General features: G+C 65.8%; 50 protein-coding genes (1 of these 50 only partly in view). 33 read left to right on the top strand and 17 right to left on the bottom strand.

Annotated elements, in window-relative coordinates:
- Together A5785_RS20595 and A5785_RS20600 are read right to left on the bottom strand one after the other, a co-directional pair.
- Window positions 1-269, bottom strand: the 5' portion of a protein-coding gene (locus A5785_RS20595; RefSeq protein WP_064868924.1) for an MFS transporter. 958 nt of this gene lie to the left of the window's left edge; only the first 269 of its 1,227 coding nucleotides appear in the window; its start codon is at window positions 267-269; the stop codon falls past the left edge of the window.
- Window positions 266-751, bottom strand: a complete 486-nt coding sequence (locus tag A5785_RS20600; RefSeq protein ID WP_064868927.1) for a TspO/MBR family protein — start codon at window positions 749-751, stop codon at window positions 266-268. The genes A5785_RS20595 and A5785_RS20600 overlap by 4 nt, the downstream gene beginning before the upstream one ends.
- A gap of 49 nt (window positions 752-800) precedes the next feature.
- On the opposite strand from A5785_RS20600, the gene A5785_RS20605 reads away from it, so the two are divergent.
- Both A5785_RS20605 and A5785_RS20610 read left to right on the top strand, forming a co-directional pair.
- On the top strand, window positions 801-1,460 hold the full coding sequence (locus A5785_RS20605; RefSeq protein WP_064868932.1) for a GntR family transcriptional regulator: 660 nt from the start codon (window positions 801-803) through the stop codon (window positions 1,458-1,460).
- A 54-nt stretch (window positions 1,461-1,514) separates the two neighbouring features.
- Window positions 1,515-1,949 (top strand): MarR family winged helix-turn-helix transcriptional regulator, encoded by a 435-nt coding sequence (locus A5785_RS20610; RefSeq protein WP_049697697.1) that lies wholly within the window; start codon window positions 1,515-1,517, stop codon window positions 1,947-1,949.
- Window positions 1,950-1,953: 4 nt separating this feature from the next.
- Here A5785_RS20610 and A5785_RS20615 read toward each other — a convergent pair whose 3' ends face one another.
- From A5785_RS20615 to A5785_RS20635, 5 genes are read right to left on the bottom strand one after another with little or no spacing between them, the layout of a single operon-like run.
- The gene (locus A5785_RS20615) at window positions 1,954-2,763 is read right to left on the bottom strand and encodes an alpha/beta fold hydrolase (protein ID WP_064868935.1); all 810 of its coding nucleotides are present in this window, start codon (window positions 2,761-2,763) and stop codon (window positions 1,954-1,956) included.
- Window positions 2,760-3,605, bottom strand: coding sequence for an HpcH/HpaI aldolase/citrate lyase family protein (locus A5785_RS20620; protein WP_064868938.1), 846 nt, complete (start codon window positions 3,603-3,605; stop codon window positions 2,760-2,762). Before A5785_RS20620 ends, A5785_RS20615 begins: the two co-directional genes overlap by 4 nt.
- Complete coding sequence (locus A5785_RS20625; RefSeq protein ID WP_064868940.1) at window positions 3,602-4,471, bottom strand: FAS1-like dehydratase domain-containing protein; 870 nt, start codon at window positions 4,469-4,471, stop codon at window positions 3,602-3,604. Before A5785_RS20625 ends, A5785_RS20620 begins: the two co-directional genes overlap by 4 nt.
- Complete coding sequence (locus tag A5785_RS20630) at window positions 4,468-5,688, bottom strand: CaiB/BaiF CoA transferase family protein (RefSeq protein WP_064868943.1); 1,221 nt, start codon at window positions 5,686-5,688, stop codon at window positions 4,468-4,470. The genes A5785_RS20625 and A5785_RS20630 overlap by 4 nt, the downstream gene beginning before the upstream one ends.
- A gap of 40 nt (window positions 5,689-5,728) precedes the next feature.
- On the bottom strand, window positions 5,729-6,889 hold the full coding sequence (locus tag A5785_RS20635; protein ID WP_064868946.1) for an acyl-CoA dehydrogenase family protein: 1,161 nt from the start codon (window positions 6,887-6,889) through the stop codon (window positions 5,729-5,731).
- A 201-nt stretch (window positions 6,890-7,090) separates the two neighbouring features.
- Here A5785_RS20635 and A5785_RS20640 point away from each other — a divergent pair, with 201 nt between their 5' ends.
- The 10 genes from A5785_RS20640 to A5785_RS20685 all read left to right on the top strand — a co-directional run bounded on the left by A5785_RS20640 (window position 7,091) and on the right by A5785_RS20685 (window position 22,059).
- Entirely contained in the window at window positions 7,091-8,149 is a 1,059-nt protein-coding gene (locus A5785_RS20640; RefSeq protein ID WP_064868949.1) for an alpha/beta hydrolase, read from the top strand.
- A gap of 273 nt (window positions 8,150-8,422) precedes the next feature.
- Complete coding sequence (locus A5785_RS20645) at window positions 8,423-9,880, top strand: nitrate/nitrite transporter (RefSeq protein WP_064868952.1); 1,458 nt, start codon at window positions 8,423-8,425, stop codon at window positions 9,878-9,880.
- Window positions 9,881-9,888: 8 nt separating this feature from the next.
- Window positions 9,889-12,432 carry a nitrite reductase large subunit NirB gene (gene nirB, locus A5785_RS20650; protein WP_064869039.1) on the top strand — a complete coding sequence of 848 codons (2,544 nt, stop codon included), beginning with the start codon at window positions 9,889-9,891 and terminating at the stop codon, window positions 12,430-12,432.
- On the top strand, window positions 12,429-12,833 hold the full coding sequence (gene nirD, locus A5785_RS20655; protein WP_064868954.1) for a nitrite reductase small subunit NirD: 405 nt from the start codon (window positions 12,429-12,431) through the stop codon (window positions 12,831-12,833). Before nirB (A5785_RS20650) ends, nirD begins: the two co-directional genes overlap by 4 nt.
- Complete coding sequence (locus A5785_RS20660; RefSeq protein ID WP_064868956.1) at window positions 12,830-14,011, top strand: uroporphyrinogen-III synthase; 1,182 nt, start codon at window positions 12,830-12,832, stop codon at window positions 14,009-14,011. The genes nirD and A5785_RS20660 overlap by 4 nt, the downstream gene beginning before the upstream one ends.
- Window positions 14,001-14,735 carry a sirohydrochlorin chelatase gene (locus A5785_RS20665; protein ID WP_064868959.1) on the top strand — a complete coding sequence of 245 codons (735 nt, stop codon included), beginning with the start codon at window positions 14,001-14,003 and terminating at the stop codon, window positions 14,733-14,735. The genes A5785_RS20660 and A5785_RS20665 overlap by 11 nt, the downstream gene beginning before the upstream one ends.
- A 56-nt stretch (window positions 14,736-14,791) precedes the next feature.
- A complete protein-coding gene (locus A5785_RS20670; protein WP_231895496.1) occupies window positions 14,792-18,892 on the top strand; it encodes a bifunctional nitrate reductase/sulfite reductase flavoprotein subunit alpha in 4,101 nt (1,366 codons plus the stop codon).
- Window positions 18,893-18,908: 16 nt separating this feature from the next.
- On the top strand, window positions 18,909-19,262 hold the full coding sequence (locus tag A5785_RS20675; RefSeq protein ID WP_049697710.1) for a hypothetical protein: 354 nt from the start codon (window positions 18,909-18,911) through the stop codon (window positions 19,260-19,262).
- Window positions 19,262-21,751 carry a nitrite reductase large subunit NirB gene (gene nirB / locus A5785_RS23390; RefSeq protein ID WP_064868965.1) on the top strand — a complete coding sequence of 830 codons (2,490 nt, stop codon included), beginning with the start codon at window positions 19,262-19,264 and terminating at the stop codon, window positions 21,749-21,751. Before A5785_RS20675 ends, nirB (A5785_RS23390) begins: the two co-directional genes overlap by 1 nt.
- Window positions 21,748-22,059: a Rieske (2Fe-2S) protein gene (locus tag A5785_RS20685; RefSeq protein WP_064868968.1), complete on the top strand. Its 312-nt coding sequence runs from the start codon at window positions 21,748-21,750 to the stop codon at window positions 22,057-22,059. The genes nirB (A5785_RS23390) and A5785_RS20685 overlap by 4 nt, the downstream gene beginning before the upstream one ends.
- A 27-nt stretch (window positions 22,060-22,086) precedes the next feature.
- On the opposite strand, the gene kstR is transcribed toward A5785_RS20685, so the two are convergent.
- Complete coding sequence (kstR, locus tag A5785_RS20690) at window positions 22,087-22,821, bottom strand: cholesterol catabolism transcriptional regulator KstR (protein ID WP_064868971.1); 735 nt, start codon at window positions 22,819-22,821, stop codon at window positions 22,087-22,089.
- A gap of 130 nt (window positions 22,822-22,951) precedes the next feature.
- Here kstR and A5785_RS20695 point away from each other — a divergent pair, with 130 nt between their 5' ends.
- The 8 genes from A5785_RS20695 (at window position 22,952) to A5785_RS20730 (ending at window position 33,351) form a co-directional block, all read left to right on the top strand.
- Window positions 22,952-25,144 carry an acyl-CoA dehydrogenase gene (locus A5785_RS20695; protein ID WP_064868974.1) on the top strand — a complete coding sequence of 731 codons (2,193 nt, stop codon included), beginning with the start codon at window positions 22,952-22,954 and terminating at the stop codon, window positions 25,142-25,144.
- Window positions 25,145-25,260: 116 nt separating this feature from the next.
- Window positions 25,261-26,358 carry an acyl-CoA dehydrogenase family protein gene (locus A5785_RS20700; RefSeq protein ID WP_064868976.1) on the top strand — a complete coding sequence of 366 codons (1,098 nt, stop codon included), beginning with the start codon at window positions 25,261-25,263 and terminating at the stop codon, window positions 26,356-26,358.
- Window positions 26,359-26,414: 56 nt separating this feature from the next.
- Window positions 26,415-27,578 (top strand): acyl-CoA dehydrogenase family protein, encoded by a 1,164-nt coding sequence (locus A5785_RS20705; RefSeq protein ID WP_064868979.1) that lies wholly within the window; start codon window positions 26,415-26,417, stop codon window positions 27,576-27,578.
- Window positions 27,575-28,648 carry a bifunctional MaoC family dehydratase N-terminal/OB-fold nucleic acid binding domain-containing protein gene (locus tag A5785_RS20710; RefSeq protein WP_064868982.1) on the top strand — a complete coding sequence of 358 codons (1,074 nt, stop codon included), beginning with the start codon at window positions 27,575-27,577 and terminating at the stop codon, window positions 28,646-28,648. Before A5785_RS20705 ends, A5785_RS20710 begins: the two co-directional genes overlap by 4 nt.
- Window positions 28,645-29,055, top strand: a complete 411-nt coding sequence (locus A5785_RS20715) for a MaoC family dehydratase (protein ID WP_064869041.1) — start codon at window positions 28,645-28,647, stop codon at window positions 29,053-29,055. Before A5785_RS20710 ends, A5785_RS20715 begins: the two co-directional genes overlap by 4 nt.
- A complete protein-coding gene (locus tag A5785_RS20720) occupies window positions 29,055-30,230 on the top strand; it encodes a lipid-transfer protein (protein ID WP_064868985.1) in 1,176 nt (391 codons plus the stop codon). The genes A5785_RS20715 and A5785_RS20720 overlap by 1 nt, the downstream gene beginning before the upstream one ends.
- A 63-nt stretch (window positions 30,231-30,293) precedes the next feature.
- A complete protein-coding gene (locus A5785_RS20725) occupies window positions 30,294-31,940 on the top strand; it encodes an AMP-binding protein (protein ID WP_064868988.1) in 1,647 nt (548 codons plus the stop codon).
- Between the two features lie 205 nt (window positions 31,941-32,145).
- Window positions 32,146-33,351 carry an alpha/beta hydrolase family protein gene (locus A5785_RS20730; protein ID WP_064868991.1) on the top strand — a complete coding sequence of 402 codons (1,206 nt, stop codon included), beginning with the start codon at window positions 32,146-32,148 and terminating at the stop codon, window positions 33,349-33,351.
- Between the two features lie 28 nt (window positions 33,352-33,379).
- Here the strand turns inward: A5785_RS20730 and A5785_RS20735 are convergent, their stop codons facing one another.
- Complete coding sequence (locus A5785_RS20735) at window positions 33,380-34,693, bottom strand: SLC13 family permease (protein WP_064868994.1); 1,314 nt, start codon at window positions 34,691-34,693, stop codon at window positions 33,380-33,382.
- 19 nt (window positions 34,694-34,712) lie between these two features.
- A complete protein-coding gene (locus A5785_RS20740; RefSeq protein WP_064868997.1) occupies window positions 34,713-36,425 on the bottom strand; it encodes an MFS transporter in 1,713 nt (570 codons plus the stop codon).
- Between the two features lie 159 nt (window positions 36,426-36,584).
- Here A5785_RS20740 and A5785_RS23570 point away from each other — a divergent pair, with 159 nt between their 5' ends.
- On the top strand, window positions 36,585-36,725 hold the full coding sequence (locus A5785_RS23570; protein ID WP_197494559.1) for a hypothetical protein: 141 nt from the start codon (window positions 36,585-36,587) through the stop codon (window positions 36,723-36,725).
- A 23-nt stretch (window positions 36,726-36,748) separates the two neighbouring features.
- Here the strand turns inward: A5785_RS23570 and A5785_RS20745 are convergent, their stop codons facing one another.
- The 3 genes from A5785_RS20745 to kstD all read right to left on the bottom strand — a co-directional run bounded on the left by A5785_RS20745 (window position 36,749) and on the right by kstD (window position 39,910).
- A complete protein-coding gene (locus tag A5785_RS20745) occupies window positions 36,749-37,180 on the bottom strand; it encodes a DUF6918 family protein (RefSeq protein ID WP_064869000.1) in 432 nt (143 codons plus the stop codon).
- Between the two features lie 138 nt (window positions 37,181-37,318).
- Window positions 37,319-38,182, bottom strand: coding sequence for a MaoC/PaaZ C-terminal domain-containing protein (locus tag A5785_RS20750; protein ID WP_064869003.1), 864 nt, complete (start codon window positions 38,180-38,182; stop codon window positions 37,319-37,321).
- A gap of 3 nt (window positions 38,183-38,185) precedes the next feature.
- Entirely contained in the window at window positions 38,186-39,910 is a 1,725-nt protein-coding gene (gene kstD / locus A5785_RS20755) for a 3-oxosteroid 1-dehydrogenase (protein WP_064869006.1), read from the bottom strand.
- A gap of 96 nt (window positions 39,911-40,006) precedes the next feature.
- Here kstD and A5785_RS20760 point away from each other — a divergent pair, with 96 nt between their 5' ends.
- From A5785_RS20760 to dmpG, 4 genes are all read left to right on the top strand, one after another.
- The gene (locus tag A5785_RS20760; protein ID WP_231894254.1) at window positions 40,007-40,867 is read left to right on the top strand and encodes an SDR family NAD(P)-dependent oxidoreductase; all 861 of its coding nucleotides are present in this window, start codon (window positions 40,007-40,009) and stop codon (window positions 40,865-40,867) included.
- Window positions 40,868-41,011: 144 nt separating this feature from the next.
- Window positions 41,012-41,800, top strand: coding sequence for a 2-keto-4-pentenoate hydratase (locus A5785_RS20765; RefSeq protein WP_049697726.1), 789 nt, complete (start codon window positions 41,012-41,014; stop codon window positions 41,798-41,800).
- 50 nt (window positions 41,801-41,850) lie between these two features.
- Entirely contained in the window at window positions 41,851-42,756 is a 906-nt protein-coding gene (locus A5785_RS20770; protein ID WP_005204120.1) for an acetaldehyde dehydrogenase (acetylating), read from the top strand.
- A complete protein-coding gene (gene dmpG / locus A5785_RS20775; RefSeq protein ID WP_049697727.1) occupies window positions 42,753-43,829 on the top strand; it encodes a 4-hydroxy-2-oxovalerate aldolase in 1,077 nt (358 codons plus the stop codon). The genes A5785_RS20770 and dmpG overlap by 4 nt, the downstream gene beginning before the upstream one ends.
- Before the next feature lie 101 nt (window positions 43,830-43,930).
- Here the strand turns inward: dmpG and A5785_RS20780 are convergent, their stop codons facing one another.
- Together A5785_RS20780 and A5785_RS20785 are read right to left on the bottom strand one after the other, a co-directional pair.
- The gene (locus tag A5785_RS20780; protein WP_049697728.1) at window positions 43,931-44,854 is read right to left on the bottom strand and encodes a type IV toxin-antitoxin system AbiEi family antitoxin domain-containing protein; all 924 of its coding nucleotides are present in this window, start codon (window positions 44,852-44,854) and stop codon (window positions 43,931-43,933) included.
- Between the two features lie 120 nt (window positions 44,855-44,974).
- Window positions 44,975-45,778, bottom strand: a complete 804-nt coding sequence (locus tag A5785_RS20785) for a VOC family protein (RefSeq protein WP_049697729.1) — start codon at window positions 45,776-45,778, stop codon at window positions 44,975-44,977.
- A gap of 135 nt (window positions 45,779-45,913) precedes the next feature.
- On the opposite strand from A5785_RS20785, the gene A5785_RS20790 reads away from it, so the two are divergent.
- Entirely contained in the window at window positions 45,914-46,456 is a 543-nt protein-coding gene (locus tag A5785_RS20790; protein WP_152929999.1) for a hypothetical protein, read from the top strand.
- On the opposite strand, the gene A5785_RS20795 is transcribed toward A5785_RS20790, so the two are convergent.
- Together A5785_RS20795 and A5785_RS20800 are read right to left on the bottom strand one after the other, a co-directional pair.
- Window positions 46,410-46,826 carry a hypothetical protein gene (locus tag A5785_RS20795; protein ID WP_049697730.1) on the bottom strand — a complete coding sequence of 139 codons (417 nt, stop codon included), beginning with the start codon at window positions 46,824-46,826 and terminating at the stop codon, window positions 46,410-46,412. The genes A5785_RS20790 and A5785_RS20795 overlap by 47 nt on opposite strands.
- 2 nt (window positions 46,827-46,828) lie before the next feature.
- A complete protein-coding gene (locus A5785_RS20800; RefSeq protein ID WP_064869009.1) occupies window positions 46,829-48,064 on the bottom strand; it encodes a Rieske 2Fe-2S domain-containing protein in 1,236 nt (411 codons plus the stop codon).
- Between the two features lie 231 nt (window positions 48,065-48,295).
- Here A5785_RS20800 and hsaA point away from each other — a divergent pair, with 231 nt between their 5' ends.
- The 7 genes from hsaA to A5785_RS20835 are packed head-to-tail and all read left to right on the top strand — an operon-like array spanning window position 48,296 to window position 54,847.
- Window positions 48,296-49,531, top strand: a complete 1,236-nt coding sequence (hsaA, locus tag A5785_RS20805; protein WP_049697732.1) for a 3-hydroxy-9,10-secoandrosta-1,3,5(10)-triene-9,17-dione monooxygenase oxygenase subunit — start codon at window positions 48,296-48,298, stop codon at window positions 49,529-49,531.
- A gap of 17 nt (window positions 49,532-49,548) precedes the next feature.
- Window positions 49,549-50,463: an iron-dependent extradiol dioxygenase HsaC gene (gene hsaC / locus A5785_RS20810; protein WP_049697733.1), complete on the top strand. Its 915-nt coding sequence runs from the start codon at window positions 49,549-49,551 to the stop codon at window positions 50,461-50,463.
- 20 nt (window positions 50,464-50,483) lie between these two features.
- Window positions 50,484-51,056 carry a 3-hydroxy-9,10-secoandrosta-1,3,5(10)-triene-9,17-dione monooxygenase reductase subunit gene (gene hsaB / locus A5785_RS20815; RefSeq protein ID WP_049697734.1) on the top strand — a complete coding sequence of 191 codons (573 nt, stop codon included), beginning with the start codon at window positions 50,484-50,486 and terminating at the stop codon, window positions 51,054-51,056.
- Complete coding sequence (locus A5785_RS20820) at window positions 51,029-52,255, top strand: hypothetical protein (protein WP_082938030.1); 1,227 nt, start codon at window positions 51,029-51,031, stop codon at window positions 52,253-52,255. Before hsaB ends, A5785_RS20820 begins: the two co-directional genes overlap by 28 nt.
- A complete protein-coding gene (locus A5785_RS20825) occupies window positions 52,252-53,076 on the top strand; it encodes an SDR family oxidoreductase (protein ID WP_049697736.1) in 825 nt (274 codons plus the stop codon). Before A5785_RS20820 ends, A5785_RS20825 begins: the two co-directional genes overlap by 4 nt.
- Entirely contained in the window at window positions 53,069-54,208 is a 1,140-nt protein-coding gene (locus tag A5785_RS20830) for a sulfotransferase family protein (protein WP_064869012.1), read from the top strand. The genes A5785_RS20825 and A5785_RS20830 overlap by 8 nt, the downstream gene beginning before the upstream one ends.
- A gap of 9 nt (window positions 54,209-54,217) precedes the next feature.
- Complete coding sequence (locus A5785_RS20835; protein WP_049697737.1) at window positions 54,218-54,847, top strand: TMEM175 family protein; 630 nt, start codon at window positions 54,218-54,220, stop codon at window positions 54,845-54,847.
- The last annotated feature ends 381 nt before the right edge of the window (window positions 54,848-55,228 follow it).

Below are 55,228 nucleotides of genomic sequence, written 5' to 3' on the forward strand. Positions count from 1 at the left end.
ATGAGCAGACGCCGGTCGACGCGGTCGGCGATCACGCCCGCATACGGCCCGATGATCAGGATCGGTAGCGCCTGCAGAGCGACGATCAGACCGAGGATCGACGACGACCCGCTGAGCGTGAGCACCAGCCAGGCCTGCGCCGTGGCCTGCATCCACGTCCCGATCAGCGAGACCGCCTGACCGCCGAAGTAGAGGCGGTAGTTGTGTACCGACAGTGACGCGAAGACCCCGGTCGACTGCGCGGGTAGCGGCGACGTCGGGGCGGTCAACGCTGCGCGCGATTGAGCCGCCAGACGTCCGTCGACAACTTCGTCGCGAAGCCGCACCACAGCGGGTACGGCGTCAGCGCGGCTCCCGCGCCCGGCGAGACCTTGGCCGTGCGCCGCGCGAGGTCGGCGCTGCTAGCAGTCAGTGCCAACGCGGTGATCGCCGACGCTCCGAGTCGGTGCGCGCCGAAGAACAGCCAGCTCCAGCCGGCGTTGAGCACCAGATTGGTCCCGAGCGCTGCGGTGTACTTCTTCGCCTCGGCGGCGTCGTGTTCGTTCAGTTCGTCGATGCTGATCGCCGATGTCACCGCGATGTCGGCATAGAGTGCGGTCCACACGATCGGGAATGCGAGATCGGGTGGCACATACGACGGCTTGTTCAGTTTCGGGTACCACGACTGCAGTGCCGAGCGAGACGCGATGCTGCCGACGGCTGCCGCTGCTGCGGTACCCAGGCCCGTGGCGAGAAGTGTTGTCAGACGCACTCCATCGACGTTACCGCCGCGCCCAACTCAATAGACTATATTGTTTGCCATGAGTGCCGATGTTCCCGCACGCACCCGCAGGCGTCGGCCACGACTGTCCGACGAGGCGGCCGAGCATGTGCGCGAGCTGATCGTCTCCGGTCAACTCGAGCCGGGACAGTTCATCCGTCCGGAGACGATGGCAGCCGAACTGGACATCTCTGCGACACCGATGCGTGAGGGACTCCTGACCCTACAGAGCGAGGGCTTGCTGCGCGTCGAACCGCGCCGCGGCTTCATGGTTTCTCCGTTGAGCGCCAACGACATCGAGGATGTCTTCGTCGGGCAATCGCTTCTCGCAGGTGAATTGGCCGCGCGTGCCACCTCACGGATGTCCGACGACGAACTCGACGCGCTCGAGAAGATCCAGGCAGATCTCGAACATGCCGCTGACACAGCCGATTACGACGAAGTGGAACGACTCAACCACGTGTTCCACCGGTCGATCTACTCGGCCGCCGGCTCTCCGAAGCTCTCGTGGATGATCAAGGGATCGCTCAACTATGCGCCGCGTCGGTTCTTCGCCTCGGTCGACGGGTGGCCGCAGGCGTCGGCCGCCGACCATCGGGCGATCATCGCGGGGTTGCGTGCTCGCGACGGCGAGGCCGCTCGGGCGGCGATGGTCGACCACATCAGGAACGCAGGACGCCTCCTCGCCGCACAGCGTTGACGAGGGCGTTGCCGGCGACTTACGGATTATGTGCAATCCGCCTAGGATGAGGGCATGGCGGGTGAGGGTGAGACGAGTGTCGAGGTCGCAACCCGCCTGTTCGACCTGTTGACCGACGCGCTCGAACGCAGAACCCGAGACCTGAGTATCGCCGGCTCGTCGACGCTGTTCAGTTTGTGGCGCTGGGGGCCGCGGCGCGCAACGAGCCTCGCCCTACTCGAGGGTCTCAACCAGCCTGCCATGACCGCGCTCATAGCCTCGCTCGAACGCTCGGGAATGGTCGAGCGCCGTCCAGATCCGGCCGACGGACGGGCATCGCTCATCGCGATCACCGACTCGGGTACCGCCTACATCGAGGAGCGAGTGCGTGAGCACGTCGAAGCCCTCGCAGTGGGAATCGACGGAATGTCGGAGCGTCGGAGGTCTGAATTGTTCTCGGCGACAGACGCTCTCGCTGAACTCGCCGATCGACTCCGCGCCGACGGCTAGTCCGCTAGTCGTCGAAAAAATTCATCACCAGCGGACTGGCCTCTGCACGACACTCGTCGAAGTAGGCGTGCCGGGCGCCGTCGAAGACGTGCGTCCTGGCGTCGGGAATGGCCGACGCCAGGATCTCGGCGTTGACGACCGGTGCAAATCGGTCGTCGGAGCCGTGGAGGATGAGGGTTGGCGTGGTGATTTCCGGCAGGTGGTCCCATGCATCGTGAGAGTCGCTGGCGCGCAAGTGTTGTCGGCGTGCGCGTGGCGTCATCGTCGGGTCACCGAGAACTGTGTACGGCCCGGGGTTGGCCGACTGCCATTCGGGCGTGTACATCAGGTCGGTCATGACCTGCGTGGCATCCGGGCCGGCCAGGGCGCGACGGACCGACGAATCCCGTTCGCGCGCATGGCTTCCTCCAGGAGTTGTGCAGCCGAGAACGAGTCTGCGGACGCGATGGGGCGCGGAGATGGCGATCCACTGCGCGGTGCGCCCGCCCATGGATGTGCCGTAGACGTCGAATCGGCCGATCGACAACGCATCGAGCACCGACAGCGCATCCTGCGCGAATAACTGTGTGCTGTAGTCGCCGTCGGGGGAATCGCTTGCGCCGGTGCCGCGGTAGTCGAAGGTGACGGTGGTGCGGTGTCGTGCGAAGTCGTTGCGGGTGCGGTCCCACCAGTGGTGGTTGTTGGACTGACCGGGTAGCAGGAGCAACACCGGTCCGCTCCCGCGTACCTGTACGGCCAGGCGGGTGCCGTCGGACGCACGGGCGGTTTCGTGATACTCCTGCACGGGCACCATTCTGACAGCACCGCTGGTCATGACCGGACCGCGGCGAGGATCTGCTGCGCGCGTGCGACGACGGGGGGATCGACCATGTGGCCGTCGACCGCGACGGCCGACCCGTCGGCACGCGTGGCGTCGACGATCCGCCGTGCCCACGCGACCTGATCATCGGTCGGTGCGAGTCGATCGTGCACCGCAGCGACTTGGCTCGGGTGGATGCAGAGCTTGCCGCGCAAACCGATTCGCGCGGCGTATCCCACATCGTCTGTGAGCTTCTCGGCGTCGCGCAGCGCCGTCGTGACCCCGTCGACGGGCGAAGCGACGCGCGCCGCTGCCGATGCGAGAACCAGCGTCGACCTCGCGTTCAGTAGCGCCTCGCGATCGTCGGGATCGACACCGAGTTCGGCCGCGAAATCGATGGCGCCGAAGGCGACCCGTGCGACGCCGGGTGTCGCGGCGATCCGAGGGGCGTTGAGCACACCGACCGCGGTCTCGATCAGCGGGATGACCGGAGCCTCCGTAGCCGCGGCGACCTTCCAAACGATCTCCGGCGATTCGGCTTTGGCGATCATGGCCGCTGTCCCGACCGTGCTGTGTGTGCCCGCCGTGCTGTGTGTGCTTACCGCGCCGAGCATGGCGACGTCGTCGTCGAACCATGTCGTGTCTGCGCCGTTGATTCGGACAACTGCGGGGTGTCCGGCCGACAACCACTGGGCAACATCGGATCTCGCGGCCTCCTTGTCGTCTGGCGCCACCGCGTCCTCGAGGTCGATCACGACGACGTCGGCGCCTGCCGCCTCGGCCTTCGCGAAGCGATCGGGGCGGTTTCCGGGAACGAACAGGAAGGTCCTGGCAGCGCGGATGAGGTCGACGTTCATCCGAGCGTCCCCTGCCCGGTGACGTGCACCGTGTCGGTACCGCTGACGATCTTCAGCTCGATGTCATCGCCGTCTCCCGATGGCCAGCCTTCGAGGCGGAAGGCGTCGCCGAGGAACAGGGGCTTGCGTAGTCGGAAGTCGAAGCTGCGCAACGATTGTCCTGACCTCGCCCGCACCAGCTCGGCCAGGTAGGTCGCGAGAAGTGGGCCGTGGACCACGAGGTCGGGATAGCCCTCGACCTGCGTCACGTAGGGCTGGTCGTAGTGGATGCGGTGTGCGTTCGACGTGAGCGCCGAGTAGCGGAACAGCAGGGGAGCGGTGGGCGTCGGCTCCGCGGTCCACGCGGCATCCGTCGGACCGAGTTCGGAGACCTCACGCTCAAACGGGCGCGACGATCCGGAGTCGCTGCGGTACACCAGGTCCTGATCCTCGACGAGGGCCGTCCGGTCGTCTTGGATGTACTCCGACCGCACGGTGACGAACAGCATGTCGCCTGTGCGGCCGTGCTTTTCGGTGACCGCGTGCAGGCTCGTCCGTTTCTGTGTGGGCGTACCGAGGCGGAGCGGTTCGGCGATCCGGATCGACGACCCGGCGAACATGCGTCGTCGGTCGGGGATCGGTGGGAGGAAGCGGCCATCCGTCGGATGTCCGTCGGGGCCGAGTTCACGGGTGGGGGGCCACTCGGAGAAGTAGATCCACTGCCAGGTCATCGGGAGTTGTGAACCCGCGCTGAATGTTTCGTCCAGGTCGAGGGTCGCGGCCAGGCGTGATGCCTGTGCGGGATCGAGAGCGTCGGCCTCGACGACGGGCTGCGGTGCCCAGTTCTCGACGTAACTGCTCAACGTGGTGGTCGCGGTGTCGGTCACGAGGTGCCTCCCTGTGCGGTACCGGTCTTCTGTGTGGGTGCACCGAGCACGCCCGACGAGAGGAGTGCGTCGATGTCGTCGTCGGATGCGCCCAGTTCGCGGGCGATGGCGATGCTGTCGGCGCCGAGCGCCGGAACCGGGTCCATTCGCGCTTCGTCACCGAAACCGATGGGCGGCAACAGAGCTCGTATCGGTCCGCGCTCTGTGTCGACGCTGCGCCAGCGGTCACGGCCCGCCAGAACCGGATGGTCGAGGAACTCCGAGACGGTGTTGACGCCGCCGAAGGCTATCTTCGCCTGCTTGAGTCGGGCGGTCAGTTCGTCTGTTGTCATCCTGCCGAAATGCTCGGTCACCGCGGCGTCGACGGCCTCGCGATTGGCCACCCGCAACGTGTTCGACGCGAACCGTGGATCGACGGCGAGAGCCCCGTCGTCGAAGACGTTCTCGCACAGCCGTTGCCACTCCGGTTCGTTCTGAATGGCGAGGAGAAAGATGTGTCCGTCCGCGGCGGGGTACGGGCCGTACGGCGAGATGGTGGCGTGCGCGGCGCCGAAGCGTCCCGGTTGTCTGCCCGCGCCCTGAGTGAAGTGTGCCGGCTGGCCCATCCACTCGCTCAACGCCTCGAACAGCGAGACCTCGAGGGTGGCGCCCTCGCCGGTCACCTGGCGCTGATAGAGCGCCGCGAGTACTCCGGAGAATCCGTACATCCCGGCGGCGATGTCGGCGATGGAGACACCGACCTTGGCGACGTCGTCGGGAGTTCCGGTCATCGACACCAGACCCGTTTCGCATTGCACCAGAAGGTCATACGCCTTGCGATCAGCCCACGGTCCGGTGCTGCCCCAGCCGGTGATGGAGAGCACGATCTTGCGCGGATCGCGCGCCCGCACCTCGTCGGCTCCGAGCCCGAGTCGTTGCGCGGCACCCGGCCCGAGGTTCTGGACGATCACGTCGGCGCGATCGGCCAACTCGTGCAGCATCTTTGCGCCCGACTCCGATTTCACGTCGAGTGCAACGGACTCCTTGGAGCGGTTGAGCCACACGAAGTAGCTGGCAAGACCGTCGACGGATTCGTCGTAGGCGCGGGCGAAGTCGCCCGTACCGGGACGTTCGATCTTGATCACGCGCGCGCCGAGATCGGCGAGCTGTCGAGTCGCAAACGGTGCTGCGACAGCGTGTTCGAGCGACAGGACCGTCACTCCGGACAGGGGGAGCATGCTCTCACCTCCGCGGTGATATTCGGGTGTGATGATCAGATCAGATGTCGAGTCCGCCGCGTTTCACGAGTTGCTTGGCGATGACGTTCTGCTGGATCTCGTTGGTGCCCTCGCCGACGATCATCAGCGGTGCGTCACGGAAGTACCGCTCGACGTCGTATTCGGTGGAGTAGCCGTAGCCGCCGTGGATGCGAACGGCGTCGAGCGCGATCTCCATCGCGGTCTCCGAGCAGAAGAGCTTGGCCATTCCGGCCTCCATGTCGGCGCGTTGTCCGGTGCCGACACGGTCGGCGGCGTCGAACAGCAGGCTGCGGGCCGCAGCGAGCTTTGTTCCCATGGTGGCGAGCATGTTGCCGACGGCCTGGTGCTTCCAGATCGGCACCCCGAAGCTCTCGCGGTCCTGCGCATAGCTCAGCGCGTCGTCGAAAGCTGCTCGCGCGACACCCGTGGCGCGTGCGGCGACCTGGATGCGGCCGACCTCGAGGCCCTTCATCATCTGGGCGAAACCCTTGCCTTCTGTGCCGCCGAGCACGGCGTCGGCGGGCACGCGCGCGTCGGTGAAGTTCAGTTCGCAGCTCTCGACGCCCTTGTAACCGAGCTTCGGCAGGTCCTTGGACACCTCGAAGCCGGGCACCTTCTCGACGAGGAGGATCGAGACGCCGGCGTGCGCGGGCTTGGCCTTGGGGTCGGTCTTGCAGAGCAGTGCGACCAGGTCGGACTTGCGGGCATTGGAGATCCACGTCTTCGAGCCGTTGATCACGTACTCGTCGCCCTCACGGATAGCGCTGGTGCGCATGGCCTGCAGGTCGGAGCCGCCGCCGGGTTCGGTCAGCGCCATGGTTGCGCGGATCTCGCCGGTTGCCATGTGCGGTAGGTACATCTGCTTCTGCTCCTCGGTACCGAAGGTCAGGAGAAGTTTGGCGACGACGGTGTGCCCGCCCATCGCTCCCGCGAGACTCATCCAGCCGCGGGCGAGTTCTTCGGTCACCCGCGCGTAGCAGGGCATGGAGACCTGGGCGAAACCGTACGGCTCGGGGATGGCAAGCCCGTAGATGCCCATCTCCTTCATCTGCTCGATGAGGTCCTCGGGGTAGGTGTTCGAGTGCTCCAACTCCCGCACCACCGGGCGTACCTGCTTGTCGACGAAGTCGCGAACGGTCTTGATGATGGCTTCTTCTTCGACGCTCAGCGTGCTGGTCATGGGAGCTCCTTCAAACGATGTCTATTAAAAATAGTCTATAGAGTTTGCGGGGAGTTGTCATCACCTTCTACGTCTAGGGGGCGACACGCTCGGCGTATGCCGTGGTCACAACTGCCTAACGACGCCCCTGAGCATTTGGCGACGCTCGGCGCGCGGCAGTAGCATTTGAGGCTGTTGTTATTGGTGTGACTAAAGGGGCTGATGGTGCGACTTCGTGGAGTTCGGTGTGCGACGGCTCTGACCGCGCTCGCGGCTGTGATCGTCGGCGCTGCCACGATGAGCGGAGTCGCCGCAGCCGACCCGACGCCCGTTCCGCCCCCGTCCAGCATTCAGACCGTCGTCCATGACTCGCCGCTGCAGTCGACGCTGATCGTCTACTCGGCGTCGATGAACAGGGCAATCCCCGTCACGGTGCTGCATCCGAAGGACACCAGTAAGGCGGTGCCCACCCTCTATCTGCTCAATGGCGCAGGCGGAGGCGAGGATTCGGCGACATGGGCAGCCAAGACGTCGTATGCGCAGTTCTTCGCCGACAAGAACGTCAACGTGGTCACCCCGATCGGCGGTGCATTCTCGTATTACACCGACTGGCAGCGCGACGACCCGGTTCTCGGCCGCAACAAGTGGCAGACGTTCCTGACCAAGGAACTACCGCCGCTCATCGACAAGGAGTTCAAGACCACCAAGGCCAACGCGATCGCCGGCATCTCGATGGCCGGTACGTCGGTGCTCAATCTCGCGATCGCAGAGCCCAAGCTCTACAAGGCCGTCGCAGCCTACAGCGGGTGTGCACGAACCAGTGATCCGCTTGGGCTGCAATACATTCGGATGGTCGTCGGCGATCGCGGACGCGGAAACATCGTGAACATGTGGGGCGTACCCGGCGGTCCGGGGTGGCGGGCGAACGACCCATATCTGAACGCGGCCAAGCTGCGCGGTACCAAGGTCTACATGACCAGCGGCACGGGGCTGCCCGGCCAATACGATCGGCTCGACTCGCCGCTGATCAACGGCGACCCAGTCACTCTCGCCAACCAGGTCCTGCTCGGCGGGGTCATCGAGGCGGCGGTCAACAACTGCACGCAGCAGATGGTTGCGCGCATGAAGCAACTCCACGTCCCCAACAAGGTTCTGACCCGATCGGGTGGGACGCACTCCTGGGCCTACTGGGAACAGGATCTCCACGACACCTGGCCGATGATCGAGGCCGATCTCAACGCCAAGCCCGCACCGGCCGCAAAGGCTGCGCCGAAGAAGTAGGGTTTGATCTAACGTCGGGCATGCGGCCCGGCCGTCGACTCTCCGCTCGGCCGCTCTTCCACGCAGAGTTCGCACGTCTCGCGGTCTTCTCATGCTCGCGGTCTTGTCACACCGCCCTTCTCACACCTCGCCGCCTCGTCAGGTGAGCAGACTGTGACGGCGAGGTCACGCGCAGAAAACTTCCTGCAACAGGCGCTTCCTATGGTCATAGACACATCACGTCGCGCCGCCGTTGTCGCGACACCTCAGCCCATTGCAGGAAGCGGCATCAACATGAGTTACACGTACACCCGTAAACACCACATCACCGGATGGGACCCGGAGGACCGGCAGGCCTGGGATGCGGGCGGCGCAGAGATCGCCAAGCGCAACCTCGTCTGGTCGATCATCTGCGAGCACATCGGCTTCTCCATCTGGTCGCTGTTCTCGGTGATGGTGCTCTTCATGTCGCCGGAGTACGGCATCAGCCTCGACCAGAAGTTCGCCATCACGGCAACGGCCACTCTCGTCGGTGCTTGCCTCCGTATTCCCTACACCACGGCGACCGCCAAGTTCGGTGGCCGTAACTGGGCGATCTTCTCCGCGGTGGTCCTGCTGATCCCGACCACCCTGGTGTTGATACTGATGCTGAATCCGGGCAAGTTCGGGTTCGGTTGGTTCCTCTTTGCCGCAGCGCTCACCGGCCTCGGCGGCGGCAACTTCGCGTCGTCGATGACCAACATCAACGCGTTCTTCCCGCACCGCCTCAAGGGCTGGGCACTGGGACTCAACGCGGGCGGCGGCAACATCGGCGTCCCGGTGATCCAGTTGATCGGGCTGTTGGTCATCTGGTTGGCGTCCGACAAGCCGGAGATCGTGTGCGCCATCTACCTCGTCGCTCTCGCGTTCGCCGCGATCGGTGCCGCGCTCTACATGGACAACCTCGACCACCAGACCTCGAGCTATCGCTCCATGGTCGATTGCCTGAAGTACCGCGACACGTGGTTGATCTCGCTTCTCTACATCGGCACGTTCGGCTCGTTCATCGGCTTCAGCTTTGCCTTCTCACAGGTGCTGCAGATCAGCTTCAAGTCGTCCGGCGTCGGTAATGCTGCTCTCGCCGCAGCCCAGATCGCTTGGATCGGACCGCTTCTCGGTTCCATCGCCCGTCCGTTCGGCGGCAAGCTCGCCGACCGCTTCGGCGGTGGCCGCATCACCTTCCTGTGCTTCCTCGCGATGATCGCATCGGCGTCGGTCCTGGTGATCTCCGGAATGGCTGCCGACGCACACGCCCATCACAAGATCGGTACCGCTCAGCTGATCGGCTTCATCGTCGGATTCATCCTGCTGTTTCTGATCTCGGGCATCGCCAATGGTTCGGTCTACAAGATCATTCCGACGGTCTTCGAACACAAGTCGCGCAACCTCACCGGCCTCGACACGATGGGCCGCGTGATCTGGTCACGCAAGATGTCCGGTGCACTCATCGGCATCGCGGGTGCGGTCGGTGCGCTCGGCGGCGTCGCCATCAACCTGGTTCTGCGTTCGAGCTACAAGGCCAATCAGTCTGCGACGGTTGCCTTCTGGGTGTTCCTCGGCTTCTACGTGATCGCTGCGATCATCACCTGGATCTTCTACGCCCGCCGCGAGATCGTGCTGGAGGAGCGGGAGACCACCGACATCGCCGTCGACCCGCCGGTCGCCGACGACGCGCCTTCGGCCACGGTCCCGGCAGCGGAACCGGCGAAGTGACCCGCGACATGGATTCGGCACCAACGATGGATACACAAACCTGTGTGGTCGTCGGCCACGGAATGGTCGGACACCGATTCGTTCAGGAACTGCGCGAACGCGACACCGCGAACCGATACCGGGTGATCGTGTTGAGCGAAGAACCGGTCGCTGCCTACGACCGTGTCGGGCTGTCGAGCTACGTCGGATCGTGGGATCCCGCGTCGATGTCGCTGCCCGACAACACCTATGCCGGAGACGGCCTCGTCGAGCTCCGGTTGGGCGAGTCGGCCACGACGATCGACCGCGAGCAACGTCGGATCATCACATCGTCGGGCAACGAGATCGACTACGACGCAGTGGTTCTCGCCACCGGATCGTATCCGTTCGTGCCGCCTGTCGAGGGCAAGGACAATCCGCGGAGCTTCGTGTACCGAACGCTCGCCGACCTCGACGCGATCCGCGCGATCGCCGAGGCCGCGGAGCCGGGTGCGCCGGGCGTCGTTGTCGGCGGCGGACTGCTCGGACTCGAGGCGGCCAACGCCCTGCGACTGCTCGGAATGACGCCGCACGTCGTCGAATTCGCACCCCGACTGATGCCACTGCAGGTCGACGACGGCGGCGGAGCGCTGCTGGCATCGCTCGTCGGTGAGCTCGGTCTGCACGTGCACACAGGCGTGTCCACGACGGCCATCGCCGACGGAGACGACGACCTCCTCGCCGTCACGCTGTCGGACGGGACCGTCCTCGACGCCGCGCTCGTGGTGTTCTCCGCGGGAGTCCGCCCGCAGGACGCGATCGGTCGGCAGGCCGGGCTCGACGTCGGTGAGCGCGGCGGAATCATCACCGATACCGGGTGTCGCACAAGCGATTCGGCGATCTGGGCGATCGGTGAGGTCGCCGCGGTCGAGGGTCGGTGCTACGGGCTCGTCGCTCCCGGCTACACGATGGCCGAGATCGCCGCGGACGGCATCCTCGGTGTCGAGGACACCCTGTTTCCCGGCGCGGACATGTCCACCAAGCTCAAGCTGCTTGGCGTCGATGTCGCAAGCTTCGGAGACGCCATGGGTGTCACCGAGAACGCACTCGAGATCGTCTACTCCGATCCCGTCGCGGGCACCTACAAGAAGCTGGTGCTCTCCGACGACGCGTCGACCCTGCTCGGCGGCATCCTCGTCGGCGACGCCGATGCGTACGCGATGCTGAAACCGATGGTGGGACGCGAGATTCCGGGCGATCCGTCGTCGTTGATCGCGCCTGCGGCCGGCGAGGGCGGCGGCATCGGATTGTCCGCACTGCCCGACGACGCCGAGATCTGTTCGTGCAACGGCGTTTCCAAGGGATCGATCTGCTCGGCCATCGCCGAGGGCGCATGCTCGGTCGCCGACATCAAGGGCTGCACGTCGGCGGGTACGACGTGTGGTGGCTGCGTGCCGTCGATCACCAGGCTGCTCGCCGACTCGGGCGTCGAGTTGTCCAAGGCGCTGTGTGCTCACTTCGCGCAGTCGCGTGCCGAACTGTTCTCGATAGTCGCCGCAACCGGAATCCGCACCTTCTCCGAGCTGATCGCCCGCTTCGGGACCGGCAGTGGGTGCGAGATCTGCAAGCCGACCGTCGCGTCGATCCTGGCCTCGACGTCGAGCGATCACATCCTCGACGGCGAGCAGGCCGCGCTGCAGGACACGAACGACCACTTCCTGGCCAATCTGCAGAAGAACGGCACCTACTCGGTCGTTCCGCGGATGCCCGGTGGCGAGGTGACCGCCGACCAACTGATCACGATCGGTCAGATCGCGAAGGATTTCGGCCTCTACACCAAGGTCACCGGTGGTCAGCGCATCGACATGTTCGGTGCGCGCGTCGAGCAGCTTCCCGAGATCTGGCGCCGACTCGTCGACGCCGGGATGGAGTCCGGCCACGCCTACGGCAAGAGCTTGCGGACTGTGAAGAGCTGCGTCGGTTCGAGCTGGTGTCGCTACGGCGTGCAGGATTCGGTGGCAATGGCGGTCCGCCTCGAACATCGCTATCGCGGGTTACGTTCACCACACAAGATCAAGCTCGGCGTGTCAGGGTGTGCCCGCGAATGCGCGGAGGCGCGCGGCAAAGACGTCGGCGTGATCGCGACCGAGAATGGATGGAACCTCTACGTCGGCGGAAACGGCGGCCAGAGTCCCACGCACGCAAAGCTTCTCGCGTCCGGACTCGACGACGAGACGCTGGTGCGCTACATCGACCGCTACCTGATGTTCTACGTCAGGACCGCCGACAGGTTGCAGCGCACCGCGCCGTGGCAGGAGAGCTTCGACGGAGGGCTCGATCGGTTGCGGCAAATCGTCTGTGACGACATCCTTGGTATCGGAGGCGACCTCGAGGATGCGGTCGCCAAGCACGTTGACGGCTACCGCGACGAATGGGCCGCAGTGCTCGACGATGAGGACAAGCTGCGTCGCTTCGTGTCCTTCGTCAACGCCCCGGAGACTCCCGACCCGACCATCGCCTTCGACGACTCGTCGGGCCGCAAGGTCCCGGTGCTGCTCGGCACGCCCACACGACTCAAGGAGACAGCATCATGACCGCGTTGGACGACGCTCCGCAGTCGGCGGGCGACACCACTGTTGCGACCGTGAGTACCTGGGTGCCGGTGTGCACGCTCGACCAGTTGACTGTCGGCCGCGGTGTTGCGGCGCTCGTCGGCACCACACAGGTCGCGGTGTTCCGCCTGTCCGACGGCGCGGACACACTGCGCGTCGTCGACAACATCGATCCCTTCGGCCGCGCCGCCGTGATGTCGCGCGGGCTGATCGGCGATCGAAATGGTGAGCCCACCGTCGCATCACCACTGCTCAAGCAGGTGTTTTCGCTCGAATCCGGCGCGTGTCTCGATGACGAGTCGCAGGCGCTGCGGACGTACCCGGTGCGGGTTGTCGATGGAACGGTCGAGGTCGGGATCATCGAGACCAGCGACACCCGATGACACCCTCCGACCCACCCACGGTCACGGCGAATCCGGACAAGACCCTGACCGGCTTCACCATCGGCATCACGGCGGCGCGGCGAGCCGACGAGTTCGCCGCGCTGCTCACACGTCGTGGCGCCGAGGTCATCCATGCCCCTGCCATCCGCATCATTCCGCTCATCGACGACGACGAGCTCGAGCGTGCCACCGAATCCATTCTCAAAGAACCGCCAGACGTCATGGTGGCGACCACAGGAATCGGATTCCGCGGCTGGGTGGAGGCGGCCGACGGGTGGGGACTCGCCGACGACCTGGTGGACACGCTCGGTGGCGTGCGATTGCTCGCGAGAGGCCCCAAGGCCAAGGGGGCTATTCGCGCGGCTGGTCTGCGTGAACAGTGGTCGCCGCCAAGCGAGTCGTCGAGCGAGCTGATCCGCGAGCTACTCGACGAGGGAGTCGCAGGGCTGCGGGTGGCAGTACAGCTCCACGGCGCGACGACGAGCTGGGAGCCGCTACCCGACCTGTGCGACGTGCTCCGCGAGGCGGGCGCGGAGGTCGTCCCGGTGCCGGTCTACCGCTGGACTCCGCCGGACGACACCGACCCGATGGCCCGGATGATCGACGCTGTCATCAACCGCGACCTCGACGCCGTGACGTTCACCAGCGCACCAGCGGTGGCGTCGATGCTCGGTCAGGCGCATCGCACCGGTGCGCTTGAACCGTTGCTGCACGCAATGCGCACCGTGGTACCCGCGATGTGCGTCGGCAACGTGACGGCGGGGCCGCTGCACGCACTGCAGGTTCCCACGGTCCAGCCCGCCCGGTTTCGTCTCGGAGCGCTCGTCAGACTCATCGCCGAGGAACTACCGCGTCGCGCGAGCGTGCTCCGCGTCGCGGGGCACGACATGAGCCTGCGGGCGTCGGGCGTGGTGGTCGACGGCTGCTTCCAATCGGTGACGGGCTCGAGTATGGCGCTGCTGCGCGTGCTGCATCGTGTTCCGGGACAAGTCATTTCGCGCAAAGCGATGCTCGACGAACTCCCCGGCGGTGGCACCGATACGCACGCCGTCGAGATGGCGGTCACCAGACTGCGCTCGGCGTTGGGCGATTCCAAAATGATCCAGACGGTGGTCAAGCGCGGATACCGCTTGGCCGTCGACCTCGAATACGACGAGAACGATTCCGATGACGCCTGAATACTTCGCCGCCACCGCGCCGCAACCCATCCTCGTGGCTCACGGCACCCGCTCGGTTGCGGGAGTCGCGACCATCGCACGCATTGCCGAACTCGTGGGGGAGCGCGTCGGAACGACGCGCGTCGCATTCGTCGACGTCCTCGGTCCCTCGCCGTCGGAGCTACTCAGGCAGACCCCGGGGCCTGCGCTGATCGTGCCCGCCTTTCTGGCCGCGGGATACCACGTCCGACGCGACATCCCGGAGCACATCGAGGCCAGCGGCCATCAGAGCGTCACCCTGTGCGACAACATGGGCCCCGACCCGATGCTCGCGGTGCTCATGCTCGAGCGACTGCGCGCCGCCGGCTGGCGGCGCGGTGACGCCGTGGTCATGGCCGCCGCCGGATCGTCGGATGCGCTCGCGCTGGCCGACGTCGAGACCGCAGCCAGTCAGCTCGGCGAGCTGATCGACGACGACGTTCCGGTCGGCTACGTCACCACCGCGACACCACGCGTCCCCGACGTGGTGTCGGCCACGCTTAGGTCGCGGCGGCGTCGGGTCTTCATCGCCGCCTACCTGTTGGCACCAGGACTGTTTCACGCCCGCTTGAGCGAGTACGGCGCCGACGGCGTTGCTGCTCCGATCGGCGCGGACCCGCGGGTGGCGGATCTCATCGTCGCGCGGCTCACCACCACGGGCCGGGGCGACTCACAGTCGCGACCAGCGCGTGTGAGAACCATGTGATCGACCGGTAACGCGCATTCATGGCATCGGAAACAATCGGCTCCAACCATGGAGTCATGCCCGCGACCTCCACCGTCGACTCGCTCTGTGCTTACTGCGGGGTGGGGTGCGGGATGGTGCTGCACGTGTCGACGCCCGACGGCGCAGGACTTCCGTTGGTCACCAAGACCACCGGACGTAAGGATCATCCGACGAACTTCGGCAGGTTGTGCACCAAGGGGTCGACCACGTCGGACATGCTTGCCGCGCCGGGACGGATGGAGAAGGCGTCGATCCGGACCAGCCGCGACACCGACCGGGAGTCGGTCGGAATCGACGAGGCGATCTCTTTTGCCGCACGCCGGATGCGGGCGATAGCCGACGAGCACGGCCCGGACTCGGTTGCGGTGTACGTGTCGGGCCAGATGTCGACCGAGGCGCAGTACCTGTCGAACAAATTCACCAAGGGCTATCTGCGCGGCATCAACATCGAATCCAACTCGCGACTGTGCATGGCCAGCGCCGGCACCGGCTACAAGCAGTCCCTCGGCGCCGACGGCCCACCCGGCTCCTATCAGGACTTCGAGCACGCCGACCTGTTCTTCGTCATCGGCTCCAACATGGCCGACTGCCATCCGATCCTGTTCCTGCGCATGATGGAACGGGTCAAGGCAGGCGCGAAACTGGTCGTGATCGATCCACGACGCACCGCCACCGCGGCCAAGGCCGACCTCTACCTGCAGGTCAAACCCGGCACCGACCTCGCATTGCTGAACGGTCTGCTGCACCTGTTGATCGAGGCCGACGATGTCGACCACTCCTTCGTCGAGACCTACACCGAGGGTTTCGATGCGACCAAGGAGTTCGTCTCCGAGTACACGCCTGGTGCCGTCAGCGAGACCACCGGCATCCCCGAGGCCGACATCCGCACGGCCGCAAAGTGGATCGGTGAGTCCACGAACTGGATGAGTTGCTGGACAATGGGACTCAACCAGTCCATTCACGGAACCTGGCACACCAACGCGCTGATCAATCTGCACCTGGTCACCGGCGCGATCTGCCGCCTCGGCAGTGGTCCCTTCTCGCTCACCGGACAGCCCAACGCGATGGGCGGACGCGAAATGGGTTATATGGGGCCGGGTTTGCCCGGCCAGCGGGCGGTGATCTCCGAGGCCGACCGTGACTTCTGCGAGGACACCTGGGGTGTGCCACGCGGTACGCTGCGCAGTGAGGTCGGGACCGGCACCATCGACATGTTCGACCAGATGGCCGACGGCAAGATCAAGGCCTGCTGGATCATCTGCACCAATCCCATTGCCAGCGTGTCCAATCGGTCGCGGGTCATTGAGGCACTGCAACGCTGTGAGTTGGTGGTGGTGCAGGATGTGTTCGCCGAGAACGAGACCCTGCCCTACGCCGACGTCGCACTGCCCGCCACCCTGTGGACCGAGTCCGACGGGGTGATGATCAACTCCGAACGCAACCTCACCCTCTTCCAGCCGGCCGTCGCGCCGCCCGGCGATGCGCTGCCCGACTGGCAACTGATCTGCCGGATCGCCACCGAGATGGGATACGGCGAAGGATTCTCCTTCGGTTCGGCCGAAGAGGTGTTCGAGGAGATCAAGCGTTTCTGGAATCCCAAGACCGGCTGGGACATTCGCGGTGCCAGCTATGCGCGGCTCCGCGAGACCCCGCTGCAGTGGCCGTGCCCGCCCGACGACGACGCCGACCGCCACCCCATCCGCTATCTCAACGACGGCCGTAGCCAGACCAAGGTGGTGCGCGCCGACGGCACCACACCGGAGTTCGTCTTCCCCACCCCGAGCGGGCGGGCGATCTTCCACGCCCGACCATGTCTGCCGCCCGCCGAGATGCCCGACGACGAGTTCCCGCTCGTCCTCAACACCGGTCGGCTGCCGCATCAGTGGCACACCATGACCAAGACCGGGCGGGTGGCCAAACTCAACAAACTCAACCCGTCACCGTTCGTCGAGATCCACCCTGACGATGCGGCTGCTCTCGATGTGGCCGAGGGGGATTCGGTGCGCGTGCGATCACGGCGCGGTGCCGCGGTGTTGCCTGCCGTCCTCACCGACCGCGTACGCCCCGGCAACTGCTTCGCACCGTTTCACTGGAGCGACATGTTCGGTGCGGACGTCACCATCAACGCCGTCACCAACGACGCCGTCGACCCGGCGTCGTTGCAACCGGAGTTCAAGGTGAGTGCCGTGGCGTTGGAGAAGGTAGCCGCAGCGCCGACCGCTGATACACCCGCATCGGCCCCTGCCCGCACCGATGTCCCGGCGTCATCTCTTGCTGTGACACTGGGACTTTCGGCTGTCGCTCCGCCCGCGCTGTCGGCCACCGAACAAGCCTATGTGGCCGGCGTGCTTGCCGGGCTGCAGAGCGAAGCGTCGATTGCAGGCGTACCGCTGTTGCCGCCGGAGGCACCGCTGTCCGAACAGAATCGCGCGTGGGTGAATGGTGTTCTCGCCGGGGCATTCTCACGATCCACGTCCACCGCGGACGGGCCGCAGGCAGCAGCGCCGGAGGACGCGGCGCCCGCGCCGACCGTCGAGGTGCTCTGGGCGTCGCAGACCGGTACCGTCGAGGACTACGCGCCGACCGTCGCACAATCGCTGGCCGCGCAGGGCTTTTCGGCCGCAACCAAAACCCTCGACGAGGCCGGACTCGCTGCCCTCACCCCGGAGAGCACAGTGCTGATCGTCACCTCCACCACCGGAGACGGCGATCCCCCGGACAACGCCACATCCTTCTGGGACCAACTCTCCGGCGACGATGCACCACCGCTGAGCGGCGTGCGGTACGGGGTGCTGGCCTTCGGCGATCCCAGCTACGACGAATTCTGCGGCTTCGGACGCAAACTCGACGACCGGCTGGCCGAACTGGGGGCCACGCGTCTTCTCGACCGGGTCGACTGCGAACCCGATTTCGAGTCGACGGCGCAGGGCTGGCTCGACGCCGTGTCCGGTGAACTGGCCACGGCGCTGCCGTCGGCGAGCGCCCCCGCGGAAGCCCCGCCGGTGCCGGACGCGCCGATCTCCTACGGTCGTAAGAACCCGCTGGTGACCTCGCTGGTCCGGAACACCCGCCTCAGCGGCGACGGATCGGCAAAGGACGTGCGGCAGTTCGGGTTCGCGCTGCCCGAGAACACTCTGACCTACGATGCGGGCGATGCCCTCGGGGTGTGGCCGCGCAACAGTCCACCGCTGGTCGAGGCGTTCCTGGAGACCTCCGGACTCGACGCCGACACGGTGGTCACCGTCGGCGGCGAGGACATGCCGTTGGGCAGCGCCCTGCGTGAACGCCTCGAGATCGCGAAGATCAGCCCCGGTGTCCTCGAATTCGTCTGCGACCGGGCAGCATCGGCGGATCTGCGGTCGATGCTGGCGCCGGAGAACAAATCCGACCTCGACGACTGGCTGTGGGGCAGGCAGATCGCCGACCTGCTCACCACGTTCCCGATGCGTGCATCGGCGGCCGACTGGTTGTCGACGCTGGCGCCGATGACACCCCGGCAGTACTCGATCTCGTCGAGTCCGCTGGAGAGTCCCGACGAGGTCCAGTTGACCGTGTCGGCAGTGCGCTACAACCTGCACGGCGTCCCGCGTCACGGCGTCTGCTCGACCTACCTCGCCGACCACGCCGCCGACGACGACATTCGAATCTGGGTGCAGCGCAATGCCGGCTTCTCGCCGCCCGAGGATCCGGATGCCCCGATGATCATGGTCGGCCCGGGTACCGGAATCGCACCATTCCGCGGGTTCCTGCATCATCGTCGGCTACTGGGTCATCGTGGGCCGAACTGGTTGTTCTTCGGTGAGCAGCACGCGGCCACCGACTTCTACTACCGCGACGAACTCGAGACGATGCTCGCCGACGGATCGTTGGACCGGCTCGACGTCGCATTCTCCCGCGATCAGAAGTCGAAAGTCTATGTGCAGGACCGGATGATCGAGCACGGTGAACAGCTCTGGCGATGGCTGTCCGACGGCGCGCACTTCTATGTGTGCGGTGACCGGATGCGGATGGCCCGCGATGTCGATGACGCGCTGACCCGGGTCGTCGCCGAACACGGTAAGTTGTCCGGCCCCAGTGCCGAGGCATATGTGAAAGCCCTTGCCGCCGATAAACGTTACGTGCGTGACGTCTACTGAAAGGTGACCCCGCCCCATGAGTGACAGCAGCACACCGCGATTTCTGCAGGGCCTGTTCGCGTTCAAGGGAGCCGGCTTCGAGACCCTCGCGGTCATCGACGACTCGCTCACCCTGACCGTGCCCGATGGCTCGACCCTGCAGGCGGTCTACTTCCGTGGCGGCAACAGCAGCGACGAGATGATCACGATTGCTCTGATGCACGACGGGAAACCGGTGCGCTACTTCCCGATTGCCGCTCAGGGCGGCACCCACGTGCCGCTCCGGCTGGTCGAGGACTTTCTGGAGGGCGCGGAGATTTCCCTTGCGCTGGCCGCACCCACCTCCGCGTCGGGCACCGTGGTCATCGACCTCGGCGTGGTGGAGTTCTGATGGCGCAGGAGACTGCGGTGACCCGACAGTCGCTGGTGGTGGTGGGCAATGGCATGGCCGGCGCCCGCGCCATCGAGGAGATCCTGGCGCGCGGCGGGGCAGAACAGTTCGCCATCACCGTCTTCGGTGACGAACCGTACGGAAACTACAACCGCATCGCGCTATCCCACGTGCTCGCCGGCTCCGATGCCCCTGACGACATCTACCTCAACGCCGTCGATTGGTACGGCGACAACGGAATCGACCTGCGCGCCGGGGTGCGGGTGGTCCGGATCGACCCGTACGCCAAAGTCGTTCTCGCCGATGACGGTTCGCGGGTGGCCTACGACAAGCTGATCATCGCCACCGGCAGCCGTGCCTTCTTCCCGCCCATCGAGGGGCTGTGGGTCGACGACACCACGCAGCTGAGCGGTGTATTCGGCTTTCGCAGCCTAGACGACACCACGGCGATCATCTCCCACGCCGACGACGCCGAGCATGCGGTGGTCATCGGCGGCGGACTACTCGGACTCGAAGCGGCACACGGTCTTTACGGCCGTGGGGTGGCGTCGACGGTGGTGCATTCCGGTCCGATCCTGATGAACGCCCAACTCGACGAAACCGGTGGCGCGGTGTTGCGCAGCGCGATCGAGTCGACCGGCGTCAGCGTGGTCACCGGTAAGCGCACCGTCAAAGCCTTCGCCGATGATGAGAATGCCATCACCGGAATCGGATTCGCCGACGGCGAGCAGATGGAGTGCGATCTGCTGGTGCTGGCGACCGGCATCCGCCCCAACGTGGGGCTGGCCCGCGGTGCCGGACTGACCGTCGAACGCGCCATCGTCGTCGACGACCACATGCGCTCGATCGACGACGACGACATCTACGTGGTCGGTGAATGCGCGCAGCACCGCGGCCAGGTGTACGGACTGGTCGCACCCTTGTGGGAGCAGGCCAAAGTCCTGGCCGATCACCTCACCGAAGCCAATTCGACTGCCGCATATCATGGTTCGCGCACCTCGACGAAACTCAAGGTCGCGGGCGTCGACGTCGCCCAGATGGGTGTCAAGGCGCCCGAACATGCCGACGACGAGTACCTGCAGTTCTACGAGCCCCGGCACGGCGTCTACAAGACCGTGGTGATCCGGGAGAACAAGCTCGTCGGCGCCACCCTCGTCGGCGACGTCAGCAAGGTCTCATTCCTGATGCAGGCCTTCGATCAGGGAACCGAACTCCCCGACGAACGCATCTCGCTGATGTTCGACATCGGAACACCCGACGCCGCAACGGGAGTCGAGGAACTCTCCGACGATGCCCAGGTGTGCAACTGCAACGGCGTCGACAAGGCGACCATCGTCGGGTGCGTCGCAGGCGGCACGACCTCGGTGGCAGGCGTGATGGCCGCGACCCGCGCCGGAAAGGGCTGCGGCTCCTGTAAGGGGTTGGTGGCGCAGGTCGTCGAATGGGCCGCAGGCGACGCGGTCACCGAGGACCCGTCGGCCAACTGGTACGTACCCGCAATCCCGTACGAGAAGCCAGAACTCATGCGGCTGATCCGCGAGCTCAAGCTCTACTCGGTGCGTTCGGTATTCGCGGCCCTCGCCCCCGACGGCAAGGAGGATGCGAACTCCAAGATGGGGTTGTCGTCGCTGCTGGAGATGATGTGGGGCTCGGACTTCATCGACGAGCGCGCCGAACGCTTCATCAACGACCGTGTCCACGCGAACATTCAGCGCGACGGTACGTTTTCCGTTGTGCCGCAGATGAAAGGCGGCGTGACCAACGTCGAGCAGTTGCGCAAGATCGCCGACGTCGCGGAGAAATACGAGGTTCCGCTCATCAAACTGACCGGAGGCCAGCGCATCGACCTGCTCGGCCTGCGGAAGGAGGACCTGCCCGCCGTGTGGGCCGATCTCGACATGCCGTCGGGGTATGCGTACGGCAAGAGTTTCCGAACGGTCAAAACCTGTGTGGGAAGCGACTTCTGCCGGTTCGGGGTTGGCGACTCGACGGCGCTGGGCATCGCTCTGGAGGAGCGGTATCAGGGCATAGCGGGTCCGGCGAAGATGAAGCTCGCGGTCACCGGATGCCCGCGCAATTGCGCGGAAGCGCTGTGCAAAGACTTCGGCGTCGTCGCGATCGACGGCGGCAAGTGGGAGATCTACGTCGGCGGTGCCGCAGGCGCACACATCCGCAAGGGCGATCTGCTGGCGACCGTCGACAGTGCCGACGAGGTCATGACACTGGCGGGCCGCTTCCTGCAGTACTACCGCGAGAGCGCGAAATGGCTCGAACGCACCTATGCGTGGGTTCCGCGCTACGGCATCGAGAAGATCAGGGCCGTCGTCGTCGACGACGCGGAAGGTATTGCACAACAACTCGATTCCAACATGCAGCGGTCCGTCGACGCCTACCGGGATCCCTGGCAGGACGGCAAAAAGCCTGCCACTCCGGGTCAGTTCCGTTCGGCGCTGCCGCTGCTGCCGCTCCCGCAGGTGCCGGTCCGATGAGCGAGATAGCAGTCGGCAATATCGCCGACATCCCGCCGGGCGAGGGACGGGCATTCGGTATCGACGGTACGCAGATCGCGGTCTTTCGACTGCGTGACGATTCGCTGCGCGCACTCGACGCCGTGTGCCCGCACCGCGGCGGGCCACTGGCTGACGCGCTGATCGACGACTGTGTCGTGGTGTGCCCGTTGCACAATCACACCTACGACCTGGGTACCGGTGACGAGATCGCCTTCGGCGGCAGCGGAGTTCGTGCGTACGCGGTGCGCGCCGACGAATCGGGCACCATCACAATCGACCTGGGCTGATCGCGACGGACCAACCCGGCGGTTCGGTTACGCCTGAGCTGCGACCCGGCCCTTGAGGAGCAGTCGGACCGTGAGCTCGAGCCGGTTGGTGACGTCGGTGGCCGAGGCTCGGCGGGTGAGCCACTGCACCAGGTTCGACATCCACACGTCCGACAGCACGCGTGCGATCGCGAGTTCTTCGTCGCTCGGCTCGCCCTCGTCGACGATCGCACCTGCGAACAGTCGGTCGATGATCCCGGCGACCTGATCGACCTCGGCGGTCGCCGATGCGTCGGCGAACATGAAGGCCCTCGTCATGGCCTCGGTCAACAGGGGATCACGCTGCATCGCGAAGGTGATCATGTCGAGGACGTGGCGCAGCCGCTCGATGGCGTTCTCGCCCTGCAGTTGCGAGCGGTCGACGCGGGTCTCGACGCGCTCGAACTCGCGCGCGAGCGCGGTCACCAGTAGGTGCACCTTCGACGGGAAATAGCGGTAGAGGGTTCCCACCGCAACGTCGGCTTTCTCTGCGACGGTGCGCATCTGCACGGCGTCGTAGCCGCCTTTGGAAGCGAGGGCGAGCGTCGCGTCGAGGATGCGGCGTCGACGGTCGCGTTGTGCGGCCGAACCACTCTCCGTCGTCGACGTAGCTGCGGTTGCTGTGGCTGTAGCGGCGTCGGGTGGGGCGGGAGTGCCCTTGGCGGCGACCGACTTCGACGAGGCTCCCTTGTTCGGATTCGGTGCCGACTTCTGTGGCACGGCATCTTCAGACGACCGGGTCATATGTAGGCGACATCCTCATCTCGTGACCATCGACGCCGACCGCGTCGAAAGGTCTGGTGGACAAAACCCCTTCGGACTATTAGAACAGGTTCTAATTCTTCGTCACAACCTGAATGCAGAGGATTTCAGCGTGAGCCTTGCCACGTCCGACGAACAGATTGCCGTCTGCGAAGCAATTTCCGCGTGGGCGACGCGTCGTCGCACCACCGATATCGTACGGGCTGAACTGGAGAAACCGCGCGACCACTGGCGCGACCTCTTTCCGGAACTGGCTGAATTGGGCGTTTTCGCCGCGTTGGTCGAGGAGGCGCAGGGTGGCGTCGGTGCCTCGTTCTCCGACGTCGCCGCGATGGTCGAGCAATGCGGAGCGAGCCTGGTGCCGGGTCCGATCGGCGAGACCGTCGTGGCGACCCTGGCGCTATCGGTGTCGACCGATCCCCGTGCCGCGGCGGTGCGCGACACGTTGGTGTCGGGAGAGGTCTCCGCGACGGTGCCCACCCTCACGCGGGCAGGCGGCGAGGCGGAGTTGGTCGACGGATCGATCGATCTCGGCGGCGTCGTCGGATATGTCGACGGTTGCGTGATTCTCGCTAAAATTGCTGGTCAGAGCCTCGATCCGGGGTGGTTTGTGATCCCTGCCGATGCGGGTCTACGCGACGTCGTGCCGGCGGCGAGCCTCGACGGCCGAGGATCGGTTGGCCGGCTGCGCATCAGTGACCTGAGCGTCGACGACCTGCTCGTCGTCGACGATGGTGATCTCATTGCGGCCGCACTGTCGGCGACCGCGGCCGCCTACGCCAGCGGCGTGACGCGCTGGGCGCTCGACACCGCGGTCGACTATGCCAAGGTGCGCACCCAGTTCGGTGTACCCATCGGCTCGTTTCAAGCCGTCAAGCACATCTGCGCCGACATGCTTTGTCGCAGCGAAAAGGTCACCGCGGCGGCGTGGGATCTCGCGGTGGCCGTCGACGCTGCGGTGGCCGCACCCGTGGGCGACGACGACGCGGAGACCGCGCGCGAGCAACTCGCGTTCTCCAGGCTCGCCGCCGACGTGCTGGTCGCCTCGCTGCCCGTCGCGACGGCTGAGGACTGCATCCAGGTGCTCGGCGGCATCGGCTTCACCTTTGAGCACGACGCACATCTCTACCTGCGAACGGCATTGGCGCTGCGCGCGGCGACAGCGGCCGCGTCGACGCAGCGTGAACAACTCGGTCGCCTCGGCATCCTCGGTGGGCGTCGACGCTTCGAGCTCGACCTGACCTCCGTCGAGCATCGCCGTGGCGCCATCAGAGCCGACATCGCCGCGATCGCGGCGGCCGAACCGAATGCGCAGCGGGCCGCGATGGCCGAATCCGGTTATCTCACACCGCATTGGCCGCCGCCGCATGGTCTCGGCGCCGACCCCGCGCTGCAGTTGCTCATCGACTCCGAGTTCGAACGCGCGGGCGTCGAACGTCCCGACCTCGTGATCGGGGCATGGGCGATCCCGACGATCCTCGCGCACGGAACAGCCGCGCAGCACACACGTTTCGTGCATCCGACCCTCGTCGGCGACATCGTCTGGTGCCAGTTGTTCAGCGAACCCGAGGCGGGCTCCGACCTTGCGTCGTTGCGCACCAGGGCTATTCGCGTCGAGGGCGGTTGGAGTCTGACAGGGCAGAAGATCTGGACCTCGCAGGCGCACAACGCGCAGTGGGGGATCTGTCTCGCGCGCACGAATCCCGAGGCGCCGAAACACAAGGGGATCACCTACTTCCTGGTCGACATGGCGTCTTCCGGCATCGACATCCGACCGCTTCGGGAGTTGTCGGGTCAGGCCAACTTCAACGAGGTCTTCCTCGACGACGTGTTCGTGCCCGACGAGTGCGTGGTCGGTGAGGTCGACGGCGGCTGGCGGCTGGCTCGTACGACACTCGCCAACGAACGTGTGGCGATGGGTGGTTCGGGACTCGGCAAGGAGATGGACGCGCTGCTGGGTCAGATCGACTCGTTGGGTCGGGAGCTGTCCGCAGGCGAGTTGGCACGGTTGGGCGAGCTCGTCGCCGACGCGCACGTCGGACGTGTCCTCGACGCACTCGCGGTGTCTCGTCGGCTCGCCGGCCACGATCCGGGCGCGGTATCGAGCGTGCGCAAGCTGATCGGCGTCGCGCACCGGCAATCGGTCCCGGAGTTCGGTCTCGACCTGCTCGGGGTCGACGGCGTCGGGGCGGGCGATGCGTCCGATCAACTGCTGCAGAACAGGTGTTTGTCCATCGCGGGCGGCACCACCCAGATACTGCGGACCGCCGCTGCTGAACGGATTCTCGGTCTGCCGCGCGGCTGACGTGGGACTCTGGCTGAGAATCAGCAGATCAACTGCCAATTCGCCCACCGGGAGCGCGGAGTCTGATACAACTAGAACGAGTTCTAGTTTTGGTGTTGGCGAAAAGGGGATCGTCGGTGGATTTCGGCATGGACAGCTCCGCGGAAGCGGTCGCCGATGTGGCGCGGAATGTCTTCGCCCGCCACGAGTCCGACTGGACGTCGCTGTTCGGCGGACGGGTCAGGGCGGGCGAGTCGCGGGAGGATGCCGCGGCGTCGTACGACGGCTTTGATCGCAACCTCTGGACGGCGCTGACCGACGCCGGGCTGCTGGCCTTGCCGCTACCGGAAGCGCTCGGGGGTGACGATCTCGGAGTTCTCGGCGTGCTTCCGTTGCTGCGTCAACTGGGTTCGGCCGCAGCGGTGACGCCTGCACTCGGCTCGCTGACGTCGTCGCTCCTCCTGCAGACGGTCGACGACGCCTCGCGCGATCGATGGGCCGCGACGCTCACCGCCGGCGCATGGCACGCGATCGCGATGGGCGAACCCGGCGACCCGCTGACATCGACGCCGCGCACCACGTTGCGTGACGGAAGGTTGTCGGGCACCAAGAGCGGAGTACTGCACGCCGACGGCGCGTCGACGCTGCTCGTCGCCACCGATGGCGGGGTGGTCGCCGTGGCAACCGCCGCCGACGGTGTGTCGATCACGCGAACTCCGGCTTCGAGCGGGTGGGGCGAGTTCACCGTGCGATTCGACGACGTGACCGTCGACGATGCCGATGTGCTGACCGCCGATGTCTCGGGGCTGCGTGACCTGTACCGACTCGCGTTGAGTGCGTACGCCGACGGTCTCGTCGCGGGGGCCACGCGCCTCACTGCCGATCACGTGTCCAACCGCACGCAGTTCGGTAAACCGATCGCGCTGTTCCAGGCCGTCGGACAGCAGTTGGCCGACATCTACGTCGTCGGACGGTCGCTGAACCTCTCGACCACCGCCGCGGCCTGGCGCTTGTCCGAAGGTCTTGACGCACAACAGGATCTGGGTATCGCGTCGTACTGGACGGCAGCCGAGATCCCCGCGGCGATGCGGACCATGACCCACCTCCACGGGGGCGTAGGCGTCGACCTGACGTATCCGTTGCATCGTTACTTCTCGATCGCCAAGGATCTCGCGCGACTCGTCGGAGGTGCCAACGCGCGGCTCGATGAACTCGCCCACGCGTCGAATCCATAGCGATGCCAACCTGATTCACCCGACAGCTCATACCGAATCCGCAGGGGACGTAACCGATGTTCATAGACCTCACGCCGCAGCAGCAGGAGTTGCGCGCAGATCTGCGTGAGTATTTCGCCGATCTGGTCGACCCCACGGCAGCACAGACCATGCTCACCGAGCGCCACGGCCCCACCTATCGGGATGTGATCCGACAGATGGGGAGCGACGGGTGGCTCGGGGTGGGGTGGCCGAAGGAGTACGGCGGCAAGGGGTTCGGGGAGATCGAACAGCAGATCTTCACCAACGAGGCAGTGCGCGCCGACGTTCCGCTTCCCGCGGTGACGCTCCAAACGGTCGGCCCCACCCTCCAGGTACACGGAACCGACGAGCAGAAGAAGCTCTTCCTTCCCAGAATCCTTGCCGGCGACGTCCATTTCGCGATCGGCTACACCGAACCCGACGCCGGGACCGACCTCGCCGCACTGACCACGACGGCGGTCCGCGACGGTGATCACTACGTGGTCAACGGGCAGAAGATCTTCACCACCGGCGGGCACGACGCCGACTACATCTGGCTGGCGGTACGCACCGACAAGGACGCCCCCAAACACAAGGGCATCTCGATCCTCATCGTCGATACCTCCGACCCCGGTTTCAGTTGGACTCCGATCATCACCGCAGACGGTGCCCATCACGTGAATGCCACGTACTACAACGATGTTCGCGTTCCGGTGTCGATGCGCGTGGGCGACGAGGGCGGCGGGTGGAGACTGATCACCACGCAGCTCAACCACGAGCGCGTGATGCTCGGACCTGCCGGACGTATCGAGGGACTGGCGTCGCGTGTCCGTGCGTGGGCGTCGCGTCCCGGCCCCGACGGCACGGTGATCGCCAAGCATCCCGACGTCGCGCGGGCGCTCGCCCAGATCGATGCGTACGCGCGGATCAACGAGCTGCTCAACTGGCAGGTCGCGTCGACGGGCGAGGCCATTTCGATGGCCGATGCCGCGGCGACGAAGGTATTCGCGACAGAGCGCGTGCAGGTGGTGTGCCGAATGATCGACGAGATCATCGGCCGCTACGGGGATTTCACCGATCCCGACACCGCGGCGCTGGTGGATTGGCTCGACGTTCAGGAGAAGAGAAACGTGGTGATCACCTTCGGAGGTGGCGTCAACGAGGTGATGCGCGACATGATCGCGACCGCCGGACTAGGACTGCCGAGGGCGAAGCGATGAGCGACATCCGCACCGCCGCGCAGGCGATCATCGACGCCGGGCCGAGCGCGCCGACCCTCGGGCGCGATCCGGTGAACACCCCGATGATCAACAACTGGGTCGAGGCCATCGGCGACACGAACCCTGTCTACGTCGACGCCGACGCCGCGCGTGCCGCAGGACATTCGGGCATCGTCGCACCTCCCGCCATGGCGCAGGTGTGGACGATGCGCGGGCTGAACGGGCAGCGCACCGCCGACGATCCGCTCGGCCGGGCGTCGGAGCTGTTCGACGAGGCGGGGTACACCTCCGTCGTGGCCACCAACTGCGACACCACCTATCATCGCTATCTCGATGTGGGAGAGCAGGTCTCGCTGTCGGCCGAACTGGTCGACGTCGTCGGACCCAAGCAGACGGCGCTGGGGGAGGGTTGGTTCTTCACCACGCGCAACACCTGGTCGGTCGACGACGAGCTGGTCGCCGAGATGGATTTCCGCATCCTGAAGTTCCGCCCGCACGACGACGACGTGGCGCCCAGGGATGCCGGCGCAGGCGAGGTGCCCTCCGACCTCGACCCCTCACGGATGTTGCGGCCCAGCGCTTCTCGCGATACCGAGTTCTTCTGGGAGGGCGTCGCAGCCCACGAACTGCGCATTCAGAAGCTCGACGGCGGAACGCTGCGTCATCCGCCGATACCCGCGACCTGGAAGCCTCGGCTACCCGATGGCACCGCGCCGGTCACCGACTACGTCGTCGCGTCGGGCACGGGAACGGTCTACAGCTATGTGGTGCACCGCGCACCCAAGGTGCCCGGGCGCGCATTGCCTTTCGTGGTCGCCCTCGTCGAACTCGACGGACTCGAATCGGTCGACAGCGGTGACAGCGGCGACAGCGGTGACAGCGACGACGACGGTTTGCCGCTGTCTTCTCCCGTCCGACTGCTCGCCGAGTTGCGCGACGTCGACCCTGCCGACGTGCACATCGGGCAGCGCGTCGAGGCGATGTTCCTCGACTTTCCCGCCGACGAGGAGTCGGGCACCGACGCCTGGACGCTGCACGCGTGGCGCCCGACCACACGGGAGGCGCAGTGACGACCAGTGCGATCCCCACTGTCGAAGTAGGAACAACGTTGCCGCCATTGACAATCGACGCGACGCCGACGTTCATCGTGTCGACTGCGCTGGCAACCCGTGACTTCCAGGACGTCCATCACGACCGCGACCTCGCTCAGGCCAAGGGGTCCAAGGACATCTTCGTCAACATTCTCACCGACACCGGACTCGTCGAACGATTCGTCACCGACTGGGCCGGTCCGTCTGCGAGGATTCGTTCGATCAAGCTCAAACTCGGTGTGCCGTGGTATGCCTACGACTCGTTGACCTTCACCGGCGAGGTGACCGACGTCGACGACGAGCTGGTCACCGTGGCCGTTACGGGAACGAATGCTCTTGGTAAGCATGTGATCTCGACGGTCACGCTCATGAGGGGAGGTCGCTGATGGGGCAGTTGTCGGGCGCAGCCGCGATCGCCGGGATCGGGGCCACCGAGTTCTCCAAGAACTCCGGGCGCAGCGAACTTCGGTTGGCGACCGAGGCGGTGCAGACTGCGCTCGCGGACGCCGGCCTGACCCCCGCCGATGTCGACGGTCTCGTCAGTTTCACCATGGACACCAACTCGGAGATCGCGGTCGCCCGCGCTGTGGGAATTCCCGAGCTCACGTACTTTTCGCGTATTCACTACGGCGGAGGTGCGGCCTGTTCGACGGTGCAGCAGGCAGCGATGGCTGTGGCCACGGGCGTGGCCGACGTGGTCGTTGCGTACCGGGCGTTCAACGAGCGGTCGGGTTTGCGCTTCGGACAGGTGAATTCGGCTGTGGCCAACCAGGAGAACTCGTCGGGCACCGACAACGCGTTCAGCTATCCGCACGGGTTGTCGACTCCGGCAGCGTTCGTCGCCATGGTCGCGCAGCGGTACCTGCACGAGTTCGGCGCCACGAGTGAGGATTTCGGACGCATCGCCGTCGTCGACCGCAAGCACGCTGCCAATAATCCCGAGGCGTTCTTCTACGGCAAGCCCATCACGTTGGCCGACCACCAGCAGTCGCGATACATCGCCGAGCCGTTGCATCTGCTCGATTGCTGTCAGGAGTCCGATGGCGGTGTCGCGATCGTCGTCGTGTCGGCCGAACGTGCGCGCGACCTACCGAATCCGCCTGCCGTGATCTCGGCGGCGGCATCGGGCAGCGGCGTCGACCAGTTCATCATGACCAGCTACTACCGTGACGAACTCGCCGCATTGCCCGAGATGGGCCTTGTCGGTCGGCAACTGTGGGAGCAGTCGGGTTTGCGGCCCGACGACATGGACGCCGCGATCCTCTACGACCACTTCACGCCGTACACCCTGTTGCAGTTGGAGGAGTTGGGGTTCTGCGGCCGTGGCGAGGCAAAGGATCTCGTGCGGGAGCCGGGTTCGTTGGAAGTCGGTGGTCGGCTCCCGTTGAATACACACGGAGGTCAGTTGGGGGAGGCATACATCCACGGAATGAACGGCATAGCCGAAGCCGTCCGGCAATTACGTGGCACGTCGGTGAATCAGGTGCCCGGCGCAGAGCGGGTGGTGGTGACGGCCGGAACAGGAGTTCCGACAAGCGGTTTGGTGTTGACGGCGGCGTGAGTGCCGCGCAGCGCGGATAGAGATGACGGGTCACAAGCAGTGCAGCAAGAGGAGCCAGCAGCAATGAAATTCAACCTCGCCGACGTCTTCGAGACAGTCGCCGATTCGGTACCCGACCGCATAGCCCTCAGTTACGGCGGACGCCAGATCAGCTATGCAGAGCTCGATCGACTCTCCAGCCAGGTCGCGCACATGTTCGCCGCGCAGGGCATCGGACTCGACGACAACGTGTCACTGTTCCTCAAGAACAGCGTCGAACACGTCACCAGCCTGCTCGGCCTGCTGAAGGTGCGCGCAGTACCCGTCAACGTCAACTATCGCTACACCAATGCCGAGTTGAGCTACATCTTCGACAACTCCGACTCGCGGGGAATCGTCGTCGAAGAACCCGAGCATCAGCGCAGCGTTGCCACGTTGCTGCCCGAACTGCCGCTCGTACGAACGGTATTCGTCATCGGGGAGATCGTCGACGAACTGCGCGCGGCGGCCGACGATCTGCCGGACGGACGCACTGTGCAGGTCGTACAGTTTTCCGATTCGGAGAAGCTCTCCGACGCACGAGATTTCGAGACGAGAACCGGCGACGAGCACTACCTCCTGTACACGGGCGGCACGACCGGCTACCCCAAGGGCGTGATCTGGCGACACGACGACTTCTTCCGCAAGCCGATCTCCGGTGGCAATCCGTACGGCGAGGCGCGCAAGGATCTCGCAGAAGTCGGTGCGGCGGTGAAGGATTTTCCGTCGATCGCCTTCAACATCGCGGCGCCGCTGATGCACGGCGCGGCGTCGTATTCGTTGTTCACCTTCCTCACGCTCGGCGGTCGGTTGGTGCTGATGCGCGACTTTGATCCCGCCGCAATCGTGTCGGGCATCGAGGACGAGCAGATCCAGATCATCCTCATCGTCGGCGACGCGATGGGAATGCCGCTCGTCGACGAACTCGAGCGCCGCACGGGCGACGTCGACCTCTCCTCGCTGTTCTCGATCACCTCGGGCGGGGCGATCTGGTCGCAACACGTGCGTGAGCGCATGGCCGCGGTGAAGCCAGACCTGGTGCTGCGTGACAACTTCGGAGCGTCGGAGTCGGGCAACGACGGCGAGATCATGATGGACGACAACGGCAACCTTCGGGTGCCGCCGACGGACAAGATGATGGTGGTCGACGAATCGCTCGACGAGATCACCCCGGGCTCAGGCGATGTCGGGTACATCGCCCGAATCGGCAATGTGCCCCTCGGCTACTACAAGGACGAGGCCAAGTCGGCCAAGACATTTCCGACGCTTCCCGACGGTCGACGCATCTCGGTGCTCGGCGACATGGGGACAGTCGAAGCCGACGGCACCATTGTGTTCCTCGGTCGCGGCTCGCAATGCATCAACACCGGCGGCGAGAAGGTCTACGCCGAGGAGGTCGAGGCGACGCTGCACGCGCACCCCGCCGTCGCCGACGCTCTCGTCGTTCCGATTCCCGATCCCAAGTACGGGCAGCGGGTCGGCGCGGTGGTCGCGGTGGCACAGGGCGAATCGGAGCCGACTCTCGAAGACCTGCAGACGCACTGCCGCGAGTCGCTGGCGGGCTACAAGGTCCCGCGGACCGTCGTATTCGTCGACGAGGTGAAGCGGACGCCCGCCGGTAAAGCCGACTACAAGTGGGCGAAAGCCACCGCGGCCACAGCGCCCGCGGCCCCGGAGTCGGCAGGCGTATGACGCCCACTCGGCGCGATGAGACGCCCACTCGGCGCGATGGGACGCCCACTCGACGGGAATACCGGTCGACTGGGCGCTCGAGACTGTCGACTGGGCGCTTGAGACTGTCGACTGGGCGCTCGAGACTGTCGACTGGGCGCTCGAGACCGCCGACTGTGCGCTCGAGACTGCCGAGTGTGCAGTCGCCGAGCGAGGGCGGCGCTCAATGTATACGGTGTTCATCGTGAGTAAGCGAAGCAGGGTCGGGCGTCGGGTCGGTGTGATGGTGTCGGCGGTGGCGGTGGTCGCCGCGACGATGTCGGCGGTGATCGGGGCGCCGCCCGCGAGCGCCGCGCCGAGCGGGCCGTCGGGCACGGTGGTGTCGACCGAGCCGCTGCCCGCGCGGATCACGGTGCCCGGTGCGGTCGATGCGAAGCGGATCACCTACTGGACCAAGGGTGTTCACGATGCGGCTGCGTTGTCGAGCGGTGCGGTCTATCTGCCGCCGGGTACGCCGCCCAAGGGCGGCTGGCCGGTGATCGCGTGGGCGCACGGCACAACCGGTCTCGCCGATCACTGCGCGTACTCCATCGGCGGTCCTGTCGCCGTCGAGCGTGACTGGGAGTACCTCGGCTCGTGGATGTCTCGCGGATACGCGGTGGTCGCCTCGGACTATGTCGGGCTCGGCACGCCGGGTAACCATCCGTATCTGAACGGTCGCGTCGAGGCGCACAGCATCGTCGACAGCGTGAAGGCGGCCCGGCAGGTGTATCCGCAGTTGTCGCGCAAGTGGGCGGTCGTCGGGCAGTCGCAGGGCGGTGGCGCCGCGATCACGACGGCTCGCTACGCAACCCAATTCGGTGGCAAGGATCTGGACTACCGCGGCGCCGTGGGGACCGGCGTTCCGGCGTATATCGAGAATCTCGTTGCGGCGCTTGGTCGTCCGTCGCCGGTCCGGCTCGGCGGGTTCTCGCCCAACACGACGATCTACGTGATGTACATCCTGTCCGGACTGCGCACGTCGTTCCCGGAGTGGAACATCAACTCGTTCCTGACCCCGTACGGCCGATACTGGGTCGACAAGGCCGAGACCCAGTGCGACTCCGACAACGAGCTCGGCGCCCTGGTTCGATCGCAGAAGGTCGACCCCGGAAAACTGCTGAGCCGCCCGCTGTCCGATATCCCCGGATTCCAGGCGAAACTCACCGATTACATGGGCATCCCCGAATCCGGCTACGACAAACCGTTCTTCATCGGGCAGGGCGGCCTCGACACCGACGTCAACACCCCCGGAGTCTTGCTCCTGGTGTCGCGACTCAAGGCGAACAACCAGCCCGTGACGTTCCGGTTCTACCCGGACAAGGACCACAGCGGCACGGTCAACGCGTCGAAGGTCGACTCGATCCCGTTCGTGGACAAGCTTTTCCGCTGACCCGCACGGCCGCGAGTTCTGCCGGGGCTCACCCGAAAGCCCGCAGCCCGACCCACAGCGCGAGCACCGCGGCGACGAGTGCCAGCGGCACCGACACCAGCCCGAGCGACAGATAGAGACGAGACGACGTCGACGCCGAGTGCCGACGCATGACGTCGCGCCACAGCAGATTGGCCAGCGATCCGAACACGGCCAGATTCGGGCCGATGTTCACGCCGAGCAGTACCGCGAGCACCAGCGCGGGCTGACCCGCCACGAGCGGGACGAGCAGCAGCGTCGCCGGGAGATTGTTGAACAGGTTGGCGGCGACCGCTGCGATCACCGCGGCTCCCAGCAGCGCGAGAAGGCCTGCCCCGGACGGCATCAGCGTCGAGAAGAGATCACCCACGGGGCCGTTGCGCACGGGCAGGATGATCACGCCGAGTGCGGCGACGAATATCAGGAACGGGACTCCTGCCGCGCGGACGGCGTCGACACAGGTTGCGCGGGGCGTTCGCCACAGCCACGGCAGCGCCATCACCAGCGCCCCGATGCCGGCCACGGCCGCCAGTGGGACGCCGAGAGGCTCTGCGACGACGAATCCCACGAGAAGCACGCCGAGTGCGCCCAACGTCAGCAGCGGCGCTCGTGGCGTCTCGCCGTCTTCCGAATGATTCTGCGCCGCATCGGATACGACGAGCTCGGGAGAATCGTCGACCTCACCGTGCCCGCGGGGCGATCTCAGGTCCGCCGCGAAGAACCACCGGAAGACGAGATATTCGACGACGATCGCCGCGACCCACGGCCACGCCATGATCGCGGCGAAGCGCGTGAACGACAGCCCGGCTGCGCCGAAGGCGAGCAGGTTGGTCAAATTGGAGACGGGCAGGAGCGTCGACGCGCTGTTGGCGAGATGGTTGCTCGCGTAGGCGATGGGCGTGACCCGTGCACCGATGTGTCGTGCGGTCAGCACGGCAACCGGGGTCAGCAGCACGATCGTGGTGTCGAGGGACAGTACAGCGGTCGTCACGGCAGCGACCACGAATACGATGCGCAGCAATCCGATCGCCGAACCTCGACTCCACCTGGCCAATACCACCCCGACCCAGATGAAAACGCCTGCGCGCGCACAGATCTCGGCGACGACGAGCATGGCCGCGAGAAACCCGATCGTCGGCAGCATGAACCGAACCTCTGCCGCGGCGGTGTGCCAGTCGACGAGACCCAGCGCGACGACGAGCAAGGCTGCCGGCACGGCGACAACAGCGGGTGGGACGCGTGTGACCGATACGGTGGCGACGATGGTCACGACCAACACGACGACCGCGACCACGGTGCCGAACGCGCTGCTCGCCTCGATCACCGGAGCGAGCCTACGCTGCTCACCTGTCCGTCGAGCGTTGCCTGTCGTCGTCCGCCCAGCCGAACTCGTTGGTCTTCGTCACGGGTTCCCCCATATCGGGGTCGGTCTGGTTGTCAGGGTAGGTGACGGCGACGACACGACGAGGCGCGAGCCACAGCAACACGGCGGAGCCGGCGAGGAGGACCGCTCCGAGGACGACGCACGCCTGATTCATCGGCGTGATGAACGCGTCTTGCGCGCCGTCGAGGATTGCCCGCGCCAGACCGCTCGCCTGCTCGGGAAGCCGGTGTGCCACCTCGGTGGCCTCCGCGAGTGATTTGCCGATGCGAGTCGACGCCTCGTCGGCTTGGACGAGCAGCGCCTGACCGCCCGCGGTGTCGCCCGCGGCGATGCGTTGGCGTCCGGCGGCGTCGAGTTGGTCGTGGGCGAGCGTGCTGGTCGCCCCGATTCGGGCCGAGTATCCGGCCGCGAGCAGTGACCCTGCGATAGCGATCCCGATGGCGGCACCGAGTTCGCGCGCGGTGTCGTTGACCGCTGATCCGACGCCCTGGTTGTCCAGCGGTGTGTTCGACATGATGGCCGTGGTCGACGGTGCCGTCGCGAGTCCGATACCGACCGAGATGACACCGGTCATCGCCGCGAACATCGGGTAGCTGTCGTAGTCGATGAGCCCGAGCAGCAGCATGCCGATTCCTGCGACGAGGATTCCGCCCGCGAGGACGAAACGCAGCGAGTGGAACCGCACGGCGACCCAATTGCCCACGAGCGCGAAAGCGCTGACACCGATGACCATCGGCATCAGTGCGAAAGCCGATTGCAGCGGGGAGTAGCCCATCACCAGTTGCAGTCGTTGCAGCAGCAGATAGAAGGCGCCGAACGACGCGAAGAACTGCAATGCCACGGAGAGTGCGCCGGAACCGAATGCGCGGTTGGTGAAGAGGCGCACGTCCAGCAGTGGGTCGGTGATGCGCAGTTCGAGCAGGCAGAACGCGACCAACAACAACAGTCCGCCGATCAGCGCGACCAGAACGAGCGCGTCACCCCAACCGCGGTGTGGTGCCTCGAGAAGACCGAAGACGATTCCGGTGACGCCGAGGACCGATAGGGCGGTACCGCCGAAGTCGAAGTGTCCAGGATTGCTGTCGCGGGAGGTTCCGATCGTCAGGCATAGCAGAGCAGTCACCAGAGCCGACGCCGCGAAAGTGATGAAAATCGAGTGCCACGAAAAGAATTCGAGCAGGACGCCGGTGACGAAGAATCCCGCAATCGCTCCCGCACCCGCCACCGCCGCCCAAATGCTCACGGCGATACTGCGCTTGTCCGCGGGCACACCGGAGGTGATCAGCGACAGCGTGGTGGGCATGATGAGTGCCGCTGCGACGCCTGCCAGGATTCGGGTGCAGATCAACTGGGTGGGATCGGTCGTCCAGATCGCCAGCAGTGAGGCGACAGAGAAGACGACGAGACCGACGATCAGGACCTCGCGTCGCCCGAAGCGGTCACCGATGGCGCCTGCCGGAAGCAGCAGTGCGGCAAGGGCTAACGTGTAGCCGTCGACGATCCATGTCATCTGGCTCGAGTCGGCACCGATGTCGATGGCGATGTCGGCGAGTGCGGTGTTCAGCGCGGCCATGGCGGCGACCACCATGCTGACCGCAGCGCAGGCGATCAGGATCAGCCACGCCGCGCGCGTGTTCTCGCGCGTCAGTCGCGTGCGTGTCAGCCCGGCCATGTAGTCCCCGTCGCTATCGAGTCGAGGTTATTCACGACACGCTGCCGGGAAACGCCACAAACTCCTGCACCATGTGACACATTTATCACTGTAGTAACACACCGGGAGTATTCGATCAGGTAGCTGGCGGGTATCCCGGACGATCGAAAGTGAGAGATCATGGCCTCATCCCAGGTCGCATCTTCACGAGCAACCGACACGACGCCGGTCCGCCTGCACATCTGGCGGGTGTTGTCGATGCTGGCCGCGCTGATCGCGGTCGGTGTGGTGTTGGTTCTCATCATCACCTCCGCGGCCTAGCGCGACCAGCCGACACGTCGGACTCAGCCCGCGTACTTCTCGATGACTGCGCCGACTCGTGGAAGTGCCGCGGCCACATAGCCTTTCGCCTTGCCGCGCAGTGAGTTGTACGCCTTCGCGAGCGCCGGCTTGGCGTCGGACACCTGGTCGTCGGTCACCTGGAGCAGCGCTTCGGATGCCGCGTCGGAATTCGCCGCGAGGTGATCACCGAACGCGACGCCGGCAGGCTTGCTGTCCCAGAACGGTTGCAGCGCGGTGAGAAAGTCGGGCAGCAACTGGTCGGTAGCCCGAGTCACGATGTCCGGCTTGATCTTCTGGACAGCGCCGTAAGCGGCTTTGACGGCGGCGCCGCTGAGACCCTTCTGCTCCGACACCTCGGCGTCGATGACGCCGACGAAATCGTTGACCACTGCCGGACGGTTGGCTCCGAGCAGTGACTGCAGCGAATCGCTCATCGAATCTCCTTCATGGTCCGTGGCGCAGCCACGGGAGGTAGCGGGAATGACCGTCAGTGACCTTATCGGTTCCGACTGTGATGGTGCGCGCTGGCGGCATCCACCTACGACATCGCGTCCGCTACTCCCATCGGACGCTCAGCGGCGTTTCTCGACGACCACATTCGCCAGCGCCGGGGCATTCTCGCGTTCGATCACCGAGGCCGTCACCAGGAGCCTGTCGGCCTCGTCCCACACGGCAACGTCGAGCGTCTCACCCGGGAACACCACGCCCGCGAAGGTTGCCGAGAAGTCGGCTACCGCAACGACTTCACCACCGAGGAGTCCGTCGACGACGGCCCGACACACCGATCCATACGTGCACAGGCCGTGCAGGATGGGCCGCGGAAATCCGGCGGCCGCGGCGAATGCCGGGTCGGAGTGCAGTGGATTGCGGTCGCCGCACAACCGGTAGAGCAGCGCCTGATTCGGCAGTGTTGGGACCTGCAGGATCGCGTCGGGTGCTCGGTCGGGATAGGCGACCTTGCTCGACGCCCCGCGCTCACCTCCGAAACCGCCCTCGCCCTTGGCGAAGATCGACGACCGCTCGGTCCACAGCGGTTCGCCCGTCTCGTCGACGGTGATGCCCTCGGAGATGACGACCGCCGCAGACCCCTTGTCCTGGACCTCGACGATCCGCTTGTGCGTCGTCGCCTTGCCCTCCGGCGGCAGTGGTCGGTGGGCGGTGATCTGCTGGCTGCCGTGGACGACCTTCGCCAGATCGATGTCGATGCCGGGGAAGGAGACCGTGGGTGCCTGCGTCGCGTGGAACGTCGCGGCGACCGTTGCGAACGTCGGTAGCACCTTGGGAGCGGCGTCGTCGACGTAGCGCAGGCCGTCGGCGTCGAGCGGATCGCGGGCGGCTCCGACGGCGAGGTGATAGAGCGCGACGTCGGATGCCGTCCACGAGAAGGTGACCTCGGGCAACTCTGCCCCGACTGCGACCGATGGATCGATGGGCACGGCTTACGCTCCTGCCGTCGTCGACGTCGGGGTTGCCTGTCCGGTACGTGCGGCGGCGTCGAGCGCGGCGAGGTAGCCGAAGACGAGCGCCGGGCCGATGGTGGCGCCGGGGCCGGCATAGGTGTGGCCCATGACCGGGGCGCTGGTGTTACCCGCGGCGTAGAGGCCCTCGATGACCGAGCCGTCGGGTCGCAGAGCGCGGCCGGTCGCGTCGGTGTCGATGCCGCCCTTGGTGCCGAGGTCTCCCGGCACCATCTTGACCGCGTAGAACGGCGCCTTGCGGACCGGCCCGAGGCTCGGGTTGGGCTTGTTGGTGATGTCGCCGTAGTAGTGGTCGTAGCCGCTCTCGCCGCGATGGAAGTCGGCGTCGACGCCGGACTTCGCGAATCCGTTGAAGCGTTCGGTTGTCGCGGTCAGCGCGTCGGCGGGAACGCCGATCTTGTCGGCGAGTTCTGCGATCGTGTCTGCCTTGACGACGACCCCGGAGTCAAACCACTTCTTGGGCAACGGTTGTCGCGCGTTGATCCCCGCGAAGAGATACCGGTTGCGGCACGTCTGGTCGAAGATCAGCCAGCCGGGCACGTTCTCTCCCGGGCCGTCGCCCTGGCCGAACTCGCCGCCGTACATCTGGTGCACCGCCTCCACGTAGGGCAGCGATTCGTTCATGAATCGCTCGCCGCGCATGTTGACGATGAACGTGCCGGGGACGGAGCGTTCGGAGAGTGCGAACCACGGCCCGCGCGGCAGTGGAATGGTCGGTCCCCACCAGGCGTCGTCCATCAGCGACACCGCGGCGCCGATCTTGATGCCGGCGTTGATGCCGTCACCGGTGTTCGACGGTGCGCCCGTCGTCCAGTCGGACCCGATCGGTTCGCGCTGGTATTTGCGGCGCATCTCGACGTTGTGCTCGAAGCCGCCACACGCGAGGATCACGCCTTTCTCGGCGCGGATGTCGAACTGCTTGCCGTCGGATTCCGCTCTCACCCCGACGACGCGGCCGTCGTCGGTGAGAAGGTCGACGAGCCCGGTGTTCAACCGCAATGGCACGCCGGCCTGCCGAACTCCGAGTAGGAGCTCGGCGGCTAGGGCTGCGCCCATCGCGATGAGTTTCTTGCCGCGCGAGCGTGCCCAGAAGAATCGACCGCCGACCTTGGCCATCCGCGCCGGGCCGCGCCAATGGCGTATGCCGGTGTTGAGCCAGCGGTAATCCGATTGCAGCACAACCATGTTCAGCGGCGCCTTGGTGTACTGCGGGTGCAGGGTGTCGAGGTCGTCGCCGAGTGCTCGTGCATCGAAGGGGCGAGGTTCGACGCTGCGCCCTCCCAGCCGGCCGCCCGGCGCTTCGGGGTAGTAGTCGGAGTAGTTCTTCACCCACTCGAGGTCGAGAGGGGCGTGCTTCATCAGGAAGTCGAGCGCCTCGGGGCCACGGTCGATGTAGGCGTCGATGCGGTCCTCGCGTGCGTGCTCGCCGATGATCGCCTTGACGTACTCGCGGGCCCGGTCGGGTGTGTCGTCGACGCCGTCGCGCTTCAATACGGAGTTGTTGGGGATCCAGACGCCGCCACCCGAGCGCGACGTCGAGCCTCCCCAGTACGGCGACTTCTCGATGATCACCGTCGTGAGGCCCTGCGCCGCAGCGGTGATCGCGGCACTGAGCCCTGCCGCGCCCGCACCCACGACGACGACGTCGTAGGTCTCTGGTTGTTCTTGCTCGCGCTCGCCTGCCATCGGGTTCCCTTCGTGCTCCGTGGTGGAACGTGTTCTCTATACGAATTAGAACACGTTTCAGAAATGTGGCGCCAGGGTGTGGGAGAGTCGGTGCGCATGGAGCAACGTCGAGTGGCTGTCGTGACCGGGGCGAGCCGGGGTGCGGGCAGGGGAATCGCGCTCGCGCTGGGTGCGACCGGGGCCACGGTATACGTGACCGGGCGGACCGAGAACGACGGCGACAGTGCACTGCCCGGTTCGGTGAACTCGACCGCTGCCGAGGTGAGCGCTCGTGGCGGCGTCGGTGTCCCGATGGTGCTCGACCACGCCGACGACGCCGCCGTCGCCGCACTGTTCGAGCGGGTCGGCGACGAGAACGGCGGCTGCCTCGACATCCTGGTCAACAACGCGCTGACCCTTCCGGACGCATTGACGACGAAGGGCCCGTTCTGGAGCAAGCCGCTCTCGCTGACCGACCTGTTCGACGTCGGAATGCGGTCGACGTATGTCGCAAGCTATTACGCCGCACCGCTTCTGGTGCACCGCGGCTCGGGCTTGATCGTCAACACCTCGTCCTTCGGTGGCGCGTGCTACATGCACGGACCCGCGTACGGCGCGGGCAAGGCTGCCGTCGACAAACTGGCTCACGACATGGCCGTCGACTTCCGGCCGCATGACGTCGCCGTGATCTCGCTGTGGATGGGCCTGCTGCTGACCGAGCGCACCCGCGCGGCATTCGCCGATCACCCGGATGCGTATGCCGGTCTCGCCGCCAACGCCGAATCGCCGGAGTTCGTCGGGCGGGTCATCGCCGCGCTCGCCGACGATCCCGATCTGATGTCGCGGAGCGGGCGCGTGCTCATCGCGGCGGAACTCGCCGCCGAGTACGGCGTCGTCGACGCCGACGGCCGACAGCCGCCGTCGCATCGCGCGATGCTCGGCGACCCGCCGACGTTCAGCACGGCCGTCATCGACTGAGGCGTGGACGGAAGCGCGGGTGGGGCGCCGAAGGGACTGCCGCAAAACTGGAACATGTTCTAAACTAGAACGTGTTCATGCCGTGGTGGCCTGTGTGCTCGCCGCGGTAGATGTGAGCCGTACCGACCCCGGAAGTGAGCAGAAGTGGCCGTCGACAAGGCAACTCGCGAGCAGATCGCGGCGGATCTGTGGACAGCAGAACAGACCGCAACCGCCATCGAGCGGCCAACCGACACCCATCCCGACCTCGACGTCGTCGACGCCTACGAGATCCAGCTGATCAATATCCGCAAGCGTCTCGATGCGGGCGCGAAGGTCGCGGGGCACAAGGTCGGCCTTGCGTCGGAAGCCATGCAGAAGATGATGGGCGTCGACGAACCCGACTATGGGCATCTGCTCGACACCATGCAGTACTACGAGTCGACCCCCATCGACACGGCTCGGCTCTGCTTCCCGCGGGTCGAGGTGGAGGTCGGGTTCATCCTCGGCAAGGACCTGCCGGGCGAGGGGTGCACAAACGACGACGTCATCGCCGCCGTCGAGTGGGTGGTGCCGTCTATCGAACTCATCGACTCGCGGATCACGGACTGGAAGATCACACTCTGCGACACCATCGCCGACAACGCGTCGTCGTGCGGATGGATTCTCGGCGAGCAGCGGGTGGCCATCGGCGATATCGACACCGGCGACGTCGACGCGGTGCTGCACCGCAACGGTGAGGTTGTCGCGAAGGGCAATTCGTCTGCGGTGCTCGGGCATCCGCTCAACGCGGTGTCGTGGCTCGCGCGCAAGGTCGAGGGCTTCGGGGTGCGGCTGCGCAAGGGCGACCTGATACTTCCCGGGACCGCGACACGGGCCTTCGACGTCGCGCCGGGCGACCACGTCGTCGCAGAGTTCGCGGGGCTCGGCACCGTCACACTGGACTTCGACTGAGTCCCAACAGTTTTCGTCAAGACCACGACCACACACCCACAGGAGGCACCGTGGCGGCAACGCTGACCGCAGCCATCATCGGGTCGGGCAACATCGGCACCGACCTCATGTACAAACTCGAACGCAGTCAGGTCATCGACCCGCGCTGGATGGTCGGTATCGACGCCGACTCCGAGGGCATGAAACGTGCCGCCGACCACGGGCTGATCACCATGAGCGGCGGCGCCGACGAGTTGCTCGCGTCGTCGGAGAAGCCCGATCTGATCTTCGAGGCGACGTCGGCCTACGTGCACCGCGAGTACGCGCCCCGCTACGAGGAGGCAGGCATCATCGCCGTCGACCTCACACCCGCGGCAGTCGGGCCCGCGGTGGTGCCGCCCGCCAACCTGCGTGAGCATCTCGACGCCCCGAACACCAACATGATCACCTGCGGTGGGCAGGCGACCATCCCGATGGTGCACGCGGTGAGTTCGGTTGTGCCGGTGCCGTATGCGGAGATCGTCGCGTCGGTGGCATCCGTCTCGGCGGGGCCGGGCACGCGCGCCAACATCGACGAGTTCACGCGCACGACGTCGAAGGGGATCGAGACGATCGGGGGTGCGCAGCGCGGCAAGGCGATCATCATCCTCAACCCGGCCGACCCTCCGATGATCATGCGCGACACCATCTTCTGCGCGATTCCCGAGGATGCCGACACCGACGCGATCGCCGCGTCGATCCATCAGCGCGAAAAGGACATCCAGGCATACGTTCCCGGCTATCGGCTGCTGCAGGACCCGCAGTTCGATCCGCCCAGTGTGCTCAACGGCGGGCACGCGCGCGTCTCGATCTTCGTCGAGGTCGAGGGTGCAGGCGACTTTCTACCGCCGTACGCGGGAAACCTCGACATCATGACGGCCGCCGCCACCAAGGTCGGCGAAGAAATCGCGAAGCAGAAGCTGGGGGTGTCGGCATGACCACGGCGACAACAGATCTCATGGCGCACGCGCGCAAGTACTCCGACACGCTCGACATCCGGATCACAGACTCGTCGCTGCGCGACGGCAGCCACCACAAGCGCCACCAGTTCACGGTCGACGAGGTGCGGTCCATCGTCGGCGCGCTCGATGACGCCGGAGTCCCGGTGATCGAGGTGACCCACGGCGACGGACTCGGCGGGTCGTCGTTCAACTACGGCTTCTCCAAAACCCCTGAGCAGGAACTGATCAAGGCGGCCGCCGAAACCGCGCAGCGCGCCAAGATCGCGTTCCTCATGCTGCCGGGGCTGGGTACCAAGGACGACATTCGGGCCGCGCAGGACAACGGCGGCCAGATCTGCCGCATCGCGACGCACTGCACCGAGGCCGACGTGTCGATTCAGCACTTCGGGCTGGCTCGCGAGCTGGGTTTGGAAACCGTCGGCTTCCTGATGATGAGTCACAGTCAGCCGCCGGAAGTGCTTGCCGCGCAGGCGCGCATCATGGCCGACGCCGGCTGCCAGTGCGTGTACGTCGTCGACTCCGCCGGTGCGCTCGTGCTCGAGGACGTCACCGTTCGCGTGCAGGCACTGGTGGCCGAACTCGGCGACGACGCCCAGGTCGGCTTCCACGGCCACGAGAACCTCGACATCGCGGTTGCCAACTCCATCAACGCCATTCGGGCGGGTGCACAGCAGATCGACGGTTCGATCCGACGTTTCGGTGCGGGCGCGGGAAACACGCCGACGGAGGCCTTCGTCGGAGTGTGCGACAAGCTCGGGATCACCACGGGCGTCGACTTCATGAAGATCGCCGACGCCGCGCAAGACGTCGTGCGGCCCGCCATGCCGTCGGAGTGCCTGGTCGACCGCTCGTCGATGATGATGGGCTACGCAGGCTGCTACAGCTCGTTCCTCAAGCACGCCGAGGGGCACGCCGAACGGTACGGCGTCTCCGCGGCGGACATCCTGCTCGAGGCCGGCAACCGCAAACTCGTTGGCGGGCAGGAGGATCAGCTCATCGACATCGCCCTCGAGCTGCGCAAGAAGGCCGACGCGAACGCCGGCGTCTGAGGGGTTCCGCGTTCGCCCAAACGCGGCCCGAACGTGTAGACGCGGCTGGTACACCAGCCGCGTTTGCAGGTTCGAGCCGCGTCTGGAGTTCGACGATCCGCTCACGCCACGTCGAGCTGCAGTTTGGTCAGCCACTGCCGGACCGACGCGGCGACGGTGCCCCGCTCGAGGTCGGCCCAGGTCCAGCGGATCACCATGACGCCGAGTCGGCGCAGTCGGTCCTCGCGCTTCTTCTCCCGGACCACGGCGTCGGTGGCGTCTTCGCCGTCCCGTAAGTACTTCTGGTACTTCACCTTTCCGTCGAACTCCCCGACGAGCAGCCCCGACCAGTCGAAGTCGCTGCGCGCGACGAACCCGTCCTGATCGCGGAACTCGTGTTGCAGACGCGGAATCGGAAGGCCCGCCTCGATGATCTGCGCCCGACACCACGACTCGCCGGGACTCTCCGCGTCGGCGGTGGCGTGTGCGAGCGCACGGCGCGCCTGTCCGACGCCCCGACGCGTGGCCCGCAGCATCTTGCGCATGACCTTGCGGTCGGCGCCGAGGCGCAGCGCGGCGTCGAGCACTGCGAGTGCGCCGGCGAAGCCCATCGGGCTCGTGCATGCGATGTCGACGGCTGTTCGTTCGAGCGAGCTGACCAGCACACCGTCGACGTCGACTGTCTCGCTGGGCGCGACCACTCCGACGTGCGTGTGCCTGGTGGCCGTACGTCCGCCGTGGTTGGCGTCGCCGGTGGTCACGTGCAGGCGCGCGAAGTTGGGTTTGAGCATCGGCAGCCTGTGCATTGCGGCGGCCGACTGGTGGGTCACCACTCCCGCGACGATGCCGAGCGTGGCCGACGCGATCACGGTGAGCCGGTGCGCGTCGTCGGGTGTGCGTTTCTCGGCGGGCGCGAAGGCGCCGCGGCCGACACGGACGATCTCGCCGCGTCGGCACGCTCGGCGCAGATCGTCGTCGGTGAAGCCGTCGGCCAGTGCCTTCTTGCGGTAGATGATGCCGTGGTCGTCTGCGATGAACGGGGTCATGACAGCTCCGACGCGCACGACCGCCCGGCGGTTCCCCTAATGCCCAAACGCGGCCCGAACCTGCAGACGCGGCTGGTACACCGACAGCGTCTGCAAGTTCGAGCCGCGTCTGGAGCGCGGTTACATCCCGGCCGGCGGGTGCCCCAGCGAGATCAGTGCGCCGTTGGGGTCGTGCACCGTGGCGAGGGTGCCGTACGGCGTGTCCGTGGCGGGCATGATGACCGAGCCGCCGAGCTCCTCGGCGCGCTTGACGGTCGCGGGTACGTCGTCGACGCAGATGTAGATCTGCCAGAAGGAGGGCAGTTCCGGCGGAAACAGGTTGGCTGCGTCCATGATTCCGGCGTAGGCCATGTCGCCGAAGAAGACCTGCGCGTACCGCAGCGGGCTGCCCGGCTCGACGATCTCGACGGCGCTGTTGTCGATGACAGACTCGACGCGCGCGCCGACGACCTCGGGGTAGAACACCACCGATTTGGTGTAGTCCTGGCTCACACACTCGAACCAGTACGGGGCGCCGTGGACGCCCCACTCGGCAAAGCCCTTGTGCTTGTTGGCTTTCCAGAAGCCGATCACCGCGCCCGCGGCGTCGACCGCCACGGCCATCGTGCCCTCCTCGCCGACCTCCATCGGAGGCAGCATGACCGATCCGCCCGCTGCCTTGACCAGCTCGAGAGTGGCCTCGGGGTCGTCGGTGCGAAGGTACGACGACCAGACGTTGGGCACCGACCCTTCGCCCATGGCGGGCATCAGGCCGGCGACGCGGTGACCGTTGAGAGTGAAGTTCTGGTATCCGCCGAAGTCGGGGTTCGGATCCTCGACCTTCCACCCGAACAGGTCGCTGTAGAAGTCGATCGCCTTGGCGGTGTTGCTGCTCATCAGGTCGAACCAGACAGGTGCGCCGGGGGGAGCGGTGTATTCGGTCATGGCAGTGGCTCTTCTCTGTGGTCGCTGGTCTCGGACGCTGGTACTGACCTCCATCCTCGCGAAAAGTCATCGGCGGCGTCGGCGAACACCGGAGGTCGGTACGCGAGCGAGACCCGGGGTGGCACGCTTGACCCCATGACAGAACGTGCGCGCGCACTCGCATGGCCGCTTTTCGCGGTGTCCGGCCTGCTGATCGTCGCGTTCAGTCTGGTGTCGTGGGGCGACTCCAGCCAGGGGCTCAACTCCAAGATCTCCGGTGTCGGGCGCGTATCGGTGCCGGGTGCGGCGCCGGAAGACGTCGCATTTCTGGAAGCGCACACGCAACGCCCGGGGCTGGTCACCATCATCCTGGGTGCGGTGATCGCTGCCGTCGCGGCAGTGGGCTGGTGGCGTCGTCGGCTGCGTCCGATCGCACTTTCAGTGATCGGGCTCGCCGCGGTCGGAGCCGCGGTGGCCGCGGGATTCGTGGTTGCTGACCCGTCCGGACGACTGCTCGACGACGCGGTGACCAGCACCCTCGACCTCGCGCCGGGCGAACAGATCCTCCAACCGGGCTACGGCGTGATCGCGGTGCTCGTCGTCGCGATCCTGGTGGCCGTCGGCGTGGTGTTTGTCAGCGCCACAGCAGTGCTCACCAGTACCCGTCGGGATCGGACTCCGGCGACTCCGCCGGGATGATCCCTTCTGCGACACCGTGATCGATGCTCGCCGACAGTCGTGAGCAGGTCGGGACGAGCGCCGGATTCCCGCCCTCGGCACGTATGCGGGCGAGTTCGTTGCACCGCTCCCGGGCGTCGGCGTTCCACTGCACGCTGGTGTGGTGCGAGCTGGTCTTCTTGACCAGCACGCACGCATGGCATCCGCGGCACTCGATCTCGGTCATGCCGCCGCGAAGGTAGTGTTCGCGGTCGCGTGCCGTCGACTCGTGGACCGCGGCCCGACGCTGCGGGTCGTCGCCGAAGTCGGGTGCCTTCGACCACCCGGCGAGGGCGGGTGAGGCGCCCCGTGGGGTCTCGCCCTCCTCGATGCGATCGGCGGCCCTGGTCATGCTCAGACGCGCGTGTCGGTGTCGGACGAGTTGTCCGCGGAGGAATCTTCAGGAGCCGCAGCCTCTGCCGCCTCGCGTTCCTGCTTGCGGCGCAGGTTCTCGGCCACCTCGATGCTCCAGTTCTCGACGGCCTTGGTGGTGTCGATCTCGTACTCGAAGCGCTGGGTCATCTCGTCCGTGACGTCGGCCTTGTCGACGTAGAACTGCTCGTACCAGCGTCGAAGCTGGTAGACCGGACCGTCTTCTTCGACGAGGAGTGGGTTGTCGATGCGCGTCTTGTTCTTCCAGATCTCGACGTCCTGCAGGAACCCGACCTCGACGCCCTTGGAGATCTTGTGGGCCATCCGCGACGCCTGCTCACCCGTCATGCCCTCGGGCACCTTGGCCATCACGCCGTACATCAGGACGAACGAATTGGCGTCGATGGGGTAGTGGCAGTTGGTCAGGATGGTCTCGATCTTGAAGTCGCCGTAGAACTGGACCATCGGGTTCAGCATGTACGACGGCCCGTAATAGGCGGCCATCGATTCGAGTCGGCTCTCGGCGTATCCGCTGCCGAAGTCGATGTCGGGTCGGCCGTGGGAGTTCATGTACTGCGCGGCGGTCTCGCCCTCGAAGACGTTCTTGAAGTAGTCGGGCAGCGCGTAGTGGACGTAGAAGAAGTGCGCCATGTCGACGACGTTGTCGATGATCTCGCGGCAGTTGGAACCCTCGATCACCAGGCGGTTCCAGGTCCATCCGGTCCAGGCGTCGCTACCGACCTCGTCGAGTTCCGGGACGACGCAGTCATCCGGTGGCGGGTTGCCCTCCGGGTCGTTGTAGACGAAAACCTGTCCGTTGCGGATCATCGTCGGCCACGAACGAGTCTTGGCGAGTTTGGGATTGCGCTTCGCGTACGGCACGCCTGCGCAACGCCCGTTGCCCTTCCACATCCAGCCGTGGAACGGGCATGCGACGTTGCCGTCGCGGATCGAGCCCTGGCTGAGATCGCCGCCCATGTGCCTGCAGTACGCGTCGAGGATGTTGACCTCGCCGTCGTGTATCCACAGCGCAAGTTTGGTGCCGAACACGGTGATCGAGTGTGGCTCGCCGTCGTCGAACTCGGACAGCAGACCCAGGCAGTGCCAGCCGCGCGCGAACCGCGTCGGGGGTACCCCGGTGTCGATCTCGCGCACGTCACTGTCGCGTGCCGCACCGGATGCTCCGGTGTGTGCAGCGGGTCGTGGGGTGACGGTCATCTCGGGCGCTCCTTGATCTCGGGGCTGTGCTGTGCGGTTCGCTCTTCATCGAATACTAGAACAGGTTCCAGTATTCGTGTCCACATCGACTCTGCGCCGCTCGATCGCAGCAGTACATGGGGCCAAGGTCCTGTGTTTCCCAATATCTCGACAAAAACTAGAACCTGTTCTAATCTCAGATTTGAAACCAGTGTCTCACGAACGCGAATCGACAGGTAGGAGCCGGGCCAGATGCCAGCACATGAGCCGTCAGCACTTCAATCGGTGGCGCCGGACGCGCAGACGAGCGCCGACCGGGCAGACGCAGCTGCACAGGTGCTCGAGAAGATCAACGCGCTGCTGCCCGAGATCGAGCAGCGGGCGCAGCAGACCGAGGACCTCCGCCAGATCCCCGACGAAACGGTGTCCAGCCTCGACGACGCGGGCTTCTTCAAGCTCCTGCAGCCGTCGCAGTGGGGTGGATACGAGGCCGACCCGGTCACGTTCTACGAGGCAGTGCGCAGGATCGGCAGTGCATGTGGATCGACCGGGTGGGTCTCGGGCATCATCGGCGTCCACAACTGGCACCTCGCACTGTTCGATCAGCAGGCGCAGGAAGACGTCTGGGGCTCCGATCCGTCGGTGCGCATCTCGTCGTCGTATGCCCCGATGGGTGCCGGCCAGGTTGTCGACGGCGGGTACGTCGTGAACGGGTCGTGGGCGTGGTCGTCGGGTAGTGGCATCGCCGACTGGGTGTTCGTCGGTGGTCCGGTCATCAAGGACGGCAAGCCCGTCGACTTCGTCAGCTTCCTGATTCCGCGCGAGGACTACAACATCAAGGACGTCTGGAACGTGGTGGGGCTGCGGGGCACCGGCTCGAACACGATCGAGGTCAAGGACGTCTTCGTGCCACGGCATCGCATGCTCAGTTACCGCACGATGGGGATGGGTCAGGCGCCAGGGCTCGAGCGCAACACCGCTCCGGTGTACAAGATGCCCTGGGGCACAATTCATCCCAGCACCATCTCGACGCCGATCGTCGGTATGGCATACGGGGCGTACGCCGCGCATGTCGAACATCAGGGCAAGCGTGTACGTGCGGCCTATGCGGGAGAGAAGGCCAAGGACGATCCGTTCGCGAAGGTCCGGATCGCCGGTGCGGCAAGCGATATCGACGCGGCGTGGCGACAGTTGTCGGGCAATCTCGCCGACGAATACAACTACATCTTGCGCGGCGAGGAAGTGCCGATGGAACTGCGGCTCGCCGCACGTCGCGACCAGGTACGGGCCACCGGGCGGGCGATCGCCTCGATCGACACGCTGTTCGAGAACTCGGGTGCACACGCCCTCGAGAACGGCACGCCCATCCAGCGATTCTGGCGCGATGCCCACGCGGGTCGCGTCCACGCCGCCAACGACCCCGAGCGGGCCTACGTCGCATTCGGCAACGGGGAGTTCGGGATTCCCGTCGGCGACACGATGGTCTGAGTGGAGCACCTGAAACGATGAGCGACAGCCCCATCAGTTCCCTCGGCTACATGCGCATCGAGGCCACCGACATGGCCGCGTGGCGCGAATACGGACTCAAGGTCCTCGGCATGATCGAGGGCAAGGGTGCAACGCCCGATGCCCTCTATCTGCGCATGGACGATTTTCCCGCGCGACTAGTCATCGTGCCGTCCGACCGCGACCATCTCGGCAGCACCGGCTGGGAATGTCCGAATGCGCAAGCGCTGCAGGATGTTCGGGACCGTCTCGCATCCGCGGGCGTGATCTTCCGCGAGGGCAAGGACGAGGAACGCCTCGACCGTCGGGTCGACGAGATGATCATCTTCGACGACCCGGCGGGCAATACCCTCGAGGTATTTCACGGTGCGGCACTGGAACATCGGCGCGTCGTCAGCCCGTACGGGCACTCGTTCGTCACCGGCGACCAGGGACTCGGCCACGTCGTACTCACCTGCGACGACGACAAAGCAGCACTGGCCTTCTATCGCGATGTCCTCGGCTTCAAGCTGCGTGACTCGATGCGACTCCCACCGCAGGCGGTGGGTCGCGAAGAGGGCGACGAGGTTCCGTGGCTGCGCTTCCTCGGATGCAACCCGAGACACCATTCGCTCGCGTTCCTGCCCATGCCGAACGCGACGGGCATCGTGCACCTCATGGTCGAGGTCGGTGAGTCCGACGACGTCGGGCTCTGCCTCGACAGGGCGCTGCGTCGAAAGGTGCCGATGTCGGCATCTCTCGGACGCCACGTCAACGACCTGATGCTCTCGTTCTACATGAAGACGCCCGGCGGATTCGACGTCGAATTCGGCTGTGAGGGACGGCAGGTCGACGACGGCGAGTGGGTGGCGAGGGAGAGTACCGCGGTGAGCTTGTGGGGACACGACTTCACCGTCGGATTCAAGAACCAGTGAACGGGAGGGCGAGCGCCCAGATGGCTGCGACACCGTACGGGTCAAGTGATTTCGACACACGTCAGTTCCGCACCGCGATGGGGCAGTTCTGTACCGGCGTCACGGTCATCACCACGCTCACCGCTGACGGGGCGCCGTCGGGGTTCGCCTGTCAGTCGTTCGCGGCGCTCTCGCTCGATCCGCCGCTCGTGCTCTTCTGCCCGCAGAAGACGTCGCGGACCTGGCGGGTGATCGAGGAGAACGGGAGCTTCTGCGTCAACATCCTCTCCAACCGGCAGCAGGATGTCAGTGCGGCGTTCGGTGCACCGGGCGACGACAAGTTCGCGGGAATCGCCTGGGACCCGTCGCCTGCAGGACTCCCCGTCATCAGACACGGTTTGACGTGGGTCGAGTGTTCCGTCGAACGCGTCGACGACGGCGGCGACCACCACATCGTGATCGGTCGGGTGCTGACACTCGGAGAAGTGTTGCAGGACAAGCCGCTTCTCTTCTACCGGGGTGGCTATCTCTCGACCGAGCATCCGCGGGTCACCCCAGCGCAGGCCGAGCTAGACAACTTCCTGACATGGACCGGAGGAGACACGTGGCTGTGACGACGACCCCCATCTCGCGAACAGTCGACGTCACCGGTCCCTTCACCGACGCCATCACACAGGCGCAGACATTGATCGCCAATGCCGACTTCGCACTCACGGAGGCCGATCTCGCAGAGGGATTCGACTACCTGGCCGGAAGCATCGCGGCGACACTGCAATTGGCGCGAGCGCGCAGTCGAACCCATCCCGGGTTCGTGACCTCAACGGGACCGACCACCAAGATTGGCCTCGACAACCCGGACACCCTCTACCTCCACGCAGACATCGAGCCGAACGCAACGTATCGGGTCTGGGGACGACGCGGCAGCACAACGGATCTGAGCTTCCAGGTACTCCGCGGCGACTACACACCAAGCGAAGTGCCCGGCGGTGACGACGCCTTCGACGACCGGCGGATTCCGATCAACTCCCACGGGACGTTCGAGATCACCTTCGGGCCGGATCTGTCCGCTGCATCTGCGCGCGACGACTACTTCGCCCTCGGCGACGGAGCGTCGATGCTCGCGGTGCGTGAGGTGTATTCCGACTGGTCGCAGCGTAGGGGAGAGATCGCCATCGAGCGGGTCGACACGGTGGGCAGCGCCCCCGCCGACCTCGACCTCGCGCGGGTGCAGCGACGGTACGCCACCGCGGGCAAGATGCTCCTGGCACGGCTGAATACCTGGTTCAACTTTCCGAAGTGGTTCTACCTCGACGAGCCGGTCAACACCTTCACGCCGCCGCGGCTCACCCCCGGTGGATTGTCGACGCAGTATTCTTCCGTCGGGCATTTCAGACTGCTGCCCGGTGAGGCCATGATCATCACGGTTCCGAAATCTGCTGCGCCGTATCAGGGTTTTCAGCTCGGCAGCATGTGGTACATCTCGCTCGACTACGTCAACCACCAGACCAGCCTGAACTCCGCGCAGGCGCAGGTCGACCGCGACGGCATGATCCGATTGGTGCTCGCACACGACAATCCCGGCGTCGCCAACTGGATCGAGACCACCGGTCACGAGGTCGGGATCATGCAATTCCGATGGCAGCGAACAGATGTGCCGATCCCGCCGGAACAGGGGCCGACGGCACAGGTCGTCGACGCGGGCGACATCGCCGATCATCTGCCCTACCTCGACGACAACAGGCTCGACCCCGCGGGCTGGGCTGCGCGAATTGCCCTCCGCCAGCGCGGCTTTGCAGAGAGAATGCTGGGATGACCGAGATGGCGCGTGCGGGGCTGCTCGACGACAAGGTGGTCGTCGTGTCCGGGGTTGGGCCGGGACTCGGCCGATCAATCTGTCTGCGCGCGGCAGCACACGGCGCTCGCGTGGTGCTCGCCGCGCGAACCGAGTCGCGGCTCAAGGAGATCTCCGCGGAGGTAGACGCTGCCGGCGGTCGCTCGCTTGTCGTCCCCACCGACATCACCGACGACGACGCGGTCGACCAGTTGGTCGCTGCCACTCTTGCCGAGTTCGGACGGGTCGACGTCGTCGTGAACAATGCCTTCGCGGTTCCGTCTATGAAGCCGTTGGCCCGCACTGACTTCGAGCAGATCAACGCGAGTATCGAGCTGACCGTACTCGGGACGCTGCGCGTCGTGAAAGCCTTCACCGCCGCGCTTGCCGACGCGGCGTCGGAATCTCCTTCGCCGCGAGCGACGAGCGCGATAGTCAACATCAACTCGATGGTCATCCGACACTCCGAACCGCGCTATGGCAGTTACAAGTTGGCGAAGGCGGCGCTGCTCGCCATGTCGCAGACGTTGGCCACGGAATTGGGTGACAAGCGGATACGGGTGAACTCCGTTGCGCCAGGCTATATCTGGGACGATCAGCTGAAGTGGTACTTCGGCGAGGTCGCCAAGAAGTACGGCATCAGCGAGGACGACGTCTACGCGCAGACCGCCGCGCGCTCCGACCTCAAGCGTCTGCCGGAGCCGGACGAGATCGCTGACGCCGTCGTATTTCTCGCCTCCGATGCGGCCAGTGCGATCACCGGTCACACCCTCGACGTGAACTGTGGGGAATACCATGACTGAGTCAGTCGGCAGGCGCAACGTCGGTACGATCGACGATCTGCACGAATCGGCTATGCGGACAACGGGTCTCGATGACTTCGGCGACGACGCATACCTCGAGCCGCTCGGCGTGCTACTCGATTCGTACGCGAACGAAGCGGGCCTCACCGAGCTCGGTAGCAAGATGTTTCGATACTTCCTCAAGGGGGCGTTGATCGCTCGACTGATGAGCGAAGCGTCGTGGCGGGCCACCCCGTCGTACGCCGACGTCGAGATCACCCGTCCGATCTTCGTGACCGGGCTGCCCCGCACCGGGACCACCGCCCTGCATCGACTGCTCGCCGCCGACCCCGCGCACCAGGGACTCGAGATGTGGCTGACCGAGTTTCCGCAGCCGCGGCCGCCGCGCGAGCAGTGGGCGTCCAATCCGGTCTATCAGCAGATCGACGCGGGTATCGCGCAACACCACGTCGAGAATCCGGAATTCATGGGTCTGCACTATCTCGACGCCAGTGAGGTCGAGGAGTGCTGGCAGTTGTTGCGGCAGAGCATCATGTCGATCTCGTACGAATCGCTCGCCTACGTGCCGACGTACTCGAGGTGGCTCGCTGAGCAGGACTGGACACCGGCCTACGCGCGGCATCGTCGAAATCTTCAGATGATCGGCTCGAACGATCGCGGGAAACGATGGGTGCTGAAGAACCCGAGTCATCTCTTCGCCCTCGACGCGCTGATGGCGGTGTATCCCGACGCGCTGGTGATCCAGACGCATCGCGCGCCGGAGACGAGCATCGCGTCGATGTGCAGTCTCGCCGAACACGCCACTCCGGGGTGGTCGACTGTCTTCGTCGGCGACACGATCGGACGTACACAACTCGACCTCTGGTCACGTGGATTGCGCCAATTCTCGCAGGCGCGTGCGCAATACGACGAGGCGCAGTTCCTCGACGTCGACTTCGACGACCTGCGGGCAGACCCGCTCGGGACCGTCGAACGCGTGTATGCGGCGCTGGGCACCGACATCTCGGAACCGGCGCGCGCCGCGATGGTCGCCCTTGATGCCGAGAGCGCGTCGGGCGCACGTCGGCCCCAACATCGGTATGCCCTCTCGGATTACGGATTCACGGAGGCGGAGGTCGCCGCGGCGTTCTAGAGTCGGGGCATGGCAGCACCCGAAGGGCGACGTACCGCTGAGGGTTTTCGACGATTGATCTCGTTCGCCGATGCGGTGGTTGCCATTGCGCTCACGCTGTTGGTCTTGCCTCTCGCCGAGATCGGTAAGGAGATCGGGAGCGATACGACGGTGGTCGCGGTTTTTCGTGACCACTCCAGTGAGCTACTCGGATTTCTCATCAGCTTTTTCGTGATCTGGGTGCTGTGGCGCAATCACCATCGCATGATCGAGTACTTCGACGCCTACGACAAGGTGCTGTTCAACCTGCACATGGTGTGGCTGTTCACGATCGTCGTGCTGCCCTTCGCCACCTCGCTTATCAGTGGTCCGACGTTGAAGTGGGGTACGGCGTTCTACATCGCGGTGCTCCTGGTGTCGGTGTCGAGCCTGGTGGCGATAAGCGAGTGGGGTAGGAGGCATCGGGAGCTGTTGGCGATTGGCGAAGACGTCGACGAGTGGGTGGCGAGTGCTCCCGATGTCGGCACGGTGATTGCGCTCGTCGTGGCGCTCGTCGGGTCGCTGCTGGTGCCGCAGTGGGGGAGCTGGTGGCTGGTGGTGCTCTTCCTGGCGGGTCCCGCTGACAAGATCGTCGCGGCCGTGGCCCCGCGCAGGCGGTAGGTCGCGACAGGCTCGACCAGCGGGGGGCGCGGCCCGAGCAGCGAAGCCTTCTCCGCTGGTCGAGCGGGCGCGAGCGTAGCGAGCACCCGAGTCGAGACCACTTCCCGCTGCGACTGGTGGTCTCGACAAGCTCGACCAGCGGAGGGGCGGCTCGATCAGCGGTGGGGAGCTCGACCAGCGGGTCTCGACAGGCGAGATTTCCCCGCTGGTCGAGCGGGCGCGAGCGGAGCGAGCACCCGAGTCGAGACCACTTTCCGCCCGCTCGGTGGTCTCGACAGGCTCGACCAGCGGTAGGGCTCGACCAGCGGTGGGGTGGTCTCGACAAGCTCGACCAGCGGTGCGGCTCGACCAGCGGTGCGGCTCGACCAGCGGTGCGGCGGC

The organism is Gordonia sp. 852002-50395_SCH5434458 (genome assembly GCF_001665905.1).
Classification (GTDB): Bacteria; Actinomycetota; Actinomycetes; order Mycobacteriales; family Mycobacteriaceae; genus Gordonia; species Gordonia jacobaea.

Coding starts and splice junctions, on each gene's coding strand:
- A5785_RS20605 (WP_064868932.1), top strand. CDS start 801: ATGAGTGCCGATGTTCCCGCACGCACCCGCAGGCGTCGGCCACGACTG.
- A5785_RS20610 (WP_049697697.1), top strand. CDS start 1,515: ATGGCGGGTGAGGGTGAGACGAGTGTCGAGGTCGCAACCCGCCTGTTC.
- A5785_RS20615 (WP_064868935.1), bottom strand. CDS start 2,763: ATGACCAGCGGTGCTGTCAGAATGGTGCCCGTGCAGGAGTATCACGAA.
- A5785_RS20620 (WP_064868938.1), bottom strand. CDS start 3,605: ATGAACGTCGACCTCATCCGCGCTGCCAGGACCTTCCTGTTCGTTCCC.
- A5785_RS20630 (WP_064868943.1), bottom strand. CDS start 5,688: ATGCTCCCCCTGTCCGGAGTGACGGTCCTGTCGCTCGAACACGCTGTC.
- A5785_RS20635 (WP_064868946.1), bottom strand. CDS start 6,889: ATGACCAGCACGCTGAGCGTCGAAGAAGAAGCCATCATCAAGACCGTT.
- A5785_RS20640 (WP_064868949.1), top strand. CDS start 7,091: ATGGTGCGACTTCGTGGAGTTCGGTGTGCGACGGCTCTGACCGCGCTC.
- A5785_RS20645 (WP_064868952.1), top strand. CDS start 8,423: ATGAGTTACACGTACACCCGTAAACACCACATCACCGGATGGGACCCG.
- nirB (WP_064869039.1), top strand. CDS start 9,889: ATGGATTCGGCACCAACGATGGATACACAAACCTGTGTGGTCGTCGGC.
- nirD (WP_064868954.1), top strand. CDS start 12,429: ATGACCGCGTTGGACGACGCTCCGCAGTCGGCGGGCGACACCACTGTT.
- A5785_RS20660 (WP_064868956.1), top strand. CDS start 12,830: ATGACACCCTCCGACCCACCCACGGTCACGGCGAATCCGGACAAGACC.
- A5785_RS20665 (WP_064868959.1), top strand. CDS start 14,001: ATGACGCCTGAATACTTCGCCGCCACCGCGCCGCAACCCATCCTCGTG.
- A5785_RS20670 (WP_231895496.1), top strand. CDS start 14,792: ATGCCCGCGACCTCCACCGTCGACTCGCTCTGTGCTTACTGCGGGGTG.
- A5785_RS20675 (WP_049697710.1), top strand. CDS start 18,909: ATGAGTGACAGCAGCACACCGCGATTTCTGCAGGGCCTGTTCGCGTTC.
- nirB (WP_064868965.1), top strand. CDS start 19,262: ATGGCGCAGGAGACTGCGGTGACCCGACAGTCGCTGGTGGTGGTGGGC.
- A5785_RS20685 (WP_064868968.1), top strand. CDS start 21,748: ATGAGCGAGATAGCAGTCGGCAATATCGCCGACATCCCGCCGGGCGAG.
- kstR (WP_064868971.1), bottom strand. CDS start 22,821: ATGACCCGGTCGTCTGAAGATGCCGTGCCACAGAAGTCGGCACCGAAT.
- A5785_RS20705 (WP_064868979.1), top strand. CDS start 26,415: ATGTTCATAGACCTCACGCCGCAGCAGCAGGAGTTGCGCGCAGATCTG.
- A5785_RS20710 (WP_064868982.1), top strand. CDS start 27,575: ATGAGCGACATCCGCACCGCCGCGCAGGCGATCATCGACGCCGGGCCG.
- A5785_RS20720 (WP_064868985.1), top strand. CDS start 29,055: ATGGGGCAGTTGTCGGGCGCAGCCGCGATCGCCGGGATCGGGGCCACC.
- A5785_RS20725 (WP_064868988.1), top strand. CDS start 30,294: ATGAAATTCAACCTCGCCGACGTCTTCGAGACAGTCGCCGATTCGGTA.
- A5785_RS20730 (WP_064868991.1), top strand. CDS start 32,146: ATGTATACGGTGTTCATCGTGAGTAAGCGAAGCAGGGTCGGGCGTCGG.
- A5785_RS20740 (WP_064868997.1), bottom strand. CDS start 36,425: ATGGCCGGGCTGACACGCACGCGACTGACGCGCGAGAACACGCGCGCG.
- A5785_RS23570 (WP_197494559.1), top strand. CDS start 36,585: ATGGCCTCATCCCAGGTCGCATCTTCACGAGCAACCGACACGACGCCG.
- A5785_RS20745 (WP_064869000.1), bottom strand. CDS start 37,180: ATGAGCGATTCGCTGCAGTCACTGCTCGGAGCCAACCGTCCGGCAGTG.
- kstD (WP_064869006.1), bottom strand. CDS start 39,910: ATGGCAGGCGAGCGCGAGCAAGAACAACCAGAGACCTACGACGTCGTC.
- A5785_RS20760 (WP_231894254.1), top strand. CDS start 40,007: ATGGAGCAACGTCGAGTGGCTGTCGTGACCGGGGCGAGCCGGGGTGCG.
- dmpG (WP_049697727.1), top strand. CDS start 42,753: ATGACCACGGCGACAACAGATCTCATGGCGCACGCGCGCAAGTACTCC.
- A5785_RS20780 (WP_049697728.1), bottom strand. CDS start 44,854: ATGACCCCGTTCATCGCAGACGACCACGGCATCATCTACCGCAAGAAG.
- A5785_RS20785 (WP_049697729.1), bottom strand. CDS start 45,778: ATGACCGAATACACCGCTCCCCCCGGCGCACCTGTCTGGTTCGACCTG.
- A5785_RS20790 (WP_152929999.1), top strand. CDS start 45,914: ATGACAGAACGTGCGCGCGCACTCGCATGGCCGCTTTTCGCGGTGTCC.
- A5785_RS20795 (WP_049697730.1), bottom strand. CDS start 46,826: ATGACCAGGGCCGCCGATCGCATCGAGGAGGGCGAGACCCCACGGGGC.
- A5785_RS20800 (WP_064869009.1), bottom strand. CDS start 48,064: ATGACCGTCACCCCACGACCCGCTGCACACACCGGAGCATCCGGTGCG.
- hsaA (WP_049697732.1), top strand. CDS start 48,296: ATGCCAGCACATGAGCCGTCAGCACTTCAATCGGTGGCGCCGGACGCG.
- hsaC (WP_049697733.1), top strand. CDS start 49,549: ATGAGCGACAGCCCCATCAGTTCCCTCGGCTACATGCGCATCGAGGCC.
- hsaB (WP_049697734.1), top strand. CDS start 50,484: ATGGCTGCGACACCGTACGGGTCAAGTGATTTCGACACACGTCAGTTC.
- A5785_RS20820 (WP_082938030.1), top strand. CDS start 51,029: ATGGACCGGAGGAGACACGTGGCTGTGACGACGACCCCCATCTCGCGA.
- A5785_RS20825 (WP_049697736.1), top strand. CDS start 52,252: ATGACCGAGATGGCGCGTGCGGGGCTGCTCGACGACAAGGTGGTCGTC.
- A5785_RS20830 (WP_064869012.1), top strand. CDS start 53,069: ATGACTGAGTCAGTCGGCAGGCGCAACGTCGGTACGATCGACGATCTG.
- A5785_RS20835 (WP_049697737.1), top strand. CDS start 54,218: ATGGCAGCACCCGAAGGGCGACGTACCGCTGAGGGTTTTCGACGATTG.